The organism is Mycobacterium sp. P4_H6, from assembly GCF_056400845.1.
In genome coordinates this window covers 1-56,095 of the sequence record NZ_JBFUKN010000043.1, presented here as the reverse complement: position 1 = coordinate 56,095, position 56,095 = coordinate 1, and the positions used below count along the sequence as shown (strand labels likewise).

General features: G+C 67.7%; 55 protein-coding genes (1 of these 55 cut by a window edge). 25 read left to right on the top strand and 30 right to left on the bottom strand.

Going from position 1 to position 56,095, the window contains the following annotated elements; genetic code table 11:
• Positions 1-1,251: the 5' portion of a PE-PPE domain-containing protein gene (locus AC1DTF_RS18550; protein ID WP_477475114.1), read on the bottom strand. It extends 108 nt beyond the left edge of the window; 1,251 of the gene's 1,359 nt are visible here — the first part of the coding sequence; it begins with the start codon at positions 1,249-1,251; the stop codon falls past the left edge of the window.
• 196 nt (positions 1,252-1,447) lie between these two features.
• A complete protein-coding gene (locus AC1DTF_RS18545) occupies positions 1,448-2,002 on the bottom strand; it encodes a TetR/AcrR family transcriptional regulator (protein WP_477475113.1) in 555 nt (184 codons plus the stop codon).
• Between the two features lie 165 nt (positions 2,003-2,167).
• On the opposite strand from AC1DTF_RS18545, the gene AC1DTF_RS18540 reads away from it, so the two are divergent.
• Genes AC1DTF_RS18540 through AC1DTF_RS18525 form a run of 4 tightly spaced genes read left to right on the top strand, consistent with a single transcriptional unit; the run spans position 2,168 to position 6,507 of the window.
• Positions 2,168-3,349 (top strand): cytochrome P450, encoded by a 1,182-nt coding sequence (locus AC1DTF_RS18540; RefSeq protein WP_477475112.1) that lies wholly within the window; start codon positions 2,168-2,170, stop codon positions 3,347-3,349.
• Between the two features lie 60 nt (positions 3,350-3,409).
• Positions 3,410-4,477 (top strand): NAD-dependent epimerase/dehydratase family protein, encoded by a 1,068-nt coding sequence (locus AC1DTF_RS18535; RefSeq protein WP_477475111.1) that lies wholly within the window; start codon positions 3,410-3,412, stop codon positions 4,475-4,477.
• Positions 4,474-5,271, top strand: a complete 798-nt coding sequence (locus AC1DTF_RS18530; RefSeq protein ID WP_057165681.1) for an SDR family NAD(P)-dependent oxidoreductase — start codon at positions 4,474-4,476, stop codon at positions 5,269-5,271. The genes AC1DTF_RS18535 and AC1DTF_RS18530 overlap by 4 nt, the downstream gene beginning before the upstream one ends.
• A 21-nt stretch (positions 5,272-5,292) precedes the next feature.
• Positions 5,293-6,507, top strand: coding sequence for an AI-2E family transporter (locus AC1DTF_RS18525; protein ID WP_477475110.1), 1,215 nt, complete (start codon positions 5,293-5,295; stop codon positions 6,505-6,507).
• On the opposite strand, the gene AC1DTF_RS18520 is transcribed toward AC1DTF_RS18525, so the two are convergent.
• Positions 6,504-7,148 carry a DUF4245 domain-containing protein gene (locus tag AC1DTF_RS18520; RefSeq protein ID WP_477475109.1) on the bottom strand — a complete coding sequence of 215 codons (645 nt, stop codon included), beginning with the start codon at positions 7,146-7,148 and terminating at the stop codon, positions 6,504-6,506. The genes AC1DTF_RS18525 and AC1DTF_RS18520 overlap by 4 nt on opposite strands.
• Positions 7,149-7,203: 55 nt before the next feature.
• Between AC1DTF_RS18520 and glpX the strand changes: the two genes are divergently transcribed.
• From glpX to AC1DTF_RS18505, 3 genes are read left to right on the top strand one after another with little or no spacing between them, the layout of a single operon-like run.
• Positions 7,204-8,232, top strand: a complete 1,029-nt coding sequence (gene glpX / locus AC1DTF_RS18515; protein ID WP_057165678.1) for a class II fructose-bisphosphatase — start codon at positions 7,204-7,206, stop codon at positions 8,230-8,232.
• Positions 8,233-8,262: 30 nt separating this feature from the next.
• Positions 8,263-9,654, top strand: a complete 1,392-nt coding sequence (locus AC1DTF_RS18510) for a class II fumarate hydratase (RefSeq protein WP_477475108.1) — start codon at positions 8,263-8,265, stop codon at positions 9,652-9,654.
• The gene (locus tag AC1DTF_RS18505) at positions 9,651-10,073 is read left to right on the top strand and encodes a nuclear transport factor 2 family protein (RefSeq protein ID WP_057165676.1); all 423 of its coding nucleotides are present in this window, start codon (positions 9,651-9,653) and stop codon (positions 10,071-10,073) included. Before AC1DTF_RS18510 ends, AC1DTF_RS18505 begins: the two co-directional genes overlap by 4 nt.
• On the opposite strand, the gene AC1DTF_RS18500 is transcribed toward AC1DTF_RS18505, so the two are convergent.
• From AC1DTF_RS18500 to AC1DTF_RS18475, 6 genes are all read right to left on the bottom strand, one after another.
• A complete protein-coding gene (locus AC1DTF_RS18500; protein WP_477475107.1) occupies positions 10,070-10,546 on the bottom strand; it encodes a PRC-barrel domain-containing protein in 477 nt (158 codons plus the stop codon). The genes AC1DTF_RS18505 and AC1DTF_RS18500 overlap by 4 nt on opposite strands.
• Positions 10,547-10,583: 37 nt before the next feature.
• Complete coding sequence (locus AC1DTF_RS18495; RefSeq protein WP_477475106.1) at positions 10,584-11,444, bottom strand: polysaccharide deacetylase family protein; 861 nt, start codon at positions 11,442-11,444, stop codon at positions 10,584-10,586.
• A 76-nt stretch (positions 11,445-11,520) separates the two neighbouring features.
• Positions 11,521-12,834 carry a PhoH family protein gene (locus AC1DTF_RS18490; RefSeq protein ID WP_057165673.1) on the bottom strand — a complete coding sequence of 438 codons (1,314 nt, stop codon included), beginning with the start codon at positions 12,832-12,834 and terminating at the stop codon, positions 11,521-11,523.
• A gap of 199 nt (positions 12,835-13,033) precedes the next feature.
• Positions 13,034-13,864, bottom strand: a complete 831-nt coding sequence (locus AC1DTF_RS18485) for an acyl-ACP desaturase (protein WP_057165672.1) — start codon at positions 13,862-13,864, stop codon at positions 13,034-13,036.
• A gap of 54 nt (positions 13,865-13,918) precedes the next feature.
• Positions 13,919-15,373, bottom strand: coding sequence for a glycine hydroxymethyltransferase (locus AC1DTF_RS18480; RefSeq protein WP_057165671.1), 1,455 nt, complete (start codon positions 15,371-15,373; stop codon positions 13,919-13,921).
• 50 nt (positions 15,374-15,423) lie between these two features.
• A complete protein-coding gene (locus AC1DTF_RS18475; protein ID WP_235570760.1) occupies positions 15,424-16,638 on the bottom strand; it encodes a DUF885 domain-containing protein in 1,215 nt (404 codons plus the stop codon).
• Between the two features lie 31 nt (positions 16,639-16,669).
• Here AC1DTF_RS18475 and coaA point away from each other — a divergent pair, with 31 nt between their 5' ends.
• Complete coding sequence (coaA, locus tag AC1DTF_RS18470; RefSeq protein ID WP_057165670.1) at positions 16,670-17,602, top strand: type I pantothenate kinase; 933 nt, start codon at positions 16,670-16,672, stop codon at positions 17,600-17,602.
• Here coaA and AC1DTF_RS18465 read toward each other — a convergent pair.
• The 4 genes from AC1DTF_RS18465 to AC1DTF_RS18450 form a co-directional block, all read right to left on the bottom strand.
• Positions 17,574-19,049 carry an NAD(P)/FAD-dependent oxidoreductase gene (locus AC1DTF_RS18465; RefSeq protein WP_477475105.1) on the bottom strand — a complete coding sequence of 492 codons (1,476 nt, stop codon included), beginning with the start codon at positions 19,047-19,049 and terminating at the stop codon, positions 17,574-17,576. The two genes, coaA and AC1DTF_RS18465, sit on opposite strands and share 29 nt — an antisense overlap.
• Positions 19,050-19,126: 77 nt before the next feature.
• On the bottom strand, positions 19,127-19,537 hold the full coding sequence (locus AC1DTF_RS18460) for a hypothetical protein (RefSeq protein WP_477475104.1): 411 nt from the start codon (positions 19,535-19,537) through the stop codon (positions 19,127-19,129).
• 245 nt (positions 19,538-19,782) lie between these two features.
• Positions 19,783-21,141 (bottom strand): hypothetical protein, encoded by a 1,359-nt coding sequence (locus tag AC1DTF_RS18455; protein WP_477475103.1) that lies wholly within the window; start codon positions 21,139-21,141, stop codon positions 19,783-19,785.
• A 5-nt stretch (positions 21,142-21,146) separates the two neighbouring features.
• Entirely contained in the window at positions 21,147-21,944 is a 798-nt protein-coding gene (locus tag AC1DTF_RS18450; RefSeq protein WP_057165666.1) for a (2Z,6E)-farnesyl diphosphate synthase, read from the bottom strand.
• Positions 21,945-22,000: 56 nt separating this feature from the next.
• Between AC1DTF_RS18450 and trhA the strand changes: the two genes are divergently transcribed.
• Positions 22,001-22,774 (top strand): PAQR family membrane homeostasis protein TrhA, encoded by a 774-nt coding sequence (gene trhA, locus AC1DTF_RS18445; RefSeq protein WP_082613985.1) that lies wholly within the window; start codon positions 22,001-22,003, stop codon positions 22,772-22,774.
• A gap of 1 nt (position 22,775) precedes the next feature.
• On the opposite strand, the gene AC1DTF_RS18440 is transcribed toward trhA, so the two are convergent.
• Genes AC1DTF_RS18440 through mca form a run of 4 tightly spaced genes read right to left on the bottom strand, consistent with a single transcriptional unit; the run spans position 22,776 to position 26,262 of the window.
• A complete protein-coding gene (locus AC1DTF_RS18440) occupies positions 22,776-23,144 on the bottom strand; it encodes a nuclear transport factor 2 family protein (RefSeq protein WP_057165665.1) in 369 nt (122 codons plus the stop codon).
• A gap of 10 nt (positions 23,145-23,154) precedes the next feature.
• Positions 23,155-25,158 (bottom strand): thioredoxin domain-containing protein, encoded by a 2,004-nt coding sequence (locus AC1DTF_RS18435; RefSeq protein ID WP_477475102.1) that lies wholly within the window; start codon positions 25,156-25,158, stop codon positions 23,155-23,157.
• A complete protein-coding gene (locus tag AC1DTF_RS18430) occupies positions 25,142-25,399 on the bottom strand; it encodes a hypothetical protein (protein WP_057165663.1) in 258 nt (85 codons plus the stop codon). Before AC1DTF_RS18430 ends, AC1DTF_RS18435 begins: the two co-directional genes overlap by 17 nt.
• Positions 25,396-26,262 carry a mycothiol conjugate amidase Mca gene (gene mca / locus AC1DTF_RS18425; RefSeq protein WP_057165662.1) on the bottom strand — a complete coding sequence of 289 codons (867 nt, stop codon included), beginning with the start codon at positions 26,260-26,262 and terminating at the stop codon, positions 25,396-25,398. The genes AC1DTF_RS18430 and mca overlap by 4 nt, the downstream gene beginning before the upstream one ends.
• Positions 26,263-26,357: 95 nt before the next feature.
• On the opposite strand from mca, the gene AC1DTF_RS18420 reads away from it, so the two are divergent.
• The 3 genes from AC1DTF_RS18420 to AC1DTF_RS18410 all read left to right on the top strand — a co-directional run bounded on the left by AC1DTF_RS18420 (position 26,358) and on the right by AC1DTF_RS18410 (position 28,183).
• Positions 26,358-26,783, top strand: a complete 426-nt coding sequence (locus AC1DTF_RS18420; RefSeq protein WP_082613984.1) for a DUF4307 domain-containing protein — start codon at positions 26,358-26,360, stop codon at positions 26,781-26,783.
• 204 nt (positions 26,784-26,987) lie between these two features.
• On the top strand, positions 26,988-27,482 hold the full coding sequence (gene greA, locus AC1DTF_RS18415; protein ID WP_057165661.1) for a transcription elongation factor GreA: 495 nt from the start codon (positions 26,988-26,990) through the stop codon (positions 27,480-27,482).
• Positions 27,483-27,517: 35 nt separating this feature from the next.
• Positions 27,518-28,183 (top strand): GOLPH3/VPS74 family protein, encoded by a 666-nt coding sequence (locus AC1DTF_RS18410; protein WP_477475101.1) that lies wholly within the window; start codon positions 27,518-27,520, stop codon positions 28,181-28,183.
• Here the strand turns inward: AC1DTF_RS18410 and AC1DTF_RS18405 are convergent.
• From AC1DTF_RS18405 to AC1DTF_RS18380, 6 genes are all read right to left on the bottom strand, one after another.
• A complete protein-coding gene (locus tag AC1DTF_RS18405) occupies positions 28,180-29,352 on the bottom strand; it encodes a cystathionine gamma-synthase (protein WP_057165659.1) in 1,173 nt (390 codons plus the stop codon). The two genes, AC1DTF_RS18410 and AC1DTF_RS18405, sit on opposite strands and share 4 nt — an antisense overlap.
• A gap of 80 nt (positions 29,353-29,432) precedes the next feature.
• Positions 29,433-30,488 carry a hypothetical protein gene (locus AC1DTF_RS18400; RefSeq protein WP_477475100.1) on the bottom strand — a complete coding sequence of 352 codons (1,056 nt, stop codon included), beginning with the start codon at positions 30,486-30,488 and terminating at the stop codon, positions 29,433-29,435.
• Positions 30,489-30,647: 159 nt separating this feature from the next.
• Complete coding sequence (locus AC1DTF_RS18395) at positions 30,648-31,508, bottom strand: DUF2189 domain-containing protein (RefSeq protein WP_477475099.1); 861 nt, start codon at positions 31,506-31,508, stop codon at positions 30,648-30,650.
• A gap of 99 nt (positions 31,509-31,607) precedes the next feature.
• Positions 31,608-32,234, bottom strand: coding sequence for an RDD family protein (locus tag AC1DTF_RS18390; protein ID WP_057165657.1), 627 nt, complete (start codon positions 32,232-32,234; stop codon positions 31,608-31,610).
• A 154-nt stretch (positions 32,235-32,388) separates the two neighbouring features.
• Positions 32,389-33,783 (bottom strand): cystathionine beta-synthase, encoded by a 1,395-nt coding sequence (locus tag AC1DTF_RS18385; RefSeq protein ID WP_057165656.1) that lies wholly within the window; start codon positions 33,781-33,783, stop codon positions 32,389-32,391.
• Positions 33,784-33,812: 29 nt separating this feature from the next.
• Complete coding sequence (locus AC1DTF_RS18380) at positions 33,813-34,859, bottom strand: alpha/beta hydrolase (RefSeq protein ID WP_477475098.1); 1,047 nt, start codon at positions 34,857-34,859, stop codon at positions 33,813-33,815.
• A 194-nt stretch (positions 34,860-35,053) separates the two neighbouring features.
• On the opposite strand from AC1DTF_RS18380, the gene AC1DTF_RS18375 reads away from it, so the two are divergent.
• Genes AC1DTF_RS18375 through purT form a run of 3 tightly spaced genes read left to right on the top strand, consistent with a single transcriptional unit; the run spans position 35,054 to position 38,494 of the window.
• Positions 35,054-36,007 carry an SGNH/GDSL hydrolase family protein gene (locus AC1DTF_RS18375; protein ID WP_057165655.1) on the top strand — a complete coding sequence of 318 codons (954 nt, stop codon included), beginning with the start codon at positions 35,054-35,056 and terminating at the stop codon, positions 36,005-36,007.
• 47 nt (positions 36,008-36,054) lie between these two features.
• Entirely contained in the window at positions 36,055-37,272 is a 1,218-nt protein-coding gene (locus AC1DTF_RS18370; protein WP_477475097.1) for an acetyl-CoA C-acetyltransferase, read from the top strand.
• A gap of 19 nt (positions 37,273-37,291) precedes the next feature.
• A complete protein-coding gene (gene purT / locus AC1DTF_RS18365; protein WP_477475096.1) occupies positions 37,292-38,494 on the top strand; it encodes a formate-dependent phosphoribosylglycinamide formyltransferase in 1,203 nt (400 codons plus the stop codon).
• A gap of 44 nt (positions 38,495-38,538) precedes the next feature.
• Here purT and AC1DTF_RS18360 read toward each other — a convergent pair whose 3' ends face one another.
• Together AC1DTF_RS18360 and AC1DTF_RS18355 are read right to left on the bottom strand one after the other, a co-directional pair.
• A complete protein-coding gene (locus tag AC1DTF_RS18360) occupies positions 38,539-39,390 on the bottom strand; it encodes an endonuclease domain-containing protein (protein WP_477475095.1) in 852 nt (283 codons plus the stop codon).
• Between the two features lie 213 nt (positions 39,391-39,603).
• Positions 39,604-40,452 (bottom strand): Bax inhibitor-1/YccA family protein, encoded by an 849-nt coding sequence (locus AC1DTF_RS18355; protein WP_057165651.1) that lies wholly within the window; start codon positions 40,450-40,452, stop codon positions 39,604-39,606.
• A 183-nt stretch (positions 40,453-40,635) separates the two neighbouring features.
• Here AC1DTF_RS18355 and AC1DTF_RS18350 point away from each other — a divergent pair, with 183 nt between their 5' ends.
• From AC1DTF_RS18350 to AC1DTF_RS18340, 3 genes are read left to right on the top strand one after another with little or no spacing between them, the layout of a single operon-like run.
• Positions 40,636-41,670: an enoyl-CoA hydratase/isomerase family protein gene (locus AC1DTF_RS18350; protein ID WP_477475094.1), complete on the top strand. Its 1,035-nt coding sequence runs from the start codon at positions 40,636-40,638 to the stop codon at positions 41,668-41,670.
• Between the two features lie 11 nt (positions 41,671-41,681).
• Positions 41,682-42,455, top strand: coding sequence for an enoyl-CoA hydratase (locus AC1DTF_RS18345; RefSeq protein WP_477475093.1), 774 nt, complete (start codon positions 41,682-41,684; stop codon positions 42,453-42,455).
• Positions 42,456-42,464: 9 nt separating this feature from the next.
• On the top strand, positions 42,465-44,147 hold the full coding sequence (locus tag AC1DTF_RS18340) for an alpha/beta hydrolase (protein ID WP_477475092.1): 1,683 nt from the start codon (positions 42,465-42,467) through the stop codon (positions 44,145-44,147).
• Here the strand turns inward: AC1DTF_RS18340 and AC1DTF_RS18335 are convergent.
• Together AC1DTF_RS18335 and AC1DTF_RS18330 are read right to left on the bottom strand one after the other, a co-directional pair.
• The gene (locus AC1DTF_RS18335) at positions 44,118-44,507 is read right to left on the bottom strand and encodes a rhodanese-like domain-containing protein (protein ID WP_477475091.1); all 390 of its coding nucleotides are present in this window, start codon (positions 44,505-44,507) and stop codon (positions 44,118-44,120) included. The genes AC1DTF_RS18340 and AC1DTF_RS18335 overlap by 30 nt on opposite strands.
• 4 nt (positions 44,508-44,511) lie before the next feature.
• Entirely contained in the window at positions 44,512-45,048 is a 537-nt protein-coding gene (locus AC1DTF_RS18330; protein WP_057165646.1) for a cysteine dioxygenase, read from the bottom strand.
• Between the two features lie 115 nt (positions 45,049-45,163).
• Between AC1DTF_RS18330 and lpqV the strand changes: the two genes are divergently transcribed.
• Positions 45,164-45,586, top strand: coding sequence for a lipoprotein LpqV (gene lpqV, locus AC1DTF_RS18325; protein WP_477475090.1), 423 nt, complete (start codon positions 45,164-45,166; stop codon positions 45,584-45,586).
• A 9-nt stretch (positions 45,587-45,595) separates the two neighbouring features.
• On the opposite strand, the gene AC1DTF_RS18320 is transcribed toward lpqV, so the two are convergent.
• Positions 45,596-47,281 carry a SulP family inorganic anion transporter gene (locus AC1DTF_RS18320; protein ID WP_477475089.1) on the bottom strand — a complete coding sequence of 562 codons (1,686 nt, stop codon included), beginning with the start codon at positions 47,279-47,281 and terminating at the stop codon, positions 45,596-45,598.
• A gap of 47 nt (positions 47,282-47,328) precedes the next feature.
• On the opposite strand from AC1DTF_RS18320, the gene AC1DTF_RS18315 reads away from it, so the two are divergent.
• Positions 47,329-48,291 (top strand): patatin-like phospholipase family protein, encoded by a 963-nt coding sequence (locus tag AC1DTF_RS18315; RefSeq protein ID WP_057165643.1) that lies wholly within the window; start codon positions 47,329-47,331, stop codon positions 48,289-48,291.
• Here the strand turns inward: AC1DTF_RS18315 and AC1DTF_RS18310 are convergent.
• Complete coding sequence (locus AC1DTF_RS18310; protein WP_477475122.1) at positions 48,288-49,145, bottom strand: patatin-like phospholipase family protein; 858 nt, start codon at positions 49,143-49,145, stop codon at positions 48,288-48,290. The genes AC1DTF_RS18315 and AC1DTF_RS18310 overlap by 4 nt on opposite strands.
• Positions 49,146-49,253: 108 nt before the next feature.
• On the opposite strand from AC1DTF_RS18310, the gene AC1DTF_RS18305 reads away from it, so the two are divergent.
• Positions 49,254-50,300 carry a zinc-binding dehydrogenase gene (locus tag AC1DTF_RS18305; protein ID WP_477475088.1) on the top strand — a complete coding sequence of 349 codons (1,047 nt, stop codon included), beginning with the start codon at positions 49,254-49,256 and terminating at the stop codon, positions 50,298-50,300.
• Here the strand turns inward: AC1DTF_RS18305 and AC1DTF_RS18300 are convergent, their stop codons facing one another.
• Positions 50,301-51,350 (bottom strand): NAD(P)H-dependent amine dehydrogenase family protein, encoded by a 1,050-nt coding sequence (locus AC1DTF_RS18300; protein ID WP_477475087.1) that lies wholly within the window; start codon positions 51,348-51,350, stop codon positions 50,301-50,303.
• A 99-nt stretch (positions 51,351-51,449) separates the two neighbouring features.
• Here AC1DTF_RS18300 and AC1DTF_RS18295 point away from each other — a divergent pair, with 99 nt between their 5' ends.
• The 4 genes from AC1DTF_RS18295 (at position 51,450) to AC1DTF_RS18280 (ending at position 56,007) form a co-directional block, all read left to right on the top strand.
• Positions 51,450-52,580, top strand: coding sequence for a BTAD domain-containing putative transcriptional regulator (locus tag AC1DTF_RS18295; RefSeq protein WP_477475086.1), 1,131 nt, complete (start codon positions 51,450-51,452; stop codon positions 52,578-52,580).
• A gap of 67 nt (positions 52,581-52,647) precedes the next feature.
• The gene (locus AC1DTF_RS18290) at positions 52,648-54,282 is read left to right on the top strand and encodes a serine/threonine-protein kinase (protein ID WP_477475085.1); all 1,635 of its coding nucleotides are present in this window, start codon (positions 52,648-52,650) and stop codon (positions 54,280-54,282) included.
• 99 nt (positions 54,283-54,381) lie between these two features.
• Positions 54,382-54,717: a DUF732 domain-containing protein gene (locus AC1DTF_RS18285; RefSeq protein WP_477475084.1), complete on the top strand. Its 336-nt coding sequence runs from the start codon at positions 54,382-54,384 to the stop codon at positions 54,715-54,717.
• A 99-nt stretch (positions 54,718-54,816) separates the two neighbouring features.
• On the top strand, positions 54,817-56,007 hold the full coding sequence (locus AC1DTF_RS18280) for a lipid-transfer protein (RefSeq protein ID WP_057165637.1): 1,191 nt from the start codon (positions 54,817-54,819) through the stop codon (positions 56,005-56,007).
• The last annotated feature ends 88 nt before the right edge of the window (positions 56,008-56,095 follow it).

Below are 56,095 nucleotides of genomic sequence, written 5' to 3'. Positions count from 1 at the left end.
TGATGCCGGCGACGTGGGCTCGTCCAGATCACCGACGGACCCCGAAACTTCCCTGGAAGTGTCGTCGAGATCGGCCAGATCCCGCCGGAACGACTGCTCTGTCGGCGGATCATCCTCGATCAGTTCGTCCTCCTCGGCTCGCGGCACGTCCGCAACATCCTGCGATGCCACGTCGAAACTTTCCCGCAGAGGTGTCGGACGGTCGGCACGTGACTCGTTGGTGTCGGCCGTCATCAGCGCCGACGGTCCCGTAACCGGCGCCGGTGTCGGCGGCGCCGGTGGTGCCGTCCACAGCAAGCGGCCGTTGTCGAAACGCAGCCCCAGCCCCGGGGTCAGGCCCGAGTAACCCGCCCTGATCCACGGGAGCAACAACTCGTTGAGTCGGTCCACGATCGCACCGGGCACGCCGAGCTGGCGCAACGGGCGGGTGATGGGCAGGCTCGGCTCCGGGATCATGTAGGTCGTGACGCGTCCGCCGAGCGTATTGGTGACATCCGACACCAGTACCGCATCATCCAGGTCACTCATCGCGGCCCGGGAATGATCATTGGACCCGTTGACCGTGTACAGCGCGCCCATGACGGCATTCATGACGGCGAGCGCGTTCCACGGGCGGTCCGGCGGAGCCGCCCAACCGTCCCACTGCCCGTACACCACCACCGTGTCATAGCGACTGTCCGGCACGGTGTGGAACGTGACACCGATGAGCGGAATGGTCACGCCCCGCGCGTACATCTGCCCGAAGCCGCGGGACTCGCCGCCGAAGACGTAGAAGGTGATGCTCCCCGTGGGAGGCGCCTCGGACTCCGAAAGTCCTTGCAGATGGGCGATCTCCCGGTCGATCACCATGGTGCCCAGGCTCAGCCCGGCGACCGAAACCGTGTTGCCCTTTGCCAGTTCCGCCAGAATCGCGGTGTGCAGCGCGGCCTGGCCCGCGGCCAGCGACTGGTCGCCCGTCAACGCGGCGGTACCCCACAGCGGCCCCAGCTGCGCCGGATAGTTCAGCGGCACCGGTGTCATACCGGGCAGCCAATTGCTCCCGACGTTCGAGGCGTGATGCAACCACCCGTCCTGGGTGAAACCGGCATCACCGAGGACGTCGGAAACGCCTGGAAGATCGCTGGGGCGCGCGCCGTTGATGCCGATGCGGCTCTGCCCGGCATAGGCCGAGGGTGCGGCGACCAGCACCACCGCTGCGCTCAGTACGGCGAGCGTCCCACGCCAGCGTGCGTTGTATCGACGTGGCAGCATGGCCATCCCCCTACTTGCAGACGGAAACAGGCAAACCGCTGGCGGGCTTGCGCCATGTCACTGATGACTGCAGATAGCGTGAAACTACGTCATCAGCAAAGAGGGCGCAGCGAGAAATTTTAATTTCCGTCAATTTTGACCATCAGGCCAGCACGCGGGGACCACATTCATCCGAACGGATGACAACGCAGTCCGCTCAGGTCGACGACTCACCGAACGCCGGCGCCACAAACCGTCGCACGAAACGCTTTTCGGTCGCAGCATCGGACACCGGCCAGAACAGCAGTGCCAGCACCACTCGCACGATCCATCCCGCAGCCTCCGGATCGTCATCGGCGATGCCGGCGAATTCGGCGGCAAAACCCATCACCGCGTCCGACGCCGTGAGCGATCGTGCACCTGGTGCCCCGACCACCGTCGCCGCCAACGGGTCGGCACGTATCTCGTCGAGAGCAACGAAGATCGCCGTCTGCACCCGGTCGGATCCAGTCCGGCCTGCGACGGCCGCGCGGACCGTCTCGACGATCTTCGCCGCCGACCGGGCCAGCACGGCGTCTCGGATCTGCACCTTGGTACCTGCGTGCCGGTACACCGTGGCCCGGGAACAGTGCACGACAGCGGCGAGGTCGTCGATGTCGATATCGGCGAAGCCACTGCGCGCCATCATGTCGGCGGCAGCCGCGTAGATGCGTTCGGCGGCCACCGTGCGGCGGTCACCGCCCACCAACCAGTCCTGACCACGTGGAGACATATCGAGGTGAGTATCTCAGCTTGAGACGAATATGTTGCACTTTCTCACGGTGGTCGCAGGTCAGCAGCACCGCATGAGACGACCCCAACGGCGGTTCTGCGATGCCCGGTATCGACTTCGTCCGATCCTGTTGACGCCATCCGGCGCGCGCCCGATGCTGGCAAAGTGATTGCCGCGCAGGACTTTTTCTCACAGTCCGCCCTGACCGACCCGTATCCGCTCTACGATCGGCTGCGCGCCGACCCCGTGCAGCAGGTCGGTGACAGCGACTTCTTCGTGGTATCGACCTGGGACGCCGTCGTCGAGGCGACTGCCCGCCCGGAGGACTTCTCGTCGAACCTCACCGCCACCATGGTGTACCGGCCGGACGGCACCGTTTCGCCGTTCCAGATGGAGGGTCTCGGCGGTGTGTCCCACGTGCTTGCCACCGCCGATGATCCTGTCCACGCGGCCCACCGCAAACCGGTTTTGCTCGAGCTCGCCGCCAAACGGCTGCCGTCACTGCAACCGGTGATCAGTGGTGCCTTCGACGAACTGTGGACCGCCGGCGACCTGGAGTGGATGTCATCGGTCGCCAACCGGTTACCCATGATGGTGGTCGCTCATCTGCTTGGACTACCCGATGCGGATGTCGATGACCTGGTGCGTCGGGCTTACGCCAGCACCCAACTCATGGACGGACTGGTCGAAGCCGACCAGCTGGAAGCAGCGGCACTGGCCGCGTTGGAGCTGGGCGCCTATCTGATCGATCGATTCGACACCGCGGCAACGCATCCCGGAGACCACCTGATGGGCAGGCTGGCCACGACCCCCGGCCTGGATCCGACCACTGCGGGCTTCATCCTGATCCAGCTCGTCGCCGCGGGCGCCGAGTCGACGGCCTCATTGCTGGGCAGTGCGGCGTGGCTGCTGGGCACCCGGCCCGATGTGCAGCGTCAGCTTCGCGACCGGCCCGAGACGCTGGACGCCTTCATCAACGAGGTATTGCGCTACGAATCACCGTTCCGCGGCCACTACCGACACGTCGTGAACGACTGCACCCTTGCCGGGACAGAACTGCGAGCCGGCCAGCGCCTGCTACTGCTGTGGGGTGCGGCCAATCGTGACCCGCGACAGTTCGAGTCCCCCAACGAGTTCCGGATCGACCGCAGCGCCGCGCGGACCCACCTGGGATTCGGGAAGGGGCTGCACTTCTGTGTCGGCGCCGCACTGGCCCGCATGGAAGCACGCGTCGTCCTCGGCAGCCTCCTGGAACACACCACCTGGGTACAGGCTCCGCGAGAGCCGGAATGGCTGCCCAGCGTGCTTGTTCGCCGACCCGCTCGGTTGGATCTGAAGATGTACTAAGCAACGGAGGCTCCGTTCGCTACTGTGACAGACGTTCCGCCCCCGGCTGATGGAGTTCCGATGACCGAAACCGTGTTGGTGACCGGCGCCTTCGGGCTGGTCGGTTCGGCAACCGTGCACCGCCTCGCCGCCGACGGACGGCGCGTGATCGCCACCGACCTGGACGTCCCGGCCAACCGGAAGGCGGCCGAGTCCCTGCCGGTCGGCGTCACGGTGCGCTGGGCCGATCTCACCGACCCCACTGCGGTCGGCGGGCTCGTCGACGAGGTGGCGCCGGCGGCGATCATCCATCTCGCGGCGATCATTCCGCCATTCATCTACCAGCGCCGCGGGCTCGCGGAACGCGTCAACGTCGATGCCACCGCCAGCCTGGTGCGCGCTTCCGAAAAACTCTCCACGCCACCACGGTTCGTGCTTGCTTCCAGCATTGCCGTCTACGGCTCACGGAACCCGCACACGGTCGAGGGCGTGCTCACCGCGGACACCCCGGTCAACCCCGCCGACATCTACGGCGACCACAAGGTCAAGGCCGAGAAGATCGTGCGGACCTCCGCGTTGGACTGGGTCATCCTGCGGCTGGGTGGAGTGCTGACCGCCAACCCCGGCTCGTACATGAAGATCGACAACTTCTACTTCGAGGGCATGCTGCCCACCGACGGCCGGCTCCAGACCGTCGACGTGCGCGACGTGGCGAGCGCCTTCGCGGCGGCCACCACGGCCGACGCACTGGGTGAGACATTGCTCATCGGCGGTGACGACGCCACCCACCGCTTGTTGCAGGGCGACGTGGCCCCCGCGATGGCCGCCGCCCTCGGGCTGGTGGGCGGACTGCCCACCGGGCTCAAGGGCGACCCGAAGAACGACGACAGCTGGTTCAACACCGACTGGATGGACACCACCAGGGCCCAGGAAGTTCTTGGCTTCCAGCATTATTCGTGGCCCGACATGTTGATCGAGACCGCAGAGAACGCCGGCATCAAGCGACCCCTGCTGCGCGTCGTCGCGCCGCTGGCCAAGCAGATCCTCAAGCGGCGAACGGCATATCACGGCACGGGCCTGCGCTATGCGGACCCGTGGAAGGCGATCGCCGACAAATGGGGCGACCCACGACCGGAGGTTCACGCATGACGGAGGCAGGTTCGGTGGCGGGGAAACCGGCTTCCGGGGCGACGGGCAAAGTAGCCGTGGTGATCGGCGGGGCCTCCGGTATCGGCTGGGCCTCCGCGCAGGCGCTGGCCGCCGAAGGTTACCGCGTCGTCGTGGCCGACCGCAACGTCGACGGAGCGCAGGCCCGGGCCGCCGAACTCGGTGCCCCGCACTCGGGTGCCGCGGTCGATGTCGTCGACGAAGCTTCGGTGGCAAGGCTTTTCGATGGCGTCGGTGTCGTGGATGCGGTGGTGAGCTGTGCCGGCTTCTCCAACATCGGGCTCATCGTCGACCTCGCCGTCGAGGACTTCCGGGCCGTCATCGACGTCTGCCTCAACGGTGCGTTCATCGTCGCCAAATACGCCGGCCGGCATCTGAACGACGGCGGCGCACTGGTTTCCATCTCCTCCCTGAACGGCCGTCAGCCCGCCGCGGGTATGAGCGCCTACTGCTCCGCCAAGGCCGGACTGTCGATGCTCACCCAGGTCGCAGCACTGGAGTTGGCGCCGCGCGGAATCCGGGTCAACGCCGTCGCCCCCGGCTTCGTGCACACCCCGCTGACCGAGGGCGCGGCCCTGGTGCCCGGCGTCGTCGAGGAGTACGTGGAGAACACGCCGCTGGGCCGGGCAGGCACTCCCGAGGACATCGCCGAGGCCGTCGTGTTCCTCACGAAGGCGTCCTGGCTGACCGGTGAGGTGCTCGATCTGAACGGTGGATCGCACATGAAGCGGTACCCGGATCTGCTCGGGCACATCATGAAGCTCGCGCAACAGTGACCGAACCTGTCAAATAGAGCCGTGAAAACGGAGTTCACCCTCAGCCAGAAGCGGGCTCTGGCGATCGCGACCGTCATCGCGATCCTGTTCGGCGCCTACTTCCTGCGCGGCTTCTTCATCCTGATCGTCGTAGCGGCGGTGGTGGCCTACCTGTTCGACCCGCTCTACGAGCGGCTGCGCAAGCGGTTCAGCTCCGGGCTGTCGGCCACCCTGACCCTGTTCGCGGCCCTGGCCATCGTGATCATCCCGATCAGCGGTGCGGTGGCCATCGGTGTCGTCCAGATCACCAACATGGTGCGCAGCGTCGCCGACTGGGTGGGCCAGACCGATCTGAGCACCCTCGGGGACCGATCCCTGCGGGTGGTCAACGGGCTGCTCGACCGGGTGCCGTTCCTGAAGAGCACCGACATCACCCCCGATCAATTGCAGCACTGGGTGGTGACGTTCGCCCAGCGGGCCGGCGAATGGGGTCTGACGTTCCTGCAGGGCGCGGCCGGCGGGCTGTTCGGCGGGCTGACCGCCGCCATCATCTTCCTGTACGTGTTCATCTCGATGTTGGTCAACGGCGATGACCTGCGGATGCTGATCCGCCGGCTCAACCCGCTGGGCGAGGAGGCCACCGACCTGTACCTGGCCAAGATGGCGGCCATGGTCCGCGGCACCGTGCGCGGGCAGTTCGTCATCGCACTGGCCCAGGGCATCGCCGGCGCCATCTCGATCTACATCGCCGGTTTCCACGACGGGTTCTTCATCTTCGCGATCCTGTTGTCGGCGCTGTCGGTGATCCCTCTCGGCGGCGGCATCGTCACCATCCCGTTCGGCATCGGGCTGGCGCTGTTCGGCAATGTCATCGGCGGCATCTTCGTCATCGTCTTCCACCTCATCGTGGTCACCAACATCGACAATGTGCTGCGCCCGATCCTGGTGCCCAAGGAGGCCAAGCTCGATTCCGCGCTGATGCTGCTGTCGGTGTTCGCCGGGATCAGCATGTTCGGCTTCCTCGGCATCGTGATCGGCCCGGTGGTGATGATCGTCATCGTCACCACGATCAGCGTCTACCTGTGGGTCTACAAGGGTGTCCCGATGGACATGGGTACCGAGGCCCTGGAAGACGAACCCGATGAACCCAGCAAGCTGAGACAACTCATCGCCCGGGCCCGCGCCCGTCGCCACACCCCGCAACCGGTACCAGCTGCGACCGACCCTGCGGCCGACAAGACCGACAAGACCGACTAAGCGGGCAGCGGGGTCTGCGTCTGCACGGCCTTGGCCAGCGTGCGGAAATCGCCGGCTGATCCGGCTCCGGTGATCGCGAGCTGCGCCGAGTCCGGCAGGCGCGTGGTCCAGATGGGCTCCCCCTCACCCGGTTCGTAGACCACCCAGTTCACCCCGTCGACGTCCTGCACCCCGGTGGGCACCGCTTCGGGATCCAGGTACCCGACCAGCCGGGCCTCATCGGCGTTGCTCTGCGTGAGGCTCAGATACATCTTGCTCGGCGCGATGTAGCCGACCCGCGATGTCACCGCGCGGACCGGCTGACCCGTCGCCGGGTCGGTGCGGCCACCGTCGATACCCCCGCGGGACCCGGAATTGGGCTGCCAGCCCTCGGGCAGTTCCGGCAGCCTGACCGGGAACTTCAGCACCTCGGCATCGGCCTGCAGCGCTGCCGGGGCGTCGAACTGCGGGATGTCGCCCTGGCCGGGGCCGCTGGGCGCGAACGAGCACATGCCCAGCACGCCGGCCAGCACGATGCAGATCAGCACCAACGGCGCCATCGACCAGAACATGTCGCGGCCGTCCTGCAGGAGACGGTCCTTGGCGGGCCGGGGAACCGGCACCATCACCGGTGCGTCGGGCTTCGGTTCCGGGGTGCTCATGACAGCCAGTATCCCAGTTCCCGAACTTCGACCCGCTAATGGGACAATCTGGCCCATGACGCCTTCGCGCCGGGAAGCCCCAGACCGCAACCTCGCCCTCGAACTCGTGCGAGTCACCGAAGCCGGAGCCATGGCCGCGGGCCGTTGGGTCGGTCGCGGTGACAAGGAGGGCGGCGACGGCGCCGCCGTCGATGCCATGCGCGAGCTGGTGAACTCCGTCTCGATGCGCGGCGTCGTGGTCATCGGGGAGGGCGAGAAGGACAACGCCCCGATGCTCTACAACGGCGAAGAGGTCGGCAACGGCGACGGACCCGACTGCGATTTCGCCGTCGACCCCGTCGATGGCACCACCCTGATGAGCAAGGGCATGCCCAACGCCATCTCGGTGCTCGCGGTCGCCGAGCGCGGCGCCATGTTCGATCCGTCGGCGGTCTACTACATGCACAAGATCGCCGTCGGCCCGGACGCCGCCGACGTCCTCGACATCACCGCGCCGATCGCCGAGAACATCAAGCGGGTCGCCAAGGTCAAGAAGTCCAGCGTCGCCGACCTGACCGTCTGCATCCTGGACCGGCCGCGCCACGCCCAGCTGATCGCCGACGTCCGCGAGGCCGGCGCCCGCATCCGGCTGATCTCCGACGGCGACGTCGCCGGTGCCATCGCCGCGTGCCGCCCCGGTTCCGGCACCGACCTGCTCGCCGGTATCGGTGGCACCCCGGAGGGCATCATCGCCGCCGCCGCCATCCGCTGTATGGGCGGCGCCATCCAGGCCGTGCTGGCCCCCACCGACGATGACGAGAAGCAGAAGGCCATCGACCGCGGCTACGACCTGGACCGGGTGCTGCTCACCGAGGATCTGGTCTCCGGCGAGAACGTCTTCTTCTCCGCCACCGGTGTCACCGACGGCGACCTGCTCAAGGGCGTCCAGTACTCCGGCGGCGGCGCCACCACCCAGTCGATCGTGATGCGGTCCAAGTCCGGCACCGTCCGGATGATCGAGGCCTACCACCGGCTGTCCAAGCTCAACGAGTACTCCTCGGTGGACTTCACCGGGGACCTGTCCGCAGCACATCCTCTCCCCTGACCGCATAAGCGACCCACGAAAAGGACCCAGATGACCGACAGCGACGTCGAGTACCGGATCGAGCACGACACCATGGGTGAGGTCCGGGTTCCGGTCAACGCCCTGTGGCGCGCCCAGACCCAGCGGGCAGTGGAGAACTTCCCGATCTCGTTCCGCCCGCTCGAGCGCACCCAGATCCGCGCGATGGGCCTGTTGAAGGGCGCCTGCGCCCAGGTGAACAAGGACCTCGGACTGCTGGCCGCCGACAAGGCCGACGCCATCATCGCCGCCGCCGCCGAGATCGCCGACGGCCTGCACGACGACCAGTTCCCCATCGACGTCTTCCAGACCGGTTCGGGCACCAGCTCGAACATGAACGCCAATGAGGTCATCGCGTCCATCGCGGCGGCCAACGGCGTCACGATCCACCCCAACGACGATGTCAACATGTCGCAGAGCTCGAATGACACCTTCCCCACGGCCACGCACATCGCGGCGACCGAAGCCGCTGTGCGCCACCTGATCCCGGCGCTGGAGGTCCTGCACGAGTCGCTGACCGTCAAGGCGCGGCAGTGGCGCACCACCGTCAAGTCCGGCCGCACCCACCTGATGGACGCCGTGCCGGTGACGCTGGGCCAGGAGTTCGGCGGCTACGCCCGCCAGATCGAGGCCGGTATCGAGCGGGTGAAGGCGACGCTGCCGCGACTGGGTGAGCTGGCCATCGGCGGCACCGCAGTCGGTACCGGCCTCAACGCCCCCGACGGCTTCGGCGCCAAGGTGGTCGACGTGCTGGTGGATCAGACCGGCCTGGCCGAACTGCGCACCGCCACCGACTCTTTCGAAGCCCAGGCCGCCCGCGACGGGCTGGTCGAGGCATCCGGTGCGTTGAAGACCATCGCGGTGTCGCTGACCAAGATCGCCAACGACGTGCGCTGGATGGGCTCGGGTCCGTTGACGGGTCTGGGCGAGCTGCAGCTTCCGGATCTGCAGCCGGGCAGCTCGATCATGCCGGGCAAGGTCAATCCGGTGCTGCCCGAAGCGGTCACCCAGGTGGCCGCGCAGGTCATCGGCAACGACGCCGCGGTCACCGTGGGCGGGCTGTCCGGCGCGTTCGAGCTCAACGTCTACATCCCGATGATGGCGCGAAACGTGCTGGAGTCGTTCACCCTGCTGGCCAACGTCTCGAAGCTGTTCGCGAGCAAGTGTATTGACGGTCTGGTCGCCAACGAGGCGCACCTGCGTGAGCTGGCCGAGTCTTCGCCGTCCATCGTGACGCCGCTGAACTCGGCGATCGGCTACGAGGAGGCCGCCAAGGTCGCCAAGGAAGCCCTCAAGGAGCGCAAGACCATCCGCCAGACGGTGATCGACCGCGGCCTGATCGGCGACAAGCTGTCCGAGTTTGGGGGCCATTCGCGTCTGCTCGGCAAGAAAGGTTGCCCGTGAACGATGACGAACTGAGGGTCCGGGTCGGTGTCAGTGACCTGATGACCACGTACCAGTATCTGGCCGATACCGGCAAGGTCGAGCAGTTGGCCGAGCTGTTCGCCCCGGACGGCATCCTGCAGATCGGCGCAGAGCAGTACACCGGTCCCGACGCGATCCTGCGGATGTTCCGCGACACCGCACAGCGTTTCGCCGACGCCGACTTCCTGCCCGCCCGCCACCACCTCAGCTCGATCTACGTCGAGCCGCGTCCGGACGGTAGCGCGAAGACCTACGCGTGCTTCCAGTTCATCGGCACCCGCGGACTGGACCACTGGGGTACCTACCGGGACGTGGTGGTGCCGGGGCCCGACGGCTGGCGGTTCGGGCACCGCCGGGTGATCACCGAGGGCTACGCACCCGGATCGACGCTCGGCTAACGGGTCGGTTCCGGCTCCTCGAACGTGTCTGGGTGCTGGTTTTCGGCAGGCTCGGGCGGATTCCACGCCGCGGTGTTCACCGCGGTGCCACCCATACCGGCCGCCGCCGAGGCGATGTCCAGTGCGGTGGAATGCGGCGCCGGCGGGTCCGGGGCCTCGGGTTGCGGTTCGTCGAGCCGGTAGTGCCGGGACAGCCGGTCGGCGTCGTCGACCGTGATGCCCTCACCGACCTGCACCGTCGGCGCATCCTTGACCGCCGCCTTGCTGACGGTGAGAGTGACCGCACGGCCCTCCTGGCGCGAGCCGGTCAGCGGAATGAGCGCCTGAGACGTCCGGAACAGGCCGGTGTGCACCTCGGCCCACCTGGGTTCCCGGCTGCGCCCGTCGACGAACAGTTTGTGAATCTTGCCGATCTTGTTGCCCGAAACGTCGTACGCGGTGGCGCCGACGTATTGATCCACCAGACTCGTCATGGACGAGGGGGTAGCCGCCAGGCGGCGGCGACAAACATCACGCGCCGTTGTTGGGCCCGCCGGAGTTGGCGTCCGGGATGTCGGTGATCGGGAAGTTCGGCATCGGCGGAGGCGACGGCGTGGCGGGCAGCGCCGGGATCAGATCTGCCGGGACATCGTGCAGATCGTTTGCGGGCGGGCCGTTTTCGCGGCTGCCGTAGAGGCTGCCCGGGGCACGCGGGCCGAGCAGCTGGCTGACGGTGACCAGGTGGTAGCCGTTGGCCTTCAGTACCGGGATGAACTGGTAGGCCAGATCGACCGTCGAGGAGTAGGTGTCGTGCAGCAGCACCACCGAACCCGGCTTGATCTGGCTCATCAGGATCTGCCGGCTGGCATCGAGGTTGGCGTCGTTGGCCCAGTCGAACGGGATGACGTCCCAGTTGATGTCTGCCAGGCCCTGCTTACCGGCCTCGGCGAGCACCTGGTCGTTGGTCAGTCCGCCCGCGGTGCGCACCAGAGCCGGACGCTGCCCCGTCGCGGCAAGGATCGCCTCGTTGGCCTTGCTGAACTGGGCCGGGACGTCCTCGGCGGGGATGGCCGTCATGTTGGGGTGTTCCCAGGTGTGGCTGCCGATCTCCATCCCGGCCTCGGCGATGCGGCGCGCACCGGCCGGGTCGGCGGCCACCTTGTTACCGATCAGGAAGAACGTGGCCTTGGCGTCGTTGTCGGCCAGGACCTTCAGCAGCCGGTCCGTGTAGGGGCTGGGTCCGTCGTCGAAGGTCAGCGCCACGCATTTCTGCACGGCGCAGTCGACGGTGTCGGCGTCCGCGCGGCGGATGTGCCCGCTCAGCGTGCCGGCAACGACGATCAGCACCGCGGCGACGACCCCCGCCACCGTCCACAACCAGGCCCGTTTCACGCTGGCAGCCTACCGGCCCGCCGATTTCGGCGTGATCGGCTGCGCTCACCGCAACCGATCACGCCGAAGTCCCGCCTCAGGGCAGGGCGTCCGGGGTGATCTCCTCCAGCATTTCGGTGACCAGCGCCGCGATCGGGGACCGCTCGCTGCGCATCAGCGTGATGTGGGCGAACAACGGGTGTCCCTTCAGCTTCTCGATGACGGCGGCGACACCGTCATGGCGGCCGACGCGCAGGTTGTCACGCTGGGCGACATCGTGGGTGAGCACCACCCGCGAACCCGACCCCAGCCGGGACAGCACCGTCAGCAGCACGTTGCGTTCCAACGACTGCGCCTCGTCGACGATCACGAACGAATCATGCAGCGAACGACCGCGAATGTGGGTGAGCGGCAACACTTCCAGCATTCCGCGGGAGAGCACCTCCTCCAGCACCGCCGGGCTGGCCAGTCCCTCCAGCGTGTCGAAGACAGCCTGCGCCCACGGGCCCATCTTCTCGCTCTCGCTGCCGGGCAGGTAGCCCAGATCCTGGCCGCCGACCGCGTACAGCGGCCGGAAGACGACCACCTTGCGCTGGGTGCGGCGTTCCAGCACCGCCTCCAGGCCTGCGCACAGCGCCAGCGCCGACTTTCCGGTGCCGGCCTTGCCGCCGAGCGACACGATGCCGACGGATTCGTCGAGCAGCAGATCGAGGGCGACGCGTTGTTCGGCTGACCTTCCCCGGAGGCCGAACACCTCGCGATCACCACGGACCAGCTGCACCCGCTTATCGGCGTTCACCCTGCCCAGCGCCGAGGAGTTGCCGCCGAGCAGCCGAACCCCGGTGTGGCAGGGCAGATCTCGGGCCGCCGCCAGGTCGAGGTCGCCCTCGGCGAACAGGGCGTCGATCTCCTCGGGGGCCGCGTCGAGCTCGGTCATGCCCGTCCAGCCGGAGGTGACGACATCCTGGGCGTGGTACTCGTCGGCATCCAGACCGACCGCTCCCGCCTTCACGCGCAGCGGGATGTCCTTGCTCACCAGCGTGACGTGCTTGCCCTCGGCGGCCAGGTTGGCCGCACAGGTCAGGATGCGCGCATCGTTGGTGTCGGTGCGGAAGCCGACCGGCAGCACCGTGGGGTCGCTGTGGTTCAGCTCGATGTGCAGCACACCGCCGTGTTTACCGACGGGAATGGGCTGATCGAGCCGCCCGTGTTCCAATCGCAGATCGTCGAAAAGACGTAGAGCCTGGCGGGCGAACCAGCCAAGTTCGTGATGGTGCCGTTTGGCCTCCAACTCGCTGATAACCACGAGAGGGACGACCACCTCATGCTCGGCGAACCGTGTGCATGCCCAGGGATCGGACAGCAGCACGGAGGTGTCGAGCACGTAGGTCCGGATCGGCGAATCGGTCACGAGGCGCTCCTAGACCTCCGCGGCCCCGCGGAAGCATTTCGGCGGGCACCGCGGTACCGAGGACCGGGGCCGGTCCCGTTCTCGCTGGAAGATCGGTACCGCCCGGACAGCAAAGCAATTCGCTAGCCATCGGAATCGACGCTACTCCCGGTCCACCGGGTGCGCTCGGCAGGCGCGCCGGGCCTACCGGCACAACAGGTTACGCGCCGGTGAACTCTCGTAACTCTGGTTCCTCGGCGACGCCCCACGCGGCGATCCGGTCGGCGATAACAGCACGTCGGGCGGCCTCGTCGAAGATGCCGGCCTCGGCGACGGTGGCGCGCTTGTCGGCGTAGGCCTCGATGTCCCCGCCCAGCACGTCGAGCTCGGCGGCGCGGCGGGCGATGGCGCTCACGGTCTCGGCGCGGGTGTCGGTGGCCAGGCAATGCGCGACCAGGTTTCCGAAGAACTCCTCGTGGCGTTCCTCGTCGGCGGCGATCCGGCCGATCAGGCCGGATAGCGTCGGCTCTTCGACCTGCGCCTGCAGGTTGCGGGTGAACACCGCGTGCTCGCGCTCGAAGAAGGTCATGAAGACCAGGGTCTCGATCTGGCTGAACCGGTCGGCCCGGTAGCCCTTCATGACGTGCTCGACGCGGACGTCCTCGTTGGCCGAGGGGTCGATCTCGCGGGTGACCACCAGGTAGTTGCGCAGCGCGATGGCGTGCAGATGCTCCTCGGCGGTCCAGCGGCCGATCCAGCGGCCCCACTTTTCCTCGAGGATGAAGTGCTCGACGATCTCGCGATGGTGCGCGGCGAGGTTGTCCTTGGTGATGAGCAGGATCTCGCAGGCGTCGGTGACCGGCTTGGGCAGCGTCACCTGTGACGGATCCCAGTCCTTGCCGCCCAGGAAGGCGAAGTTCTCCCCCTGGTCGAACGGCACGTAGTCGTGGCCGTACCAGGGCTCCTCGGAGGCGAGGTGCCGTGACAGGTTCTCCGCCACGACCGGCTCGAGCTCAAGGATCAGCGCGTTGGCAACGGGTTTCTCAGCCATAAAAGTAACTGTAACCCGCATTCACACGTTTCTTAAAATCCGCCACCCGGCGTGTTAGAGAGTGAGTCCCGGGTACAGCGGGTTGGCCGCCAGGATCTCCGCCGACGCGGACTTCACCCAGTCCGCGGTGGAGTCCACGAGCGTGTACTTGGCCTTGGATGTCCCCTGAGGCTCCGTGTTCTTGAGCACCTCGACGACGAGTTCGGCCACCCGGTCGAACTCGGCGGCGCCGAAGCCGCGGGTGGTCAGCGCCGGGGTGCCGAACCGGATGCCGCTGGTGTACCAGGCACCGTTCGGGTCGGCCGGGATGGAGTTGCGGTTGGTGACGACGCCGGCGTCCAGCAGCGCCGACTCGGCTTGCCGGCCGGTCAGCCCGAACGAGGTGACGTCCAGCAGCACCAGGTGGTTGTCGGTGCCGCCGGTGACCAGTCGTGCGCCCCGCTTGAGGAAGCCGTCGGCCAGCGCCTTGGCATTGTCGGCCACAGCCTGCGCGTACTCGCGGAACGCCGGCTGGCGGGCCTCCGCCAGCGCCACGGCCTTGGCCGCCATCACATGCGAGAGCGGTCCGCCGAGCACCATCGGGCAGCCCTTGTCGACGGCGGGCGCGTACTCCTCGGTGGCCAGCACCAGGCCGCCACGCGGTCCGCGCAGCGACTTGTGCGTGGTGGTGGTGGTGACGTGCGCGTGCGGCACCGGATCCTCGTCACCGGTGAACACCTTGCCGGCCACCAGGCCGGCGAAGTGGGCCATGTCGACCAGCAGGGTGGCGCCGACCTCGTCGGCGATCTCGCGCATCGTGGCGAAGTTGACCCGGCGCGGGTAGGCCGAATAACCGGCGACCAGGATCAGCGGCTTGAACTCGCGGGCCGCGGCGGCGACTGCGGCGTAGTCGATCAGGCCGGTCTCCGGGTCGGTGCCGTAGCTGCGCTGATGGAACATCTTGCCGGACACGTTGGGCCGGAAGCCGTGGGTGAGGTGGCCACCGGTTTCCAGGGACATGCCGAGCAGCCGCTGGTTGCCCAGCTTGGCGCGCAGCTTCTCCCAGTCCTGTTCGGACAGATCGTTGACGTGCTTGGCGCCGAGTTCCGCAAGCCCCGGGGCTTCGATGCGGGTCGCCAGGATGGCCCAGTAGGCGACCAGGTTGGCGTCGATCCCGGAGTGCGGCTGCGCGTAGGCGTACGGGGCGCCGAACAGTTCGCGGGCGTGCTCGGCGGCGAGCGCCTCGACGGTGTCGACGTTCTGGCAGGCCGCGTAGAAACGGTGCCCGACGGTGCCCTCGGCGTACTTGTCGGAGAACCAGGTGCCCATGGTCAACAGCACGGCCGGCGACGCATAGTTCTCACTGGCGATCAGCTTGAGCGAATCACGCTGATCGGCAAGCTCTTTGCGGGTCGCGGCGGCGATACGGGGCTCCACCGACTCGATCACCTGCAGCGCGGCCCGGTAGGCCTCGCTGGCGGTGGCGGCGTACTCAACACCCGGAGCGGTCAACGACGAGTCGGCAGTCATGCCTCCAGCCTAAACGCCGTGGTGGCCGTCGCCGAAACCTACCGACCCGGTCAGGCCGCCCGCAGGCTGGACGGGATCAGTGGCTCGTCGAGCAGCCTGCCGAACCGTTCGGTCAGCGACACCCCGGCGGGCCGGTTGTCGATCCACGCCCGCAGCAGCCGGTACCCCTCGACATAGGTGCTGGTGTAGGCGCGCCACAGCGGGGAGGACAGGAAGCGCAGCATCTGCCGGGCCCGGTCGTCGCTGACCAGCAGCCATCGGCTCAGGTAGGCCGCGACGTCGTCGATGTCGCGGTGCTCGTCGTGCAGCATCAGTGCCGCATCCTGGCGCACGTCGGCCAGCGCCGCGGCGGCCTCGGAGATGGCGGCCGAGCGGTCCCCGTCGAACCGCAGGCCCAGGTCGGCATAGATCTCGGCGGCCCAGCCACCCCAGGACGGGCCCTGGACGGCATAGAGCGCCAGATCGGCCAGTCCCTCGGCCATCAGGCACTGCGGGGTGTTGACCAGGAAGATGGTCTGCTCGTCCTGCTGCAGACCGGCCACCAAGCCGGCCTCCTTGCGGCAGTGCTCGGTGTGGTGACCGGGGTAGGACTCGTGGGCGACCAGTCGCGGCAGGTTCGACATCTGCTGTTTGAGGTCGGCGTTGACCGCGACGGTGGACTTGTAGTCGCCGAGGTAGTAGTTGAAGCCCGACCACGGCTTGTCGGTGACGACCTCGTAGGTGATCGTCTCGCTCTCGGGCAGCGGGTAGGTGGCGCGCACGGTGTCTCGCAGCGCCGAGGAGAACGCGTGGATGCACTCCTCGAGGCGGTCCGGCGGGATCTCCTCGCCGGCGCGGTACGCCTGCAACCGCCCCGCCAGCGGACCGCTGCCGCCGAGCGCCTCGTCGAGTTTGGTGTGGGCGTCGCGGTAGCGATCCGGGTCGCCCTTGGCGATGTCGACGTCGAAGTACTCGCGGACCTCCTCGACGAACCCGACGTCCTCGCCGGCGAACTTGCGTCCGGCGCAGGCCAGTGCCTTCAGGTGCGCGGCCAGGTAGCCGGCGCGCTGCTCGTCGAGGCCCTCGGTGCGCGGCACCTCGGCCCACAACCGCTGGGCCTGACGGGCCAGGTCAGCCGGATCCGGGGTGGGTTCGTCGGCGACCTGGCGGCGCAGCGCCGGGTCACCGGTGAAGGAGTCGACATAGCCCTCCTCGATCCGGTCGAACCGCAAGCCCAGCAGCAGGTAATCACGAATCAGCGTGCCCGAATCCATACCGGCGTTCATAGCAGTCAACGTTAGATGCAAGACTGGCGATATGCCGCGGCCCAGCGAGCCGAGCCCATATGTGGAGTTCGACCGGACCCAATGGCGCTCCCTGCGTATGGCGACGCCGCTCGCACTGAACGAATCCGAGTTGACCGGCCTGCGCGGTCTGGGTGAGCAGATCGACCTCTTGGAGGTCGAAGAGGTCTACCTGCCGCTGGCCCGGTTGATCCACCTGCAGGTCGCCGCCCACCAGCGGCTGTTCGCCGCCACCGCGGAGTTCCTCGGTGAGCAGCACAACGACCGTCCGGTGCCCTTCGTCATCGGCGTCGCCGGCAGCGTGGCCGTCGGTAAGTCGACCACCGCACGCGTGCTCAAGGCACTGCTGGGACGCTGGGAGCACCACCCGCGCGTCGACCTGGTGACCACCGACGGTTTCCTCTACCCCAACGCTGAGCTGCTACGCCGGAATATCATGCACCGCAAGGGTTTCCCGGAGAGCTACGATCGCCGGGCCTTGATGCGCTTCGTCACCGCGGTGAAATCGGGCGCCGACAAGGCTTGTGCGCCGGTGTATTCGCACCTGATCTACGACATCGTGCCGGGCGAACAGCAGTTGATCCGGCAGCCAGACATCCTCATCCTCGAGGGTCTCAATGTGCTGCAAACCGGTCCGGCGCTGATGGTCTCGGACCTGTTCGACTTCTCGCTCTATGTCGACGCGCGGGTCGAGGACATCGAGCAGTGGTACATCTCCCGGTTCCTGTCGATGCGGGCCGGCGCGTTTGCCAACCCGGCGTCACACTTCCACCACTACTCGACGCTCACCGATGATCAGGCGGTGTTCGCCGCCCGCGACATCTGGCATTCGATCAACCGTCCCAACCTGATCGAGAACATCCTGCCGACCCGGCCACGCGCCACCCTGGTGCTGCGCAAGGACTCCGATCACTCCATCAACCGGCTGCGACTTCGGAAGCTCTGACCTCAGATTCCAGCGGTCCACAGCGGATGCCGAGCCGTTTCTGCAGGGTGTCCAGGGTCCGGCGGAACTGCTCGCGCTGCGCTCGATGGGTCCGCAGGAATCTCAGCCCGGCAGCGGTGCGCCGGTGCCACGGATACCACCGGTCGAAGTCCAGCCCACACTCGCTGAACACCTTGGCGGGCAACTCGTCGGCGATCACGCTGAGGTTGTGCTGAACCAGGGTGAACATCGCGAACGCCAGAGCGGGCTTGCATCGCTTCTGCAGCTCGTAGAGATCCAGCTCGTAGAGCGCCGCACTGTTCAGCTTGTCCTGGAACATCAGATGTGTCATGAAATAACCGGCGTAGGAGGTGAGATGCATGGTGGCCGAGCGGGTGTTGATCGACAGCACCGAGCCGTCGGCCGACGTGTACGGCTCGTAGGGCAATTCGTCGACCGCGAGGTAGCCGGTGCAGTTCACCAGCCAGCTGCCGGGTTGGATCGGCCTCGTGCCGTTGCGCAACACCAGCTCGACGGCACCGTCTCGATCCACCACGTCGACGAGGTGGTCCATCACCACCTCGTTGACACCGGCTGCGACAGTGCGGCATTCAGCCTCGGACAAGACGCCGAGCATGAAATTCCCGGCTTGCGGTGTCGGGCAGGTGCCGTGGGTCTGCCGGTACCACTGCGCCACCTCGGCCTCGTTGCTGCCGTCGAACCTCCGGCCGAACTCCGACCCGAGACCGCTGACGAGTTTCCCGCCCCACCACCGCCGCGCACCGGCGGGAAAGAACTGGTCACGGTTGGTGAAAAAAGTCCCCGACCCGGCCACCAGGTTCACCTCACGGCCCGGGAACCGGGTGATGAGCGCGTGCGCGGTGTCCATCGCGGTCTTACCACTGCCGATGATCCATACCGGTTTGTCGCTGCCGGCGATCTCGCCCGATCGCACATCGCAGTAGTCCGGCGATACCGACCTGACGCTGTCGCTGGAAACCGACAGCGGCTCATTGGGGTTGAGACCGAACCCGTAGGCCTTGATGAGACGTGTCGTCTCGATCACGCGTTCCTCGCCGGTGTCGGACCGGCACGTGATGCGGACTCCCCCATCTGGTCCCGCGGTGTCGGACAGCAATGACCAGCCGTACCGTTGGTCGACCTGTACCCGCTGCCCGATCTGGTCGATGCAGTGCTCGAAGTGATCGAGTACCTCGTCTTTGGTGGCCAGATATCCGGGATCCCGGTCCAGCGTCCACGGGATGTTCCCGGCGGTGAACATTCCGTGCGGTTGGTGCAGGCGCACGTACGGGTAGACGTCCACCCACATACCGCCGGTGCGCTTTCGGCGATCCAGCAGGATCACCTTCTGATCGGGCCGCAGATAGCGACTCGCGACGAACAGGGCGTTGATACCGGTGAGCCCGGCACCGACGATGCAGACATCGCAGGATTCAGTAGCGACCACGGCAGCCTCCTCGGACGTGCCTTTTACTGTGAACCCGTTCCGCCGCGCCGTCTTGAGTACCGGGCTACTCGGTTTTCCTAGGCGGCGAAGCGGCGCAGACCGACGTACTGCAACTCGGCCATCACCAGGGTGTACAGGCCGGTCACCACCACTGCCGCGATGCCGACACCGGTCAGCGGGAACATGCCGGTGAGGATCACCGCGGCGGCGATGACGGTGCACACCAGATTGGCGATGACGGTGGCGATGCCGCCGGGGCGCACCCGGTCCAGCGCGGCCAGCGCGAGCACGACGACGCCGTAGACCACCGAGAAGACACCGACGCCGTGTTCGACGGCGACGGGCAGACCGGTGGTGTCGGCGGCCGCTTGGGCGCCGGCCAGCAGGGCGACGCCGATGACGCCGACGATGACCGCGTCGGCGCGCATGGCCAGGCGCAGGAATGCGTCGGGACGGGTTGATACGGCGGGGACGGTGATGGCGGACATGGATCTTCCTTTCACATGCTGTCGATGAGTTTCTTGACCGGTGCGGGACGCCACCGCGTGCCTCGACACCCGGGCACCTGCACCCCGGATGCGCGGGACGTCCCGCGCCGGTTGGCCGGAAGAGCTTCTGACCCCTTCGACCCTGCCCTCCGACGCGCTGCCAGTTCGACGCCGGATGCTGCCAATCACTGCCAACGGCAGGTCACGCCGATGCGGCCGAGGAGAAGTGGCCTCGGGCGCAGAGGTCAGCGGGCGTGTGCCGGCAATCCGCCGCGCAGATCGGCAGCGATGACGCGGGCCGCCGCGTTCTGCCAGTTGTGCAGGGAACGCTGCGGCACCTCGGTGACCAACCACTGCCAGGCCTGGCGGGCCACCGGGTCGAGTCCGGCCGCCGTCGCGTTCTGCGCGTAGGCCCGTACCCCGACCACATACGGGAAGTAGAGCGAGTTGTAGTACCGCCACTGCTCACTGGTGCCGAAGTCGTTGCCGTCGCGCGGTTTGAGCGCGGCGATACGGTCGGCGAGCAAGGCCTTCAGTTCGTTGGCCCGTTCCAGCGGCTGATCCGCGGCGCCGCGGGCCGCCAGCCGCTCGTCGATTGCCGGTAGCTCGGTCAGCGGGCTGGCGACGAGTTTGGACAGGTCGCCGTAATGCCCGAGCGCGCGCCGGGTCAGCCGGGCGAAGGTGTCATCGTCGACGTCGTGCAGCGGGTTGGGTGACCGCAACGGCAACGCGGCCTCGGTGCTGCGCAGCGCGGCCCGCTCGGCGCGCAGGGCGGGTGAGCGGGAGAACGCCAGCCGGTCCAGCACACCGGCGAGGGGGTCGGCCAGCACGTTGATCGCGATGGCGATGCCCAGGCTGGTGAACAGCAGCACGGTCAGCGCGGTCGACGCGGACGGGCCCGCGACCGCCAGTCCGATGACCGCCTGACCGCCGAACAGCACCGCGACGGCGGCCGTCGCGGTGAAGGACCGAAGCATGTCCGCGCGCAGCGCCTGTCCCTCGTCGAAGGCATCCCAGAGCGCCACCGCGATACCGAGCAGTGCCACGTCGAAACCGGTGGAGGCCAGCGCCAGCGCGCTGGGCAGCAGTCCCAGCGGGATGATGAGGATCACGTTGGCCAGCGCGAAGAACAGAGTGGCCACCAACACGAAGCGCACCACCGGCACCGGTTGGGCCGGACGCAGCATGGCGGTCACCATGGCCCCCAGCGACGGCAGCGAGACCGCGGCGAACATCAACCAATGCCCGAGCCGCAGCGGTCCGTCGACATCGCCGGCCAGGGCCGCGCCGGTGAAGGCCACCGCGGCGACGCCGCCCACCAGAAGGATCTCCCGAATCCGGCCGCGCCAGGTGTCGGGGGGCCGGGACAGTTCGACGAGCACCGCGAACCAGGCGATCCCCGGCAGCGCCATCAGGTAGATCTCGATGCGGCCCAGCACGTCCGACTCGGTGACCACCCGCACCGCGTCGAGCGCCACCACCGCGGCGAAGCTGGTCAGTCCGGCGGCCGCCAGCACCAGCACCGGCTTACGCGGGTCCCGCGCGAGGAGGTAGAGCCCGAGCCACCAGCTGAGCGCGAACACGATCGCCGAGAGGCCCGCCATCGCGGTTACCTGCCGTGCCTGCGGTGCCGCATGGTGTAGTCGCGCAACGCGCGCAGGAAGTCGACCCGGCGGAACGCCGGCCAGTGCGCTTCGGTGAACCACATCTCCGAATATGCGCTCTGCCACAGCAGGAATCCGGAGAGACGTTGCTCACCCGAGGTCCGGATGACGAGATCCGGATCGGGCTGACCCGAGGTGTACAGGTTCTCCGAGATGGCTTCGACGGTCACGGATTCGACGAGTTGCTCGGCGCTGGCGCCGTTGGCCAGTTGCTTGCCCAGCAGCCCGCGGACCGCGTCGACGATCTCCTGGCGTCCGCCGTAGCCCACGGCGACATTCACCTGCAATGCGCCGGGTGCGGCCGAGCCCACCGTGCCCTCGACCGCGTCCCGCAGCCGGCGGGCCGGCTCCTCGCCCAGTAGTTCCAGGTCACCGACGGTGCGCACACTCCAGCGGTTGGCGGGATCGCAGATCTCCTCGACGACATCGGTGATGATGTCGATCAGCGCGCTCAGCTCGTCGGGGTCCCGCTGGAGGTTCTCCGTCGAGAGCAGATAGACCGTCGTCAGCTCGATGCCGGCGGCCTGGCACCAGCGCAGCATCTCGGCGATCTTCGCCGCGCCCTTGCGGTAGCCGTAACTGACATCGTCGAACCCGGCGTCACGCGCCCAGCGGCGATTTCCGTCACACAACACTGCGATGTGGCGCGGGAGCTCAGACCTGGCCTGCGCCAACTCTCTACGCAACCGCAGTTCGTAGAGCCGGTAGGCCGGCTCCTTGAGTCGCGGCGGAATGATCTCCACAGCCAACAAGACTACTGTGACGATCAGGCTATTCCGTGCCACTCAGGGGAGGTGACATGTCGGAAGCGAAAAGCACAGCGGGATCGCGCATTGAACCCGAGACGATCGACTCGAGCCGGCCGTACCGGTCAGCAGCTGTGCATCAAGCCGAAGATCTGCCCGAGGCTTTCGCAGACGGCGTCGCACAATTCCTCGGCCGGCCACGCGCACGCGGCTGGATCCATGTGTACTCGGCGTTCGTCGCGTTCGTCGCCGGCGCCGCGCTCGTCGCGGTGTCGTGGTCGCTGGAGTCGACGCAAGCCGGTCTGGCGACACTGCTCTACACGTTCACCATCGTGGCGATGTTCGCCGTGAGCGGTGTCTACCACCGGGTCACGTGGACGAATCCGACGGCACGCAAGTGGATGAAGCGCCTCGACCACTCGATGATCTTCGTCTTCATCGCGGGCAGCTACACCCCGTTCGCCTTGCTGGCGTTGCCGTCCGAGAAAGGCTGGCTGCTGTTCTGGATCGTCTGGGCCGGCGCCTTCGCGGGCGTGCTGCTGAAGATGTTCTGGCCGTCGGCCCCCCGCTGGGTGGGTGTGCCGCTCTACTTGCTCCTGGGCTGGATCGCGGTGTGGTTCATCGGGCCGATCATGGACGGCGCCGGCGTGGCGGCGGTGGTGCTGTTGATCGTCGGCGGCGCGCTCTACAGCGTCGGAGGGGTGTTCTACGGCCTCAAATGGCCCAACCCGTGGCCGACCACGTTCGGCCACCACGAGTTCTTCCACGCCTGCACCGCGGTCGCGGCGCTCTGCCACTACATCGCGATGTGGTTCGCGGTCTTCTGACCTACAGCTGGGTGATGTCGGCCGGGCCCCAGAACGCCCGCATGGACGTGATCTGGCCCTCGCTGTTGAACGCCATGATTTCGATGGGTTCGATGCGCATCGCGCCGCCCACGGTGATGGCGAAGACGAACGCCGCCTCGCTGCCGCCGGCGCGGAATGACAGCAGCTCGGTCGTCACCTCGACGCCTTCGACGTTCTTGTAGAACCCGGCGATGGCCTGGCGCCCGATGTGCACCTCGCCGCCGCCCACCGGATCCTCCAGCGTGGCGTCCTCGGCGTACAGCGCGGCGACGTCATCGGCGCTGCCACTGGCGGCGGTGTCCAGGTAGCGCTGGACGAAACCTTGCAAGACATCCGGCTCGAAGCTCATGTGCGGCAGGCTACACGGAAGGCCTCGGGGCAGTTGGAGAAAGCGCGGTAGCGAGATCCTGCACGGTGGTCACGGGCAGATCGCAGACCCGTCCGCGGCACACATAGGCGGCATCGCGCCCACCCACCCGGTCGCGACCGGCCAGCAACTCCGATGAGTCCACCGGGCCTCCGACGACCACGGCTCCCCCGGGTGCGAGCCGGCGCGCAGCAGCCAGCAGCTCCGAGTGCGCGGGGTCGCAGGCCACCGCGATCTGGATGGGTCCGCGCACCGCGGCCTCGGCAACGGCGAGCCAATGTCCGCCCGAGCGTGGAACTTTGGCCAGCACGGTGGTGGCGGACGCGAGCGTGGCATCGGCCGCTGCGCCGTAGCGCGCGTCCCCGGTCAGGTGCGCCGCCAGCTGCAGCGCCTCGGCGATCGATGACGCCCCCGACGGGGTGGCGCCGTCGAGTGGGTCCGCGGGCCGCACCATCAGCGTCTCGGCGTCGTCGGCGGTGTCGAACCATCGGCCGGGCTGCCCGGCGTCGGCAAAATGCTCCAGCACGGTGTCGAGCAGACCCGTGGCGGTGGTCAGCCAGGCCGCAACTCCGGTGAGCTGATACAGCCCGCACATCGCGGTGATCAGCGTCGCGTAATCCTCCAGGATCGCCGAGCTCTCGCCGGCCACGCCACCGAGGCTCGCGCGGCGCAGCCGACCGCCTGCCAGGTGCAGGAGCAGCAGCTCCCGCGCGCACACCGTTGCCGCGTCCAGGTATTCGGGTTTGTCCAGCGCCACCGAGGCCTCGATGAGCGCGGTGATGGCCAGGCCGTTCCAGGCCGTCACCACCTTGTCGTCGCGCGCCGGCTGGGGGCGCTGCGCGCGGGCTGCCACCAACGCCGCCCGCACCCGCTCGAAGCGCACCTGATCGTCGGGATCGGTGTGCAGTTGCAGCACCGAGCTGCCGTCCTCAAAGGTACCGGTGTCGGTCACCCCGAAAAGCGAAGCGGCCCAGTCGGCGTCGTCACCCAGGACATCGCGCAGTTGGGCCGGCGTCCACGCGTAGGTGAGCCCCTCCACCCCGTCGGAGTCGGCGTCCAGCGAAGAGGTGAACATGCCGCCGGCGCCCAGGCCGTCGATGATGAAGCGGGCCGTCTCGTCGGTGATCCTGCGCGCCAGCGGATTTCCGGTGATCCGCGCCCAGTGCGCGTAGAACCGCAGCAGCAGCGCGTTGTCGTAGAGCATCTTCTCGAAATGCGGCACCACCCAGGACGGGTCGACGCTGTAGCGGGCGAACCCACCGGCGAGCTGGTCGTAAATGCCGCCGCGCGCCATTGCCGCACCGGCCCGTTGCACCGTCGCCAGCACCCGCTCCGAACCGGTGCGCTCGTAGTGGCGCAGCAGTGCCTCCAGCACCGCCGAGGGCGGGAACTTGGGTGCTGCGCCGAACCCGCCGCGCTGCACGTCCTCGTCGCGCAGCACCGCGGCCACCGCGTCGTCGCACAACCGGGCTTCCAGCGCCGGGCCGGAACCCGGCAGGCCCGCGCTCATCGCCCGTAGTTCCCCGGCGATCTCGTCGGAGGCCTGCTCGACCTCGGCGCGCCGCTGCTGCCAGGTCTCTTTGACGGCCGAGACGAGCTGCAGGAAACCGTCCTTGGGGTAGTAGGTGCCGCAGAAGAAGGGGCGCCCGTCCGGGGTCAGGAAACAGGTCATCGGCCAGCCGCCCTGACCGGTCAGCGCCACGGTGGCATTCATGTAGATCGCGTCCAGATCCGGACGCTCCTCGCGGTCGACCTTGATACAGACGAAGTCGTCGTTGACCGCCGCGGCGACGTCGGCGTCCTCGAAGGATTCGTGGGCCATCACATGGCACCAGTGGCAGGCGGCGTACCCGATGGACAGCAGGATCGGCACATCGCGGGCGGCCGCCTCGGCCAGTGCCTCCGCACCCCACTGCTGCCAGTGCACCGGATTGTCCGCGTGCTGGCGCAGGTAGGGGCTGGTGGACCCGCCCAGGGTGTTACCCCTTGGCGTCACCCTTGAACTCACCTGTCGTGCCCTCGTCGACGGCCTGGTCGGGCTCGGGATGCTCCGGGTCGAACGACTCCGGCAGCCGCTTGAGGTGCCGGTTCATCGACCACACCAGCGCGAAGGTGCCGATCAGCAGCAGCACCAGCACCAGCAGACCCACCGGGCTGGCCTTGCCGAAGTCGGGGCCGGTCTGACGCGGCCCCTCCTCGGCCAGCAGGCCGGCGGCGATCAGGAGTAGGTCAGTCATGTTTTGATCCCTGCGAAGAGGTCGGTCTCGGGCAGCTGCACCGGTATGCGGGACCGTGCGAGCTCGAATTCCTCGGTCGGCCACAGCCGCTGCTGCCACTCCATGGGCGTGGTGAAGAAGAAACTCTTCGGGTCGATCTGGGTGGCATGCGCGAGCAGGGCGTCATCACGCTGGGCGAAGAACTTCGCGCACTCCACCCGGGTGGTCACCCGCGACTCGATCACGTCCTCCTCGGCGTCCCAGTTCTCCAGCCACTTCGCGAACGGGCCGTCCTGGCCGTGCTTGGCGAACTCGTCCTGCAGCACCTGCATCCGCTGCCGCAGGAAACCGTGGTTGTAGTACAGCTTGGACACCGCCCAGGGTTCCCCGGCGTCGGGGTAGCGCAGGTAGTCGGCCGCGGCCTCGTACGCGGCGACGGACACCTCGTGGCACCGGATGTGATCCGGGTGCGGATACCCGCCGTTCTCGTCGTAGGTGGTCAGCACATGCGGGCGGAACTCGCGGATCACCCGCACCAGCGCCTCGGTCGGCCCGTCCAGCGGCACCGTGGCGAAGGAGCCCTCCGGCAGCGGGGGCAGCGGGTCGCCCTCGGGCAGGCCGGAATCGACATAGCCCAGCCAGCGGTGTTCGACACCCAGGATCTCGGCGGCCTTGGCCATCTCGTCACGGCGCACCTCATGAATGCGTCCGTGCACTTCAGGGATGTCCATCGCCGGGTTCAGGATGTCACCACGTTCACCGCCGGTGAGGGTCACCACCATGACCCGGGCACCTTCGGCCGCGTAGCGGGCCGTGGTGGCCGCTCCCTTGCTGGACTCGTCATCGGGGTGGGCGTGTACCGCCATCAAGCGCAATTCAGTCATCGTGTCTCATCCAACGAGGCGTCCCTCTCGCGTATGCCCACCGCTCTATAGTTCCAGCTGTAGTGGAACCAACTGACCGACGGGCACCCTTAACCTTGACCATCGAGCGTCCCACCGCCCGTTACGGGCGGCAGAAACTGTCCCGCCGCACCCGCCGCCGAGTGGTGATCGGACTGTTCCTGCTGATTGTGACGGCAGGAGTGGTGATCGCGCTCATCGCCTTCCAGCGGTTCGGGACCGGCGATGTAAAGGGCGAGCTCGGCGGATACAAGATCGTCGACGACGAGACCGTGGCGGTGACGATCACCGTCACCCGCTCCGACCCGTCGGTGCCCGCGGTGTGCATCGTGCGTGCCCGGTCGATCAACGGCGACGAGACCGGCCGCCGGGAGATCCTGGTGCCGCCGTCCACCGCGTCGTCGGTGGTGATCGACGCCGTGGTCAAGTCCACCAAACCGCCGGTCGTCGGCGATATCTACGGCTGCGGAATCGATGTGCCGGCCTATCTGGTGGCGCCCTAGAGACGTCCGCGCGACCAACGGCGAACTGCTAAATCGTGAAAACGCGTTGACACGGCGGTGGTAAGCTTGGCCGATACACGGTTCCGGCTGGAACCGTGTATTGCTGCATTAGCGCGCTGCCACAGCGCCTGCGATCGCGGCGATACACGACCTTCCCACGCGATACAGCGCGCGAGAAAAGATCAACGACAGGAGCGCGAGGACATGACCGATACCCAGGTCACCTGGCTGACCGAAGAGGCTTTCGACCGTTTGAAGGCGGAGCTGGACCAGCTGATCGCCAACCGCCCCATCATCGCCGCCGAGATCAACGACCGCCGGGAAGAGGGCGACCTGCGCGAGAACGGTGGCTACCACGCCGCCCGTGAGCAGCAGGGCCAGGAAGAGGCGCGCATCCGTCAGCTCCAGGAGCTGCTGAACAACGCCAAGGTCGGCGAGGCACCCAAGCAGTCCGGCGTCGCGCTGCCCGGTTCGGTGGTGAAGGTCCAGTACGGCGATGACAAGGACGACACCGAGACGTTCCTGATCGCGACCCGCCAGGAGGGCGTCAGCGACGGCAAGCTCGAGGTGTATTCGCCCAAGTCACCGCTGGGTGAGGCGCTGCTCGACGCCAAGGTCGGCGACACCCGCAGCTACACGATTCCCAATGGCAGCACCGTCACGGTGACCCTGCTCAGCGCGGAGCCGTACCACTCCTGAGGCAGTCCGCCGCGGCGGGACGATAGGTTTCTCCGGTGGCCCAGATCGCCGAGGACCTGTTCCTGCTGCTGCTCGACAATGCGTCGGCGCAGCCCGGGCTGGACCGACAGCGCAGGCGCCGCGTTCTCGGCGCGGCCACCCTGCTGGACCTGGCTTGGGCCTGCCGTATCCGGCCGGCCGTCGATGGTGAGCCGGTCGAATCGGGTCGTCTTGTCGCGCTGACCGGCTCGGGACCATTGGATCCCGTCACCGGACCGGCGTGGGAGCTGCTTTCGCAGCGGCCGCTGCGGCCGTCCTCGGCCATCGCCAAGTTGAGCAGGCACGCCGAGGATGATCTCGTCGTACACCTGGAACGCGGCGGGCAGATCCGGCGGATCCCGTTGCCGTCCAAGGGGTTCAAGAAGGAAACAGCGTTTCCGCTGCTGACCCGCAACCGCGTCGGCCCGGCCCGCGCGGCGCTGCTGTCCGCATTGTTCGACCGGCGCCCACCGACCCCGCCGATGGCAGCGATCATCTCGCTGCTGCATGCCACCGACGGTCTGGGCGCGCTGCTGAGCCTCAACGACCGCGGCTGGCGCTGGGTGCATGCCCGGGCCGGTGAGATCGCCCTGGGCAGCTGGGTCGACGAGTCGCCCACCGCGCTGCCGGAGGTCAATCTCGCCGTCACGGTGTCCGCGCTGCGGCCCGCGCTGGGCTCCTAGCGCAGCGCCTGCTCCAGATCGCCGAGTAGGTCGGCGGCCTCCTCGATACCGACCGAGAGCCGGACCAGATCCTCGGGCACCTCGAGCTGCGAGCCGGCGGTGGAGGCATGCGTCATCGCACCGGGATGCTCGATCAGCGATTCCACCCCGCCCAAAGATTCAGCGAGAATGAAAATCTCCGTTCGGGCGCAGAAATCCTGGGCGGCGGCGCGCCCGCCGCGCAGTCGCACCGACACCATGCCGCCGAAACCGGACATCTGCTTGGCCGCCACCTCGTGGTTCGGGTGGCTGGGCAGACCGGGATAGAGCACCGAGTCGATCGCCGGATGCTCGGCCAGGAACTCGGCCACCTTGGCGCCGTTCTCGCTGTGCCGCTGCATGCGCAGCACCAGGGTCTTGAGGCCCCGCATGGTCAGGTAGGCGTCGAACGGTCCGGGGACGGCGCCTGCGCCGTTCTGCAGGAACGCGAACGCGGTGTCGAGTTCCTCATCGCTGGTGAGCAGTGCACCGCCCACGACGTCGGAATGACCACCGATGTACTTCGTGGTGGAGTGCAGCACGATATCGGCACCGAGGGTCAGCGGCTGCTGCAGCGCCGGTGAGGCAAAGGTGTTGTCCACCAAGAGCTTCGCACCCGCCCGGCGGGAGATCTCGGCGATCCCGGCGATATCGGCGATCGACAGCAGCGGGTTGGTGGGCGTCTCGACCCAGACCAGCTTCGTCTGATCGGTGATCGCGGCGGCGACCGCATCCAGATCGGTGAGCGCCACCGGCGAGTAGCGAATCCCCCACTGGGTGAACACCTTGTCGATCAGGCGGAAGGTGCCGCCGTAGGCATCATCGGGGATGACGACGTGATCGCCGGGACGCAGCACGGCGCGCAGCACACAGTCGGTGGCCGCCATGCCCGAGGCGAAGGCGCGGCCGTAGTCGGCCTCTTCCACGGCGGCCAGGGACGCCTCCAGCGCGGCGCGGGTCGGGTTGCCGGTGCGGGCGTACTCGTAGCCGCCGCGCAGGCCGCCCACGCCGTCCTGGGCGAAGGTCGAACTGGCATAGATCGGGGCATTGACGGCGCCGGTGGCCGGATCGGGCCGGAACCCGGCGTGGATGGCCCGGGTCGCCAAACCCTGCCACCGGTGTGCGTCATGTGCGGAGCGCTGTTCACCCATGCGGACAAGGGTAGTGGGGTCCGTACAGACGAAACGGGGTGGACCGGTACCGGCCCACCCCGCTCCCTTGCGCTATGCCGCTACGGCGTCAGCGGCGCAACCTGTCCGCCGGTCAGGCGCCGGAAGGCGTAAACCTCGAACAGGATCGCGACCGGTGCGGCCACGATGATGCCGATACCGCACAGCAGCGATCCGACGAAGATGATCACCGCGAACAGCAGCCAGGCGATCAGCACCTGGACGAAGTTGTTCTTGGTGATGTCGATGCTCGTCTTGATCGCGTCGATGGCCGAGAGATTGCGGTCCAGCAGCGCGACGGTGGTGAAGAACGCGAAGATCGACACGATCAGGCCCGGCAGGTAGCACAGCGCGTTGCCGATCGCGGTCGCGATGCCCACCAGCACGGTGGCGATGATGACGGGGCCGATGAGCCGCGGCTTGAAGAACGAGCCCGCGGTGACCGGAACACCGTTGGCGATATCCAGAATGCCGCTGATGTATGCCGACGAGATCGCCGCCAGCAGCACCAGCAGGATCAGGCCGCCGAGGGCGAGCACGATGAAGCTGGCCACCCCGAATCCGGCACTGTACTCGTAGCTGAAGCCCGAGTCGTAGGAGTCATAGGTGGTCACGCCACTGGGCGCCAGCGCGAAAGCCAGGCCGTAGACGATGCCGCCGACGATGCCCACGATGAGCGCGTACACCAGCGTCGGGATGATCAGCGCAGCCGCGTTCTTGCTGAACTTGTTCCATGCCCAGGAGAACGCGTCACCGACGGCGAACGCCGGGCCGGCGCCGGGCCCACCGGGGTACCCCGCCGGTGGATAGCCACCGGGCGGCGGGTAGCCGCCCTGCGGCGGTGGGGGCGCGTAGCCGCCCTGCGGCGGAGGCGGCGGTGGGTAACCACCCTGCGGGGGCGGCGGGTAGCCACCTTGCGGAGGCGGCGGGTAGTTGCCCTGGGGCGGCGGGGGGTAATCCCCTTGTGGCGGCGGGTAGTTGCCCTGCGGGGGCGGGTAGTTCCCCGGCGGCGGGTAGTTGCCGGGCGGCGGGTAGCCGCCCTGAGGCGGAACGTTCTCGGGAGGCGGCGGGAATCCGCCGGGCGGTGTGCTGCCCGGCGGAGGAGGCGGTTGAGTCATGTCACCTTCTCGTGAGATTTGAACTACTGACGACGCAACACCGTCCCCGGGAGACGAGACCCGTGAACCGGCGCTCGGGGTGAGCCTATGTCTTCATGATCAAGTGAGCGACTGTCCGGCGGTTTTCGCGCGGCACACCGGGAGCGCAGTGCACCCTGCTCATTCCGGCCGCGGGTCGGGCGTCGGCGGCGCCAGGTATCCGCCGGTGAGCCTGCGGTAGGCGTACACGGTGACCAGCGCGCTGACCGGGTAGGCGACGACGAGACCGACCACGCACGCCACCAGCCCCAGGAGCGTGATGCCGACGGTGGCCAGCCAGGTCAGCGCCACCGGGCCGAAATTGGCCTTGGCGATGGCAAAGCTCGTTCCCAGACCGTCGGTGCCCGAAATGTTGCGGTCCAGAATGGCAACCGTGGTGAACAGCAACATGATCGTCGCAATGACGCCGGGCACGATGCACAACAGGGCGCCGAGACCGATGATGATGCTGGACAGGACCGACGCGATGACGACGTCGATGACGTTGCGGGGCTTGAAGAACGACCGTATCTCCACCGGTTGCCCGTTGGCGATGTCGATCATGCCGTTGAGGTAGGCGGATTGGGCCACCGCGACCACGACCGCGGTGGCGATGACCCCGAGGACGGACACCACGACACCGGTCAGATCGAACGAGAAGCTCGCGTCGTAGCCCGCATCGATGGACGAATTCCCCACCGCACCGAAGCCGTTGGACACGGCCTGGATGCTGAACTGGGTCACGCCATAGATCACCCCCAACACCAGCGTCGGAATGAGGATTGCCGGGGAGTGCGCGCTGAACTTGTTCCACGCCCACGAGACCGCTTCGCCGACACGGTAGGCGGGCGCACTGAACGCGGGTGCCCCCGGGACGGGATACCCGGGCGGCGGGTAATTGCCTTGCGGCGGCGGGTAATTGCCTTGCGGTGGTGGGTAGCCCTGCGCCGGGATGCGCTCCTGCGGTGGCCCGAACTCTTCCGGCGGTGGTGGTTGAGTCATGTCACCTTCTCTTCGCGTTGCGGCTGATAGTGAAACACCGGCCCGCAGCGGTCAATCCGCGGGCCGGCGCTTCCGGTGATCCTGATACTGCGGCTGATGTCAGAGCGGCAGACAGACGGTTTTGATGATCTTGTCGGCGATCGTCTGGCGCTTGGCGTCCCACAGCGGGAACAGGTAGCCGATGTAGCAGATGACGGCGTCCACCACGTGCGCCAGCTGCCGCACGATGGACATACCGAATCCGATTGGCTGCCCGGTACTTTCGCTGACCACCTTGAACTTCAGGATGCCCTTGCCGATGCTCGACCCCGTCGTTCCCTGCCGGTAGCCGTAGTTCCAGATGATGTAGGCAAGCGCCAGAATCCAGGTGATGGCGAACGACACCTGGCCCAGCGTCGAGGCACCGGTGGCGCAGAACTCGCCGAGGTCGTATTCCGAGGAGTCGGTGACGCACACCGTTTCCCGGGTTCCGATCAGCAGGCCGTAGCCGATGCCCTCCAGGATCGCCACCGGGAGGATGTCGATGATCCACGCCAGGACACGGGTCAACCACGGTGTGTAGGCCTCTTTGGGCAATCCCCCACCGGGCGGCGGACCGCCGTACCCACCGCCGGGAGGCGGAGGCGGGAATCCGCCCTGCGGAGGCGGCGGGTAACCACCGGGCGGCGGCGGAGGCGGAGGAGGCGGCGGGTAATTCCCGGGAGGTGGTGGCGGTTGCTCTGTCATTGGCGCCTTCCAGGTGAGGAAATTAGCTGGCTCTGCGGCGAGTAACCCTACCTGAGAACATGCTCAGATTGGCGTCGCTCACGCCAACTTCATCAACTGGATACGGCGCAGGCGAAAACCTGTTTGCCAACGCAATCAGTGTCATTCACACCGGTCAACGGTGCGAGGCGCCCTCGGACAGCGATCCCAACAGGTCGTGCCGGGTCAGCACGCCGATCGGCTTGCCGTCCTCGACCACCATGACGGCGTCGCAGTCCCGCAGTTCTTTTGCCGCGGTACCGAGTAGTTCGCCGGAACCGATGAGCGGCAACGGGTCACTCATGTGCAGCGCCACGGCATCGGCCAACTTTGCTCGACCTTCGAAAACCGCTGAGAGCAGTTCCCTTTCGGACACGCTGCCGGCGACCTCGCCGGCCATCACCGGCGGCTCGGCCCCGACCACCGGCATCTGCGACACCCCGTACTCGCGCAGGATGCTGATGGCGTCGCGCACCGTCTCGGATGGATGGGTGTGCACCAGGTCCGGCAGCGCACCGGACTTGCGGCGCAACACCTCTCCGACGGTGACGTCCTCGACCGAACCGTCCAGCCTGCTGCGCAGGAAGCCGTAGGACGACATCCAGGCGTCGTTGAAAACCTTGGACAGGTAACCGCGCCCACCATCGGGCAGCAACACGACCACCACCGCGTCGGGCCCGGCCTCCTCGGCCACCTTCAACGCGGCGACCGCGGCCATCCCGCACGATCCACCGACCAGAAGGGCCTCTTCGCGGGCCAGTCGCCGGGTCATCTCGAAGGAATCCGCGTCGGAGACAGCGATGATCCGGTCCGGGATCGCGGGATCGTATGCGCTGGGCCAGAAGTCCTCGCCGACGCCTTCGACGAGGTAGGGGCGACCGGTGCCGCCGGAGTACACCGAGCCCTCCGGGTCGGCGCCGATGACCTGCACGCGGCCATCCGACACCTCTTTGAGGTAGCGGCCGGTGCCGGTGATGGTCCCGCCGGTGCCCACGCCCGCGACGAAGTGCGTGATCTTGCCGTCGGTGTCGGCCCAGATCTCCGGACCGGTGGTCTCGTAGTGGCTCTCCGGGCCCATCGGGTTGGAGTACTGATCGGGCTTCCAGGCCCCGTCGATCTCCTCGACCAGACGATTGGACACGCTGTAGTAGCTCGCCGGGTCGTCCGGGGCGACGGCGGTCGGGCAGACCACCACTTCGGCACCGTAGGCCCGCAGCACGTTGCGCTTGTCCTCGCTGACCTTGTCCGGGCACACGAACACACACCGGTATCCGCGCTGCTGGGCAACCAGGGCCAGCCCGACGCCGGTGTTCCCGGAGGTGGGCTCCACGATGGTGCCGCCGGGCTTGAGCTCGCCGGATGCCTCGGCGGCGTCGATCATCTTGATCGCGATGCGGTCCTTGGAGCTACCGCCCGGGTTGAGGTACTCGATCTTCGCTGCGACCAGGCCTGATCCCGGTGTGACGACCGAGTTCAGCTGGACCAGCGGGGTATTGCCGATGAGCTCACTGATGTGCCTGGCGATACGCATGCCACCATCGTCTCAGGCCGCCGATCAACTCACCACGTGGCCTCTCGAATGTAGTCACCGATCTGGCGCAGCGAGCGTGTTGCTTCGCCGACGATGGGTGAACACAGCTGGAACACATGCATCTGACCGGGCCAGATACGGACCTCGACCGGGACACCTGCCTCGGCCAGCATCCGGGCGGCCTTCCGCGCATCGTTGAGCAGAACCTCGGACCCGGAGACGTGGATCAGGGTGCGCGGCAGACCGGGCTCGATGTGATCCAGCGGCTCGTAGACCTCTTCGCCCTGACGCTTGGCGGCGCCGTCGATCATGTCGACGAGGGCCTCGAACGCCTTGGGCGGGAACATCGCATCGGTGCGGGCGTTCGGGTGCTGGGTGCGGTTCGTGTTGTCGATCTCGAACAGCGGGGACATGGTGACGACGGCGGCGGGCATCTCGGAGTCGAGTCCTTCGGCCTGCAGTCGCTGCGCCAGCGCGAGCGCCAGGTAGCCGCCGGCCGAGTCGCCGGCGAGCACGATGTGCTCGGGGGCGTAGCCGGTCAGCCGCAGCCACTTGTAGGCGTCATAACAGTCGTCGAGCGCCACCCCGATCGAATGCTTCGGGATCATCCGGTAGTTCACGACGAACACCGGACTGTCGGCGAACCGGGACAATTCGGTCGTCAGCCTGCCGTGGGTGTTCACGCCACAGGTCAGGAACGCGCCGCCGTGCAGATAGAGGACGACGCTGCGCTTGCCGTCGGCGGGCAGCACCCCGGCCGCGCGTACCAGCTGGGCGGTGCAGTTCGGCAGGGAGATGGTGGCCCGGACCGTTCCCGGCGCCGGGCGCAGCACGCGGGCGGCGAAATCCAGCAGGCCGAACGGCCAGGGCAACTTGGGGACGTGGCTACCGATTGCCAGCGTCGGACGGATTGTCATCATGGCAACTAGCCCGGCGATCCGGCCCGCGATGCTGGCGCCGTCCTCGACGACCTCTACCGGGCGCCAGTCACCGACCGGGAATCGGCGGGATTGCCGCGCTCTAGCTGGGCTTATCGCCGCGTGCGGTGAGCCTGAGACCTTGCTTGGTGCCGTCATCGCCACCACTCCTACGCCGTTGTAGTACCCGTTGCTGATATTTACTTAGCCAACCGGGGTAACTTAGCTTGCACGCCCGTCAATACGTTCAACAATCAAAGAATCCGTTTGGTTCCGCAGTTGATACCCCACCGTGACCGCGCCCATTCGCCTGCGCGCTGACAATGCGGAAAACGGCTCTTAATATCGTTTGTGTGGGCAGTCGCGCATCGACCATCGCCCTGGCAGCCGCTGCCCTGGCCTCGACGGGTTCGGCTTATGTCGGGGCCCGCAACCTGCTGAGCGGGCAGGCCGACCAGGCCCGCCAGGTCATACCCAAGTCCTGGGACGTCCCGCCCCGCGCCGACGGCGTGTACGTCGCCGGCGGCGGTCCGGTGCAGCGCTGGACCCGCGGTGTCCCGTTCGACCTGCACCTGATGATCTTCGGCGACTCGACGGCCACCGGGTACGGCAGTTCCTGCGCCGACGAGGTGCCCGGGGTGCTGCTGGCCCGCGGTCTCGCCGAGGAATCCGGTCAGCGCATCCGGTTGAGCACCAAGGCCATCGTGGGTGCGACGTCGAAGGGTCTGTCGGGCCAGATCGACGCGATGTTCGTCGCCGGTCCTCCGCCGGACGCCGCGGTGATCATGATCGGGGCCAATGACATCACCAAACCCAACGGCACCTGGCCCTCGGCGCGCCGGGTCGGCCGCGCAGTGCAGCGCCTGCGCGCGGCCGGTGCCGTGGTGGTCGTGGGGACCTGCCCCGACTTCGGCGTCATCAAGGCGATCCCGCAGCCGCTGCGGTGGGTGACGCGCAGCCAGGGGCTGCGGCTGGCCCGCGCGCAGGCGGCCGAGGTGCGGGCAGCCGGCGGCATACCGGTGCCGTTCTCGGATCTGCTGGCGCCGGAGTTCTACAAGGCCCCCGAGGTGCTGTTCTCGCCGGACATGTTCCATCCCTCGGGTGCGGGCTACCAGCTGGCCGCCCAGCAGCTGCTGCCCGCGTTGTGTAATGCGCTGGGCGACTTCGTGTCTGACGTACCGATCGAGGCGGCGCTGGAATCGCGCACCGACGAGGGCAGCTCGCTGCTGTCCCGGATCGGCAACGTGACCCGGCTCTGGCGTCGCACAACCGGGGTCCCCGCACCCATCGTGGTGTCCGCGAGCTAGGTTTTGTGCAACACGTTCTAGATGTTTTTGAGTCCTGAGGAGCCTTCATGCCCGAAGCCGTCATCGTCGCCACCGCCCGCTCCCCCATCGGACGCGCCGTCAAGGGATCGCTGGCCACCATGCGTCCCGACGACCTGGCCTCCCAGATGGTGCGCGCCGTCTTGGACAAAGTGCCGTCGCTGGATCCCCGCGATATCGACGACCTGATGATGGGCAGCGCGCAGCCCGCCGGTGAGGCCGGCTACAACATCGCCCGCGCGGTCGCCGTCGAGCTCGGCTACGACTTCCTGCCCGGCACCACCGTGAACCGGTACTGCTCGTCCTCGCTGCAGACCACCCGGATGGCCTTCCACGCCATCAAGGCCGGCGAGGGTGACGTGTTCATCTCCGCCGGTGTCGAGACGGTGTCGCGTTTCGGGGTCGGCGCCGCCGACGGTGCGCCCAACAGCAAGAACGCCCTGTTCGACGAGGCCCAGGCACGCACCGTGAAGCAGGCCGAGGGCGACATCCAGTGGCACGACCCGCGCGAAGACGGCCTGATCCCGGATGTCTACATCGCCATGGGCCAGACCGCCGAGAACGTCGCGACCTACACCGGCATCAGCCGCGAAGACCAGGACCACTGGGGCGTGCGGTCGCAGAACCGCGCCGAGGAAGCCATCAAGAGCGAGTTCTTCGAGCGCGAGATCTCGCCGGTCACACTGCCCGACGGCACCGTCGTCTCCACCGATGACGGCCCGCGCGCCGGCACCTCCTACGAGAAGATCAGCCAGCTCAAGCCGGTGTTCCGCCCCAACGGCACCATCACCGCGGGCAACGCGTGTCCGCTGAACGACGGCGCCGCCGCCGTCGTCATCATGAGCGACACCAAGGCCAAGGAGCTGGGCCTGACCCCGCTGGCGCGCATCGTCTCCACCGGGGTGTCCGGGCTGTCCCCCGAGATCATGGGCCTGGGCCCGATCGAGGCCATCCGCAAGGCGCTGGCCAAGGCCGGCAAGACCATCTCCGATATCGACCTGGTCGAGATCAACGAGGCGTTCGCCGTCCAGGTCATCGGCTCCGCCCGTGAGCTCGGCATCGACGAGGACAAGCTGAACGTCTCCGGCGGCGCGATCGCGCTGGGGCACCCGTTCGGCATGACCGGCGCCCGCATCACCGCCACGCTGCTGAACAATCTGGCCACCTACGACAAGACCTTCGGCATCGAGTCGATGTGTGTCGGTGGCGGCCAGGGCATGGCGATGGTCGTGGAGCGGCTCTCCTGACGCCCTAGACTGCGTGCCGATGACCACTCTCGGAACACCTCTGTCCCCGCACGCCACCCGGGTGATGCTGCTCGGCTCCGGTGAACTCGGCCGCGAGGTCCTGATCGCATTGCAGCGACTGGGCGTCGAAACGATTGCCGTGGACCGCTACCCGAATGCACCGGGTCATCAGGTCGCCCATCACGCGCGCACCGTGACGATGACCGATCCGGACGAACTGCGGGCGCTGATCGAGGCCGAGAAGCCCGATCTGGTGGTGCCGGAGATCGAGGCCATCGCCACGCCGGTGCTGGAGGCCCTCGAGGACGCCGGCACGGTCCGGGTGATCCCGACCGCGCGGGCGGCCCGGCTGACGATGGACCGCGAGGGCATCCGGCGGCTGGCGGCCGAGACGCTCGGGGTGTCCACCAGCCCGTACCGGTTCTGCGATTCGCTCGCCGAGTTGCAGGAGGCGATCGACGGTGGCATCGGTTACCCGTGCGTGGTGAAGCCGGTGATGAGCAGTTCGGGCAAGGGCCAGAGCAAGATCGACGGCCCGGACGACGTCGCGCCCGCGTGGGAGTACGCGATGTCAGGCAGCCGGGTGAGCAACACCCGCATCATCGTCGAGGGTTTCATCGACTTCGACTACGAGATCACGCTGCTGACGGTGCGCGCGGTGGGCACATCCGGCGCGGTGGAAACACAGTTCTGCGAACCCATCGGGCACAAGCAGGTCAGCGGCGATTACGTGGAGAGCTGGCAGCCCCATCCGATGTCGGCCGCTGCATTGCAGAGCGCCCAGCAGATCGCGCTGGCAGTGACCGAGAACCTGGGCGGGCAGGGCATTTTCGGCGTCGAACTGTTCGTCAAGGGCGACCAGGTGTGGTTCAGCGAGGTCAGCCCACGGCCCCACGACACCGGCATGGTGACGATGGTGACGCAGTGGCAGAACGAGTTCGAGTTACACGCCCGGGCGATCCTGGGGCTGCCGGTCGACACCGCGCTGAAGTCGCCGGGTGCCAGCGCGGTGATCTACGGCGGGGTGGACGCCGAGGGTGTCGTCTTCGACGGCGTGGAGGCGGCGTTGGCGGTGCCGCACACCGATATTCGGCTGTTCGGTAAACCGGAGAGCTTCGTACGGCGCCGGATGGGTGTGGCGCTGGCCTACGCCGCCGATGTGGATGTCGCGCGCGCCAACGCCTTGGAGGCGGCCGGCCGGGTCACACCCCGGGTGCCCTAGCTGACTCTGCGTCCAGGGCGCGAAAGTGCGAGGAGGCCGCACCCTCACCGCAGAGTCAAGGTGTTGGGCGCCAACCTGTTCCATTCACGCTGCACGCGGTTGATGATTCCGGCGCGTCGCTGACCGGCCGCAACCCGGACAACGGTCCACCCCACGCCGGCGATGTAGTCGTGCCGGTCGATGTCGTACCCGAGCGTCCCCGCGTGCTGTTCACCGTCGTATTCGACCGCGAGCATGAGGTCCTCCCAGCCCATGTCGAGGAAGTACACCGGGTAGCCGTCCCACCCGAGCACCGGGATCTGGGTCCGTGGCCGAGGAAACCCCTCCTTGATCAGCATCAGCCGCAACCACGTCTCCTTGGGCGATTGACCGCCGGGGTCATACAGATTCAGCGCCGTCTTCAGCTGCGGCAGGCCTCGGGTGTGGGGGTGCCGCTCACTAAGGTTGCGCACGTCGTCGGCCTTGAAATCGGTCGCCGCGCCGAGTGCATCCAGGCGGGCGACGGCATCTCCGAACTGACCTCGGCGTCCCAGGTCGAACGCGGTGCGCTCCACGGTGGTGACGGCCATGTCGTGCATTGTCATGGTCTCGTCGGCGAGCAGCAGGTCGTGGCGGGTGAGGACGCCGCGCGGTGGTCGTGCGTTGGGCCAGATCAGTTCGACTGGGGCGGCTTCGCTGACCCATTTGGCGCCGTGCAGCGCCGCAGCAGAACTGCCGGCGATCACCGCCTGCCGACGCGACCACAGCCACGCCGCGCGAAGGCGTTGTTGCCGTGACGGATCGGTCCGCTTGCCGACGTACACATCGGGCATGACGGCGCGGTGGTATTTGCGCAATTCGTGCCGGGTGAGCGTCCCTGCCGAGATGGCTTCGCTGCCGATGAACGGTTCGTCCATATGGCCGAGGATCCCGGAGCGGACTGGTCTGCGCGCCGTCCAGATCGCGATCTGGGGATGGATCGGCGGTTGGGGATGGCGCCCCGCTTCGACTCTGCAGTGGTGGCGCAAGAGTGCGAGTAAGCCGCGCCCTCACCGCAGAGTCAGGCCCACCGACATGCGGGCATGAAAAAGGGCGCCCACGTGGTGGACGCCCTTTCTCTCGCCGACGTACTAGTCGTTGTTGAAGTAACTCAGCAGGCGCAGGATCTCCAGGTACAGCCACACCAGGGTGACCGTCAGACCCAGCGCGACGCCCCAGGCTGCCTTCTCCGGCGCACCGGCGCGGATCAGCTGATCGGCCGAGTCGAAGTCGATCAGGAACATGAAGGCCGCCAGGCCGATGCAGACCAGCGAGAAGACGATCGCCAGCGGGCCGCCGCTGCGCAGGCCGAAGCCCTCGCCGCCGCCGACGCCGAACAGGCCGAGCACCAGGTTGAGCAGCGCGATGGCCAGCACGCCGAACATTGCGGCCACCAGCATGCGGGTGAACTTGGGGGTAACCCGGATCGCTCCGGTGCGGTAGACCACCAGCATGCCGACGAAGACGCCGACGGTGCCGAAGATGGCCTGCGCGATCATGCCCGGGCCACCGGTGGAGACCAGGTTCGCGAACAGGAACGAAGCAGCGCCGAGGAACACGCCCTCCAGCGCGGCGTAGCTCAGCACGATGGCCGGGTTGTCCTGCTTACGACCGAAGGTCGCGATCATGATCAGAGCGAAGCCACCGAGACCGCCGACGAGCACGAACGGCATCATCAGGCCGGGGTTCATGGAGACCATGAAGTACGACAGGACGCCGAGAGCCGTCACCACCGCGAGGGTGATGCCCGTCTTGGTGACGACGTCGTCGATGGTCATGGGCCGGGAAACGCCGGCCTGCCGCTGATCCGGGTACTGCGTTGCGTAGGGCTCCGCCTGTACCTGCTGCGCACCGAAGCTTGCGGCTCCGGTACCGAACTGCGCGTATCCGCCCTGCCCCTTGGGCAGTGATCGGAATACCGGGTTGCTGCTTTCGCGCACCGTAGGTCCTCTCCTGAGTACTGGTGGTTCGATTGACGAACACACGTTCAACGATCAACGCTCCGAACAGGTTCCCATGCCCGGCCACTGACGACTGAGAAAGTTCTCAGGAAACGTCCAGGTTGATCGGTGCAAACCCTACCCGTCGCACGTCACACGGAGGCTACGAACTAGATTGCAATCGTGGCAGAAAACGAGGACATCCTAGTAAGTGTCCGCAACGGCGTCGGGGTCGTCACGCTCAACCGTCCGAAGGCGATCAACTCGCTCAACGACGTGATGGTCGACGGCCTGCAGAAGGCCCTGACGACCTGGGAAAACGACGCCTCCGTGCGGTCTGTGCTGCTGACCGGCGCGGGCGAGCGCGGCCTGTGCGCCGGCGGCGATGTCGTGGCGCTCTATCACAGCGCCAAGGCCGACGGCTCCTACGCGCGCAAGTTCTGGTGGGACGAATACCTGCTCAACGCCCACATCGGCCGCTACCCGAAGCCCTATATCGCCCTGATGGATGGCATCGTCATGGGCGGTGGCGTCGGCGTCGCGGCCCACGGCAGCGTCCGGGTCGTCACCGACAAGACGAAGATGGGCATGCCCGAGGTCGGCATCGGCTTCATCCCCGACGTCGGTGGCACCTACCTGCTCTCCCGCACCCCGGGACTGCTCGGCCTGCATGCCGCGCTGACCGGCGCCCCGTTCTCCGGTGCGGACGCCATCGCCATGGGCTTCGCCGACCACTTCGTCCCGCACGAGCGCCTGCACGACTTCGCCGAGGCCGTGGTCACCGACGGACACGAGGACGCGCTGAACTCCTACGCCGAGGAGCCACCGGCCAGTGAGCTGCTCGCGCAGCGCGATTGGATCGACACCTGCTACGCCAGGGACACCGTCGGCGACATCATCGACGACCTGCGCCGCCAGGAGACCGCACAGGCCGACGCGGCCGCCCACCTGATCGCCACCCGCTCCCCCATCGCGCTGGCCGTCACGCTCACCTCGGTGCGCCGCGCGGCCCACCTGGAAACCCTGGAAGAGGTTCTGCAGCAGGAGTTCCGGGTGTCGGTGGCCTCGGCGAAGTCGCACGATTTCGTCGAAGGTATCCGTGCCCAGCTGGTGGACAAGGACCGCAACCCCCAGTGGTCACCGGCCACGCTCGAACTCTGCGATGATGCGGCCATCGACGCCTATTTCGCCTCCGCCCACCCCGATCTGACGTTCTGAGGAGTGCAGCCATGAGCTACGACACCATTCTGGTGACCCGCGACGGCCGGGTGGCCACCATCACGCTGAACCGGCCCAAGGCCCTCAACGCGCTCAACAGCCAGGTCATGCACGAAGTGACCTCCGCCGCAGCGGAACTCGATGCCGACCCCGGCGTCGGCGCCATCATCCTGACCGGCAGCGAGAAGGCGTTCGCCGCCGGCGCCGACATCAAGGAGATGGCAGACCTGTCCTTCGCGGAGGTGTTCAGCCAGGACTTCTTCGCGCTGTGGGGCAAGTTCGCCGCCACCCGCACCCCCACCATTGCCGCGGTCGCCGGGTACGCCCTCGGCGGCGGGTGCGAGCTGGCCATGATGTGCGATCTGCTGATCGCCGCGGACACCGCGAAATTCGGCCAGCCCGAGATCAAACTCGGCGTGCTGCCGGGTATGGGCGGCAGCCAGCGCCTGACCCGCGCCATCGGCAAGGCCAAGGCGATGGACCTGATCCTCACCGGCCGCACCATCGACGCCGCCGAGGCCGAACGCAGCGGCCTGGTCTCCCGGGTGGTCCCGGCGGACACCCTGCTCGACGAGGCGAACGCCACCGCCGCGACGATCGCCGGGATGTCGCTGTCGGCGGCGCGGATGGCCAAGGAGGCCGTCAACCGCGCCTTCGAGTCGACGCTCGCCGAGGGCCTGCTCTACGAGCGGCGGATCTTCCACTCGGCGTTCGCCACCGAGGACCAGAAGGAAGGCATGGCCGCGTTCACCGAGAAGCGCGCGGCGAACTTCACCCATCGCTAAAGTCGAGCGGTGAATGTCACCGCCGCTGAGCCGGAAGCCACCGAAGCGCCCCCCAAGCGCGACTGGTGGACCCGGCATTACACCTTCACCGGCACCGCTGTCGGCCTGGTGTTCATCTGGCTGTCGCTGACCCCGTCCCTGCTGCCCCGCGGCCCGCTGTTCCAGGGTCTGGTGAGCGGTGCGGCCGGCGGTATCGGCTACGGCCTCGGGGTTTTCGGCGTCTGGCTGTTCCGCTACATGCTCTCGCGGGACAGCACGCCGGCGCCGCCGAAGCGGGCCTGGCTGATCCTGCTCGTGGTCGGTGTCATCGGGCAGATCGCCGCGATCGTCTACTTCCACGTCTGGCAGGACGATATCCGTGACCTGATGGGCGTGCCGCGGCTCGCCTTCTGGGATCACCCGCTGACCGCGGTGCTGGCCATCGTGTTCCTGTTCATGTTCGTCGAGATCGGCCAGCTGGTAGGCAAATTGGTGCGCTACCTGGTGCACCAGCTGGAACGGGTCGCGCCGCCGCGGGTGTCCGGCGTGATCGCGGTGACCCTGGTGCTCGCCCTCACGATCGCCCTGCTCAACGGGATCGTGGTGCGATTCGCGATGAGCACCATCAACAACACGTTCGAAAGCGTGAACAACGAAGACGATCCCGACAACCCCGCTCCCACAACCCCTTTGCGCTCCGGGGGCCCGCAGTCGCTGGTGAGTTGGGAATCGCTGGGACATCAGGGCCGCAACTTCGTGGCCGGCGGGCCGTCGGTGGCGGAGCTCTCCGAATTCAACGGCGCGCCGGCCACCGAACCGATCCGCGCCTACGCCGGGCTGAACTCCGCCGACGGCATCAAGGCCACCGCCGCCCTGGCCGCCGAGGAGCTCCGGCGCACCGGCGGACTCGACCGCGACGTCATCGCCGTCGCCACCACCACCGGAACCGGCTGGATCAACGAGGCGGAGGCGTCCTCACTGGAGTACATGTACAACGGCAACACCGCGATCGTGTCGATGCAGTATTCGTTCCTGCCCAGCTGGATCTCCTTCCTGGTCGATCAGGAGAACGCCCGCCAAGCCGGCCAGGCACTGTTCGAAGCGGTCGACGCCCTGGTGCGCGCACTGCCCGAAGCCGATCGACCCAAGCTGGTGGTGTTCGGGGAGAGCCTCGGCTCGTTCGGCGGCGAAACCCCGTTCCTGGCCCTGAACAACCTCATCGCCCGCACCGACGGCGCGCTGTTCTCCGGACCCACGTTCAAGAACACCATCTGGACCAACCTGACCATCAACCGTGACGCGGGCTCCCCGCAGTGGCTGCCCATCTTCGACAAAGGGGAGAACGTCCGGTTCTCGGCCAAGGCCTCCGAAGACCTGGGCCGGCCCGACGATCCGTGGGGGCAGCCGCGGGCGGTGTACCTGCAGCACGCGTCCGATCCGATCGCTTGGTGGAACCCGGATCTGCTGTTCTCCAAACCGGATTGGCTGCGCGAGCCGCGCGGCTACGACGTGTCCCCGCGGATGGAATGGATCCCGGTCGTGACGTTCCTGCAGGTGTCCGCCGACATGGCGGTCGCCGTCGATGTGCCCGACGGGCACGGCCACGTCTACGTGCGCGATGTCGCCAATGCGTGGGCGGAGATCCTGCAGCCACCGGGGTGGACGCCCGCCAAAACGGAACGGCTACGCCCGGTCCTGCGCTCCGACGAGTGAGGCGGCCGCCAGGGCGTGATAGCCACCGATGACATCGGTCGCCTTGTGCAGGCCGAGGTCCTGCAACGCGGCGGCGGCCAGGCTGGAGGTGTAGCCCTCCGAGCACAGCACGATCCATTCCACGTCATCGCCGACGGCCTGCGGAATGCGGGCGTCGCTGGTCGGATCGCAGCGCCATTCCAGATGATTGCGCTCGATCAGCAACGCACCCGGAACCTCGCCCTCGGCTGCCCGTTGGGCGGCCGGCCGGATGTCGACGAGCACTGCCCCACGTTGCAGCGCGGCCGGTACATCCACCGCCTCGACCCGCTGCAACCGGGCGCGGGCGGCGTCGAGCACCGCCTCGATACGACTGGGCATCTGCTCATCCCTCCGGGGCGTCGGTGAGTTCGGTGCGGTTGCGGCGCAGTGTGTTCCGCTCGGTCACACCGTAGTAGGACATGGCCGTCAGCGGTGGAGAATAGGCGTGCACGCTCAACGTGACGGGCACCGGGGTGGGGGCGGGCGCCCACACCACGTCGTGCACCCAGCCCAGCGGGAAGCCCGCCTGATCACCGGCTGTCAACTCACGGTTGCGCAGCCCGTGGCCGTCCCAGCGGGTCTCCTGCAACGCACCCGAGACCACCGTCAGCGCGCCCAGCGATCCGCCGTGATCGTGCAGTTCGGTCGACTTGTCCGGCACCCAGCTGATCAACCAGATGTCGAGCTCGTCGTCGCCGTAGAGCCGGCTGTACCAGCGCTCGTCGGTGGGCAACCGGCCACCGCGGAGCAACCGGTCATAGCGCCCCGACAGCACATCGTCGGCGCAGCGGTCGGTGGCCTGCAGCAGATCGGGCACGCGGAGACGCGTGGGGGCCGAGACGGCGGGCGAAAGGGTGGGGGCCAGCAGTGGGGCAACCATGATGGGACTCCAGGAGAACGGAAACGGGTGGGTGGTCGGTGCTCACGCAGCGCGACAACACTCCTGAAATCCGGTCCCCTCCGTCATGGCCGCGAGTGTTGCATAGATTGGCGGTATGCGCCGCTACCCGATCCTCGTGACAGCAGCCGCCGCCGCTCTCCTGAGCGGGTGCTCGCCCAGCACCGAGGACCCTGCCCCCGACACGTCCACACCGAGCACCACCACCACGGAGGCGGCACCGCAGTCCGAGGAGGGGCAGGTGCCCGACGGTGCGGTCCAGGTCTCGCCGGGCGGGGTGACGACGGGTGTCGGCGCACCCGCGGACGCCACCGAATCCGGCTATGGCCAGGCCTGTCTTGCCGCGAGGGCATGGTTCGACGCGCAGAACGGCACGGTGGAGGCCTACCTGCAGACGGTGCAGGCCCCCGGTGCGCCCGGGCCGGGCACCTTCGACATCGCGTGGCCCGAGCTGACCCCCGGCCAGCAGGCCGCGGTCATCATGGCCGCCAACGCCGCAGCCAACGAAGAGTGCGGCTGACGTTTGGAATCACGGCGAGCCCAACGGCCGCCCGGCGATCCAATCCCGCCCCCGTGCGACGGCGGTGTTCAGGGCGCCCAGCACCTCATCGGTGCCCTCCACGATGCCGTCGGGACCCAGCACCTCGGCCAGCCCGCCCCGGGTCAGCACCTGCGCGACGGCGGGAGTGACGCCGGCGATGATGAGCCGTCCGTGATTGGCCGTCAGTTCGGCGGCCCACCGGCGCAGGGCCTTGATCGCCACCGATGACGGCACGTCGGGCAGCATGCGCATGCTCAGCACCACCACCGCATTGCGGCTGCCGTCGATGCGCGGCCATTCCTCGTCGATGCGCGCGACCTCGGCGAACAGCCCCACCCCGGCGTAGTGCAGCACGGTGACCTCATTGCTGGCGCAGCGTTTCGGCATCGGCACGACGCGCCAGACACCCTGCTCATCGGCGGGCTGCAGCGCCACGAGTTGGGCGGCCTTGGCCGCCTTGGCGCAGTACAGCACCAGTGAGGTGATGACGCCGATCAGGATCGCGGTGTGCAGCGGGAGCTCGGTGGTGGCGACAAAGGTGATGATCATGGCGACCGCAGACAGCGGTGCGACCTGCAGCACCAGCTTGATATCGGGCCACCGCCCGATCACCAGTTCGGCACCGATGACCAGGATGAGCCCGCCGATCACCGGCATCGGGATGATCTCGGCCGCCGATCCGGCCACCAGCACCAGGACGGCCAGCCACAGTCCGGCGAAGATGCCCGCCCACCGGGTCTGCGCCCCGGCGGAGGTGGCGACACCGGTGCGCGACAGTGAGCCACCGGCCGGCAGCGCCCCGAACATGCCGCCGACGGCGTTGGCCGCACCCTGGGCGAGGAAGTCACCGTTCATGTTGGTGCGGCTGCCGTCCGGATTCGGCACCGCGGCAGAGATCCCGGCGGCCTGTGCCAGCGCCACCAGAGCCACCGCGACACCGCCCATGAACAGCTCGGGCATGACGGCGAAGTCGGGAACCGTCAGCGGTGGAAGGGCATTGGCGATGGACGCGATATCGCCCACCGTCTCCACATCGGTACCGGCAATGGCGACGACCGCGGTCACGATGACCAGCGCCAGCAGCGTCGCGAACGACCGCACCGGCTTGATGAAGTGGAAGACCGCCCACACTGCGACGGTGCCGGCGGCGACCGCAGCGGCCGCCGGGTGCCACAGCCCGATATGGGCCAGCGAATCGATGAACTTTCCGATCGTGTTGTCGCTGACGGGTTTGTACCCGGTGGCGTCGCCCAGCACCCCCGCGATGATCTGCACCGCGATGCCGGTGGAGAAGCCGGTCATCACCGCGTTGGACACGAAGCTCATGATCGAGCCGAATTTGAGCAGCCCGAAGATCAGCATGACGACGCCGACGATGACGGCCAGCGCGGCGATGTTGGACGGGTCGGCGGGATCCAGACCGGCGTCCTCCAGCACGCTGCGCGACGTCAGCGCGATCGCACTGGTCAGGGTGGTCACCATCAGCACGGTGCGGGCGAACAACGATCCGATGATGCCGGGCACGATGCCGGCATAGATTCCGGCCACCGGGTTGAACCCACCGATGCTGGCGTAGGCCATCCCCTCGGGGATGGAGAACAGCCCGGTGACCAGGCCGGCGAGCGCGTCACGCGGCGTGGGCTTACCCAGACGCTTCGGCAGTCCGATTGCCATCGTCACAGTCTCGCCGACGGTGGCGGCGGGTGCACCAGAATGGAGGCATGCGAATCGCAGTGGCGCTGGGCAGCGGAGGTGCACGCGGCTACGCGCACATCGGGGTGATCAACGAACTGAACGAGCGTGGCTACGAGATCGTCGGCGTCGCCGGGTCCTCCATGGGCGCCCTTGTCGGCGGATTGCATGCCGCCGGCAAACTCGATGAATTCGCGCACTGGGCAGGATCATTGACCCAGCGGGCAGTGCTGCGGCTGCTGGATCCGTCGTTGACGTCGCCGGGTGTGCTGCGCGCCGAGAAGATCCTCGATGCGGTGCGCGAGATCCTCGGCGACGTCACCATCGAATCGCTACCCATCCCCTACACCTCGGTGGCCACCGACCTGATCGCCGGGAAGTCGGTGTGGTTGCAGCGCGGTCCGCTCGATGACGCGATCCGGGCCTCGATCGCGATCCCCGGCATTTTCACCCCGCATGTGCTGGACGGACGGCTGCTGGCCGACGGCGGCATCCTGGATCCGCTGCCGATGGCGCCCCTCTCCGCGGTCAACGCCGACCTGACCATCGCGGTGAGTTTGTCCGGCGGCGATCCGGCGGTTCGGTTGAGTGAACACGAGCCCCGGGTGACCACCGAGTGGCTGAGCCGGATGTGGCGTAGCACAACGGCTTTGCTCGACACGTCCACGGCGCAGCGGGTGATGGACAGCCCGGCCGCCAAGTCGGTGCTCAGCCGGTTCAGCAGCTCGCTCGACGATGCGGCCGGAGCCGCCGAGCCGTTGAGCGACACCGGGATTCCCGAGCTGCCGCGGTTGGGAAGTTTCGAGATCATGAATCGCACCATCGATATCGCCCAGTCGGCGCTGGCCCGGCACACGCTGGCCACCTACCCGCCCGATCTGCTGATCGAGGTGCCGCGCAACGCCTGCCGCAGCCTGGAATACCACCGCGCCGAAGAGGTCATCGAGATCGGCCAGGAGTTGGCTGCGGCCGCCCTGGACGCGCTCGGTTAACCGCCCAGGAACGCCCCGACGGCTGCTGCCACCCGGCGGCCCTGCGCACGACCGGCGACCGCCGAGGGCCGCCGGCACCGCGGATCCAGCGGGTTGCTTCCGAAGGCGACGAGCGCGTCGTCGTCGGCGAAGACGGCGAAGGTCGCGCCGGGGAAGGCCGCGATCTCAGCGCCCGCGCCGTCGCCGAACGGGGACGGCGACGTTTCACCGGCGGGCACCAGCACCGCCGCCGTGGTGCAGTCGGCGGCAGCGGACATGTTGACCGCGCTGCCCACTCCGCCGTCCATGAACGTGCGCGACCCGATGGTGACGGTCGGCCAGGCGCCGGGCACCGCGCAACTGGCGGCAACCGCATCGACCAGCGCAACGCCGGATTCGCGGGTGAAGACCACGAGTTCACCTGTCGCGGTGTCGATGGCGGTGATGCGCAGATCCCGGTCCGGCCAATCGTGCGAGGGCAGCCGGTGCGCGATGACCTCGCGGCGTACCTGCTCGGGCACGGTGTCGGCGGCCAGCGCGATATCGCCGATGCGACGCAACCGTTCCAGGGTGCTACCGGCGTCGCCGAGCGCACTGAGGAACACCTCGGTGATGTCGTCGATGGTGGCGCCGGAGTCGATCTCGTGAGATTCCTCGGCGATCTGACGGGCGTACAGCTCGGCAAGGGCCGCGCCGCTGCCGAGCTGGGCCGCCACCGCCGAACCGGCCGAGGTCCCCAGCAATACATCAGAATTCAGCAGGGCGTCGGCAACCCGCGGCGCCTCGTCGGCGATCCCGGCGAGCACCCCGGTTTCCCAGGCGATGCCCGCCAGCCCGCCGCCGGCCAGAATCAGTGCACGTGTCACGTCGGCCAGTGTGCCAGTTGGCCGACGAGCACCGGTCAGCCGTCGGTGCGACGCCACCCGGTCATTGCCCCGCCGCCCGTTGGTGCGCCATCATGGCCCTACAGCGACAGGAGCAAAATGAGCACTCAGACGATGCGCGCCCAACGGTTCTATGCCGACACCAAAATTATTGCGGTCGAAGATGTTCCGATACCCGAGCCGGGCCCGGGCGAAGTCCTCGTCAGGGTGGCGTTCTGCGGTATCTGCCACTCGGACCTCAGCCTCATCAACGGCACCTTTCCGTCGCAGCTGCCGGTGGTCACCCAGGGACACGAGGCGTCGGGCACTGTTGCCGCGCTCGGTCCCGGGGTGACGGGCTGGGCCGAGGGCGACCGGGTGGTGGTGGCCGCCGGGCGGCCCTGCCAGGGCTGTCCCAACTGCGCCCGCGGGGACTTCGGCAACTGCCTGCGCATCCGGCTGATGGCCTTCGCCTATGACGGCGCGTGGGCGCAGTACACCGTCGCGCAGGCCTTCGGGCTGACCCGGGTTCCGGACAATGTGCCGTTGGAGCAGGCGGCGATCCTGGCCGATGCCGTGTCGACTCCGTACGGCGCCGTGGTGCGCACCGGGAAGGTCGGCATCGGCGAATCGGTCGGCGTGTGGGGTGTCGGCGGGGTCGGGACCCACATCGTCCAGTTGGCCCGGTTGGTCGGCGCGGCGCCCATCATCGCCGTCGATATCAAGCCGGCCGTGCTGGACCGGGCGCTCGCACTGGGCGCCGACTACGCCTTCGACGCCCGCGACGGCGCGCTGGGCGAGAAGATCGCCGAACTCACCGGGGGCCGTGGCCTCGACATCGCTTTCGACGCAGTCGGTCTCGGGTCCACCTTCGATCAGGCACTGGCCAGTCTGACCATGGGCGGACGACTGGTCGGGGTGGGCATGAGCGCCGATGCACCGAGCATCGGGCCGACCTCGTTCTTCAACCTGACCCGTAAGCAGGTGCTGGGGCACCTGGGTTATCAGAACGCCGATATCGCGACCCTGGCCAACCTGGTCTCACTGGGGCGCCTCGATCTGAGCCGGTCCATCAGCGAGATCGTGTCGCTGGAGGAGGTGGCCGCCGGGATCGAAAAGCTGGAGCGCGCCGACGGCGATCCCATCCGGATTCTGGTCCAGCCCTGACTAACCCAGGCCGGGTGCGGCCTTCGCGCTGAACAGCGGCAGGTCCAGGTAGGTCGCCACCCCGGGCGGTGCGGCGCACACCGCGGGGATGGAGTTGACGCAGTGCGCGGCGGTGGCGACGACGCCGGGCTCGGGACCGTCCTCGCCCACCTCACCCTGGAAGCCCTTGATGGACACCGTGAAATCGGGGTTGCCGCGCACCTCCATCTCGTAGCGCTGCCCTTCGGGCCCGAAATCCCATGCCGGAGCCAGGTTCTCCTCGCCCATCAGCCAGTTGACCGTCACCCGCACCACGACCTGATCCCCGACGACGGCTTCCCAGTGGAACTTGCGAGCTGCGACCTGGCCGGGTTCGATGACCCCGATCGGCGAGTCGATCGGCGCCGTGGCCACGGCAATCTCTTGACGGGCAACAATTTTCGGGTCAGCGTTGAAGCCGAACGCATCGACGCACATCCGGACGGATTGGATGAACCCACCGTCGAGGAGCTTCTGCATGGGGCCCGACAGCGCCTTGTCCGGGGTGTCGCCGAACCCCATGACGTGGCGCACCACATCGGGCGCGTCGTAGGTGCGCAGGTCGGAGAACTCCTCCGCCCGCACGAACGTCACCCCGGTGGACATCACCGAGAACAACAGCGGGAACTTCTCACTGATGCCGCCGGGGGCGATCCCGGTGCCGTGCAGCGTCGCGCCGCCCGCCAGGCCGGCCTCCCGCAGTGGTGCGGCCTGCTTCTCGCTCGGATAGACCCAGCCGACCGGGGTGACCACGTTCTTGCCCGAGCGCAGCAGCGCGGCCACCTCGTCGGGGTTGGGCATCAGCGGCGCGTAGACGACGGCGTCCGCGTCCAGGGCCAGAATCTCATCGACGTTGTTGGTCGCGATGATCCCGAGTGGTTCGCCGCCGACGAGTTCGCCGACGTCGCGGCCGTGTTTGGCTTCCGAATGCACCCAGCAACCGACCAGTTCCAGGTCGGGGTGCTCAAGCACACCCTTGATGGCGGCGACGCCGACGCCGCCCGTGGCCCACTGCACAACCCGCAACGCCATAATCTCGCCTTTCGCCAAAACTAGAACACGTTCTACCACTATCCGGGCCGGGTTCGCGGGCATCCGGGCACAATGCTGTTTCATGAACGGCGCCCCTCCATGAGCAGCGGCTTGGACTTCGGGGTGCTCGGCCCGCTGCAGCTGAGCATCGACGGAACACCGGTGGCGCTGGGCACGCCGAAGCAGCGGGCGGTGCTGGCCATGTTGGTGATGAGCCGCAACCGTCCGATCAGCAGCGACGCCCTGGTCGGCGCGGCCTGGGAGCAGTACCCGCCGCCAGAGCCCAAGGCCAGCCTGCATTCCTACATCTCCAACCTGCGCAAGCTGATCAGCAGCGCAGGTTCGGACGGCCGGATGATCCTGGCCAGCGCGCCGCCGGGTTACCGGCTGACCGTCGCCGATGACGGGTGCGATCTCGGGCGCTTCGTGGCGGCCAAGAACGCCGGCGTACAGGCGGCCGCGGCCGGTCAGTTCGAACAGGCCAGCAGTCACCTGGCCGCGGCGCTGGCTCAGTGGCGCGGACCGGTCCTCGACGACCTGCGCGATTTCGAGTTCGTCGGGCCGTTCGCCACCGCGCTCATCGAGGACAAGGTCGTGGCGCACACCGCGCACGCCGAGGCCGAGATCGCCTGCAACCGTGGCCATGCCGTCATTGCCACGCTGGAGTCCCTCGTCACCGAGCATCCCTACCGCGAACCGCTGTGGACGCAGCTGATCACCGCCTACTACGTCAGCGAGCGGCAATCCGACGCGCTGGATGCCTATCAGCGGTTGCGCTCCACGCTGGCCGAGGATCTCGGTCTCGATCCCGGCCCCTCGGCGCGGGCGCTGTCCGAACGCATTCTGCGCCAGGAGCCGATCAACACCCGCCAGGCCGCCCGCACCACGGCAGTACACAAGATCGATGTGGACATGCGCACCGCGACCGGCGCGCAGTCCGCCCCAGCCCGCATGCGGGCGGCGTCGGGGCGTGTCTATCCGCTGCTGTCGGCGGCCACGCGGATCGGCCGGTTACCTGACAACGACATCGTGCTCGACGACGTCAGCGTGAGTCGTCACCACGCCGTCATCATCGACACCGGCACCAGCTATGTCATCACCGACCTACGATCGGCGAACGGTGTCGAGGTGGCCGGACACCGTATCCGCGGCACGGCCACCCTCACCAGTGGCGACCGCGTCCGGGTGTGCGACCACGAATTCGTCTTCGAGCTCGCGCCGGCCCACTGAGCTTCCCCTGTGGGCACTGTGCGGAACCGTTAATGTGATGGGCCGACACACCGAGTAGGAGCAGGCAATGACCGGGCCGACGTCACGGGAGGGTACGGATTTCGGCCGTTATCGACTGCGGCGGCTGATCGGACGCGGCGGCATGGGCGAAGTCTATGAAGCCGAGGACACCGAGAAGGACCGCATCGTCGCGCTGAAACTGCTGCCCGAAGGCGTGTCCCACGATCCAGTGTTCCGCAAACGCCTACAGCGCGAAGCACATTCGGCGGGCCGGTTACAGGAACCCCATGTGGTGCCGATCCACGACTACGGCGAGATCGACGGCGTTCTCTACGTCGACATGCGCATGATCAACGGCGCCGATCTGCGCAAGATCCTGAAGAGCTACGGGCCGATGACACCGGCTCGCGCGGTGGCGATCGTGCGCCAGATCGCCTCGGCCCTGGACGCCGCGCACGAGAGCGGCATCATGCACCGGGACGTCAAACCGGAGAACATCCTCATCACCCGGGATGACTTCGCCTATCTGGTGGACTTCGGTATCGCCAATGCCGCCAGTGACGAGAAGCTGACCGAATTGGGCACCGCGGTAGGCACTTACGCGTACATGGCACCCGAACGATTCACCAGCGACGAGGTGACCTACCGCGCCGATGTGTATGCGCTGACCTGCGTCCTGCACGAATGCCTGACCGGCTCCCAGCCCTATCCCGGGGACAGCGTGAGCATGGTGATCACCGCGCACCTGATGCAGCCGATCCCGGCCCCGAGCCGGACCCGGCCCGGTATCCCCTCGGCATTCGACGGTGTCGTGTCCCGCGGGATGGCCAAGAAACCGGCCGAGCGGTTCGCCAGCGCCGGGGATCTGGCCGCCGCAGCCACCGACGCGTTGAGCGTGCGGGACCAGGACCAGGCGGCCCATATCGTGCAACGCGGTGAAGCGGCGACGATGCCGGGCCCCCGGTTCGGTGCGCCCCCGCCGCCACCGCCGTTCGGGGCGACACCACCGCCCGGCGCCACTCCCGCTCCGTTCTACGCCGCACCGCCGCCACCTCCGCCGCCGAATTGGCACACCCCGCCACCCGGCCGCCCGCCGCAGCCCAGGAAGAAGACCCCGTGGCTGCCCATCGCGGCCGCCGCGGGTGTGCTGGCCCTGGTGCTCGCCGCAGTGGGCATCTACTTCGCGGTCAAGCCCGAGGACACCAAGTCCGCGCCGACGACCACGACGTCAGCGGCTCCCAGCACCGAGCGCACCACCCGGACCCGGGCGCCCGATCCGGGGACCTTGCAGGACCGCCTGTTCGGCATGCTCCCGCAGGGTTATGACGCGGGCGTGTGCCAGGCGGTGGATCCGCCGGTGCCCGGTGCGCTGGCGACCGTGGACTGCGGGCCCTCGAGCCTGCCCGGCGGTCCCGTCGCCTCGAGGTACTCGACGTTCCCCGATCAGGGTGCGCTGCGGGCCAACTTCGACGAGGCAATCGGCGAGACCGCGGCGCTGATGCCGTGCCCGAACAGCACCATGGACTCCCCCACCACCTGGCATTACACCGATACCCCGCAGAAGGCCGAGGGGTCCATCGCCTGCGGCACCTACAACGACAGCCCCGATCTCACCTGGACCAAGAACGACGGTCTGCTGCTCGGCAACGCCCAGGGCCCGAACATCGATGAGCTGCATCAATGGTGGCTCGCCTACGGCTGAGGCGCGGCACCAAGCGCGTTCCAAGAATCCGTCAAGGACGTCGTTGGACCCTGATGTCACCCCGGATCACGCCGGGCTCAGACATTCAGGGGAGAAAAGATGTTCGCAGTTCAGCGCCTGACTCAGGCGGCCGGTCTCGCACTGGTCGCCGGCACCGTCGGCCTCGCTTGCGCCGGCATCGCGAGCGCGGTCACCTCCGCCGACGATGCGGCGTTCCTTTCCGATATCCGCTACGAGGGCATCTCCTATGAGTCGGCGGTCGAGGTCATCTCCAACGCGCACGAGGTGTGCGCCGAACTGGACTCCGGGGCCGGCGCTGCCGACATCGGCCTGGACATCCTGGAGCACACCGATCTGAACACGCGGCAGGCCGCGGCGTTCATCGTCATGTCGATCGGCTACTACTGCCCGCAGCACACCGGCGCATTCGCGTGACGGGGCGAGCGACGGGAGATGTACCGGGGCGAGCGTAGCGACGGGAAATGGTCACGCGTTATGTTGAGGCCCAACGCAACGGAGCGAAAGGTGCCACAGATGGCCAACCGGGTATTTGTCGTCGGTGTCGGAATGACCAAATTCGAGAAGCCGGGCCGGCGCGAGGGCTGGGATTACCCCCAGATGGCCAACGAGTCGGGCACCAAGGCGCTCGCCGACGCCGGCATCGACTACAGCCAGGTTCAGCAGGGTTACGTCGGATACTGTTCCGGCGATTCCACTTCGGGCCAGCGCGCGCTGTACGAGCTCGGCATGACCGGTATCCCGATCGTCAACGTCAACAACAACTGCTCCACCGGTTCCACGGCGCTCTACCTTGCCGCGCAGTCGATCCGGGGCGGACTGGCCGACTGTGTCATCGCGCTGGGCTTCGAGAAGATGCAGCCCGGTTCGCTGGGCGGCGGCGCCGATGACCGCGAGTCACCGCTGGGCAGACATGTGAAGGCGCTGGCCGAGATCGACGAGTTCGCCTTCCCGGTGGCGCCGTGGATGTTCGGTGCGGCCGGGCGCGAGCACATGAAGAAGTACGGCACCACCGCAGAGCATTTCGCAAAGATCGGCTACAAGAACCACAAGCATTCGGTGAACAACCCGTACGCCCAGTTCCAGGACGAGTACACCCTCGATGACATCCTGGGCGCCAAGATGATCTCCGACCCGCTGACCAAATTGCAGTGCTCACCGACCTCGGACGGATCGGGCGCCGCGATCGTGGTCAGCGAGGACTTCGTGGCCAAGCACGGCCTTGCCGAGCAGGCCGTGGAGATCGTCGGTCAGGCGATGACCACCGATTTCGCCTCCACCTTCGACGGCAGCGCCGCCAACATCATCGGCTATGACATGAATGTGCAAGCCGCGCAGCAGGTCTACTCGCAGTCCGGGCTGGGGCCCGAGGACTTCCAGGTCATCGAACTGCACGACTGCTTTTCCGCCAACGAGTTGCTGCTGTACGAGGCGCTCGGCCTGTGCGGCGAGGGCGAGGCGCCGAAGCTCATCGACGACAACGACACCACCTACGGTGGACGCTGGGTGGTCAACCCCTCGGGTGGGCTGATCTCCAAGGGACATCCGCTCGGCGCAACCGGCCTGGCGCAGTGTGCCGAACTGACCTGGCAGCTGCGCGGCACCGCCGACAAGCGCCAGGTCGACAACGTCAGCGCCGCACTGCAACACAACATCGGGCTCGGCGGCGCGGCGGTGGTGACCGCCTACCAGCGCGCCGAGCGCTGACTTTCCGTGCGATTTGTGGAGTTTCAGTCGGAATGATTCCGACTGAAACTCCGCAAATCGCTAGAGGGTGACCACCTCGTAGTCACCG

What these genes read in the sequence shown, in the direction of transcription:
- AC1DTF_RS18545 (WP_477475113.1), bottom strand. Translation starts at nt 2,002, where the DNA reads ATGTCTCCACGTGGTCAGGACTGGTTGGTGGGCGGTGACCGCCGCACG.
- AC1DTF_RS18535 (WP_477475111.1), top strand. Translation starts at nt 3,410, where the DNA reads ATGACCGAAACCGTGTTGGTGACCGGCGCCTTCGGGCTGGTCGGTTCG.
- AC1DTF_RS18530 (WP_057165681.1), top strand. Translation starts at nt 4,474, where the DNA reads ATGACGGAGGCAGGTTCGGTGGCGGGGAAACCGGCTTCCGGGGCGACG.
- AC1DTF_RS18520 (WP_477475109.1), bottom strand. Translation starts at nt 7,148, where the DNA reads ATGAGCACCCCGGAACCGAAGCCCGACGCACCGGTGATGGTGCCGGTT.
- glpX (WP_057165678.1), top strand. Translation starts at nt 7,204, where the DNA reads ATGACGCCTTCGCGCCGGGAAGCCCCAGACCGCAACCTCGCCCTCGAA.
- AC1DTF_RS18510 (WP_477475108.1), top strand. Translation starts at nt 8,263, where the DNA reads ATGACCGACAGCGACGTCGAGTACCGGATCGAGCACGACACCATGGGT.
- AC1DTF_RS18500 (WP_477475107.1), bottom strand. Translation starts at nt 10,546, where the DNA reads ATGACGAGTCTGGTGGATCAATACGTCGGCGCCACCGCGTACGACGTT.
- AC1DTF_RS18485 (WP_057165672.1), bottom strand. Translation starts at nt 13,864, where the DNA reads ATGGCTGAGAAACCCGTTGCCAACGCGCTGATCCTTGAGCTCGAGCCG.
- AC1DTF_RS18480 (WP_057165671.1), bottom strand. Translation starts at nt 15,373, where the DNA reads ATGACTGCCGACTCGTCGTTGACCGCTCCGGGTGTTGAGTACGCCGCC.
- AC1DTF_RS18475 (WP_235570760.1), bottom strand. Translation starts at nt 16,638, where the DNA reads ATGAACGCCGGTATGGATTCGGGCACGCTGATTCGTGATTACCTGCTG.
- coaA (WP_057165670.1), top strand. Translation starts at nt 16,670, where the DNA reads ATGCCGCGGCCCAGCGAGCCGAGCCCATATGTGGAGTTCGACCGGACC.
- AC1DTF_RS18460 (WP_477475104.1), bottom strand. Translation starts at nt 19,537, where the DNA reads ATGTCCGCCATCACCGTCCCCGCCGTATCAACCCGTCCCGACGCATTC.
- AC1DTF_RS18455 (WP_477475103.1), bottom strand. Translation starts at nt 21,141, where the DNA reads ATGGCGGGCCTCTCGGCGATCGTGTTCGCGCTCAGCTGGTGGCTCGGG.
- trhA (WP_082613985.1), top strand. Translation starts at nt 22,001, where the DNA reads ATGTCGGAAGCGAAAAGCACAGCGGGATCGCGCATTGAACCCGAGACG.
- AC1DTF_RS18440 (WP_057165665.1), bottom strand. Translation starts at nt 23,144, where the DNA reads ATGAGCTTCGAGCCGGATGTCTTGCAAGGTTTCGTCCAGCGCTACCTG.
- AC1DTF_RS18430 (WP_057165663.1), bottom strand. Translation starts at nt 25,399, where the DNA reads ATGACTGACCTACTCCTGATCGCCGCCGGCCTGCTGGCCGAGGAGGGG.
- mca (WP_057165662.1), bottom strand. Translation starts at nt 26,262, where the DNA reads ATGACTGAATTGCGCTTGATGGCGGTACACGCCCACCCCGATGACGAG.
- greA (WP_057165661.1), top strand. Translation starts at nt 26,988, where the DNA reads ATGACCGATACCCAGGTCACCTGGCTGACCGAAGAGGCTTTCGACCGT.
- AC1DTF_RS18405 (WP_057165659.1), bottom strand. Translation starts at nt 29,352, where the DNA reads ATGGGTGAACAGCGCTCCGCACATGACGCACACCGGTGGCAGGGTTTG.
- AC1DTF_RS18400 (WP_477475100.1), bottom strand. Translation starts at nt 30,488, where the DNA reads ATGACTCAACCGCCTCCTCCGCCGGGCAGCACACCGCCCGGCGGATTC.
- AC1DTF_RS18395 (WP_477475099.1), bottom strand. Translation starts at nt 31,508, where the DNA reads ATGACTCAACCACCACCGCCGGAAGAGTTCGGGCCACCGCAGGAGCGC.
- AC1DTF_RS18390 (WP_057165657.1), bottom strand. Translation starts at nt 32,234, where the DNA reads ATGACAGAGCAACCGCCACCACCTCCCGGGAATTACCCGCCGCCTCCT.
- AC1DTF_RS18385 (WP_057165656.1), bottom strand. Translation starts at nt 33,783, where the DNA reads ATGCGTATCGCCAGGCACATCAGTGAGCTCATCGGCAATACCCCGCTG.
- AC1DTF_RS18380 (WP_477475098.1), bottom strand. Translation starts at nt 34,859, where the DNA reads ATGACGGCACCAAGCAAGGTCTCAGGCTCACCGCACGCGGCGATAAGC.
- AC1DTF_RS18370 (WP_477475097.1), top strand. Translation starts at nt 36,055, where the DNA reads ATGCCCGAAGCCGTCATCGTCGCCACCGCCCGCTCCCCCATCGGACGC.
- purT (WP_477475096.1), top strand. Translation starts at nt 37,292, where the DNA reads ATGACCACTCTCGGAACACCTCTGTCCCCGCACGCCACCCGGGTGATG.
- AC1DTF_RS18360 (WP_477475095.1), bottom strand. Translation starts at nt 39,390, where the DNA reads ATGGACGAACCGTTCATCGGCAGCGAAGCCATCTCGGCAGGGACGCTC.
- AC1DTF_RS18345 (WP_477475093.1), top strand. Translation starts at nt 41,682, where the DNA reads ATGAGCTACGACACCATTCTGGTGACCCGCGACGGCCGGGTGGCCACC.
- AC1DTF_RS18335 (WP_477475091.1), bottom strand. Translation starts at nt 44,507, where the DNA reads ATGCCCAGTCGTATCGAGGCGGTGCTCGACGCCGCCCGCGCCCGGTTG.
- AC1DTF_RS18330 (WP_057165646.1), bottom strand. Translation starts at nt 45,048, where the DNA reads ATGGTTGCCCCACTGCTGGCCCCCACCCTTTCGCCCGCCGTCTCGGCC.
- lpqV (WP_477475090.1), top strand. Translation starts at nt 45,164, where the DNA reads ATGCGCCGCTACCCGATCCTCGTGACAGCAGCCGCCGCCGCTCTCCTG.
- AC1DTF_RS18320 (WP_477475089.1), bottom strand. Translation starts at nt 47,281, where the DNA reads ATGGCAATCGGACTGCCGAAGCGTCTGGGTAAGCCCACGCCGCGTGAC.
- AC1DTF_RS18315 (WP_057165643.1), top strand. Translation starts at nt 47,329, where the DNA reads ATGCGAATCGCAGTGGCGCTGGGCAGCGGAGGTGCACGCGGCTACGCG.
- AC1DTF_RS18305 (WP_477475088.1), top strand. Translation starts at nt 49,254, where the DNA reads ATGAGCACTCAGACGATGCGCGCCCAACGGTTCTATGCCGACACCAAA.
- AC1DTF_RS18300 (WP_477475087.1), bottom strand. Translation starts at nt 51,350, where the DNA reads ATGGCGTTGCGGGTTGTGCAGTGGGCCACGGGCGGCGTCGGCGTCGCC.
- AC1DTF_RS18295 (WP_477475086.1), top strand. Translation starts at nt 51,450, where the DNA reads ATGAGCAGCGGCTTGGACTTCGGGGTGCTCGGCCCGCTGCAGCTGAGC.
- AC1DTF_RS18290 (WP_477475085.1), top strand. Translation starts at nt 52,648, where the DNA reads ATGACCGGGCCGACGTCACGGGAGGGTACGGATTTCGGCCGTTATCGA.
- AC1DTF_RS18285 (WP_477475084.1), top strand. Translation starts at nt 54,382, where the DNA reads ATGTTCGCAGTTCAGCGCCTGACTCAGGCGGCCGGTCTCGCACTGGTC.
- AC1DTF_RS18280 (WP_057165637.1), top strand. Translation starts at nt 54,817, where the DNA reads ATGGCCAACCGGGTATTTGTCGTCGGTGTCGGAATGACCAAATTCGAG.